The sequence below is a fragment of the Desulfosporosinus sp. HMP52 genome, from assembly GCF_000765145.1.
Lineage (GTDB): Bacteria > Bacillota > Desulfitobacteriia > Desulfitobacteriales > Desulfitobacteriaceae > Desulfosporosinus.
On record NZ_JMGA01000056.1, the window covers coordinates 1 to 57,671 of the forward strand.

The 57,671-nt window shown below is 42.1% G+C and carries 54 protein-coding genes, 1 tRNA gene and 2 pseudogenes; 50 read left to right on the forward strand and 7 right to left on the reverse strand.

Features of this window, described 5'->3' with window-relative positions:
- Nucleotides 1-96 precede the first annotated feature (96 nt).
- Together DP73_RS18225 and DP73_RS18230 are read left to right on the forward strand one after the other, a co-directional pair.
- The gene (locus DP73_RS18225; protein ID WP_034601491.1) at nucleotides 97-810 is read left to right on the forward strand and encodes a FadR/GntR family transcriptional regulator; all 714 of its coding nucleotides are present in this window, start codon (nucleotides 97-99) and stop codon (nucleotides 808-810) included.
- Nucleotides 811-990: 180 nt separating this feature from the next.
- The gene (locus DP73_RS18230; RefSeq protein ID WP_034601492.1) at nucleotides 991-2,070 is read left to right on the forward strand and encodes a 4Fe-4S binding protein; all 1,080 of its coding nucleotides are present in this window, start codon (nucleotides 991-993) and stop codon (nucleotides 2,068-2,070) included.
- Nucleotides 2,071-2,103: 33 nt separating this feature from the next.
- Here DP73_RS18230 and DP73_RS18235 read toward each other — a convergent pair whose 3' ends face one another.
- A complete protein-coding gene (locus DP73_RS18235; protein WP_034601494.1) occupies nucleotides 2,104-2,373 on the reverse strand; it encodes a hypothetical protein in 270 nt (89 codons plus the stop codon).
- Nucleotides 2,374-2,500: 127 nt separating this feature from the next.
- Between DP73_RS18235 and DP73_RS18240 the strand changes: the two genes are divergently transcribed.
- The 10 genes from DP73_RS18240 to DP73_RS18285 all read left to right on the forward strand — a co-directional run bounded on the left by DP73_RS18240 (nucleotide 2,501) and on the right by DP73_RS18285 (nucleotide 11,008).
- The gene (locus DP73_RS18240) at nucleotides 2,501-3,748 is read left to right on the forward strand and encodes an NAD(P)/FAD-dependent oxidoreductase (RefSeq protein ID WP_034601496.1); all 1,248 of its coding nucleotides are present in this window, start codon (nucleotides 2,501-2,503) and stop codon (nucleotides 3,746-3,748) included.
- Nucleotides 3,749-3,805: 57 nt separating this feature from the next.
- Entirely contained in the window at nucleotides 3,806-4,291 is a 486-nt protein-coding gene (locus DP73_RS18245; protein WP_348982460.1) for a hypothetical protein, read from the forward strand.
- A 236-nt stretch (nucleotides 4,292-4,527) separates the two neighbouring features.
- Complete coding sequence (locus tag DP73_RS18250; protein WP_034601499.1) at nucleotides 4,528-4,944, forward strand: HutP family protein; 417 nt, start codon at nucleotides 4,528-4,530, stop codon at nucleotides 4,942-4,944.
- 13 nt (nucleotides 4,945-4,957) lie between these two features.
- Nucleotides 4,958-5,335: a chorismate mutase gene (gene aroH, locus DP73_RS18255; RefSeq protein WP_034601500.1), complete on the forward strand. Its 378-nt coding sequence runs from the start codon at nucleotides 4,958-4,960 to the stop codon at nucleotides 5,333-5,335.
- Between the two features lie 12 nt (nucleotides 5,336-5,347).
- Nucleotides 5,348-6,184 (forward strand): 3-deoxy-7-phosphoheptulonate synthase, encoded by an 837-nt coding sequence (gene aroF, locus DP73_RS18260; protein ID WP_282432707.1) that lies wholly within the window; start codon nucleotides 5,348-5,350, stop codon nucleotides 6,182-6,184.
- Nucleotides 6,185-6,584: 400 nt separating this feature from the next.
- Nucleotides 6,585-7,622 carry a 3-deoxy-7-phosphoheptulonate synthase gene (gene aroF / locus DP73_RS18265; RefSeq protein ID WP_034601501.1) on the forward strand — a complete coding sequence of 346 codons (1,038 nt, stop codon included), beginning with the start codon at nucleotides 6,585-6,587 and terminating at the stop codon, nucleotides 7,620-7,622.
- Entirely contained in the window at nucleotides 7,612-8,532 is a 921-nt protein-coding gene (locus DP73_RS18270) for a prephenate dehydrogenase/arogenate dehydrogenase family protein (RefSeq protein WP_081963096.1), read from the forward strand. The genes aroF (DP73_RS18265) and DP73_RS18270 overlap by 11 nt, the downstream gene beginning before the upstream one ends.
- Before the next feature lie 85 nt (nucleotides 8,533-8,617).
- Nucleotides 8,618-9,904, forward strand: a complete 1,287-nt coding sequence (aroA, locus tag DP73_RS18275; RefSeq protein ID WP_034601503.1) for a 3-phosphoshikimate 1-carboxyvinyltransferase — start codon at nucleotides 8,618-8,620, stop codon at nucleotides 9,902-9,904.
- A 4-nt stretch (nucleotides 9,905-9,908) separates the two neighbouring features.
- Complete coding sequence (locus DP73_RS18280) at nucleotides 9,909-10,658, forward strand: AzlC family ABC transporter permease (protein WP_034601504.1); 750 nt, start codon at nucleotides 9,909-9,911, stop codon at nucleotides 10,656-10,658.
- Between the two features lie 29 nt (nucleotides 10,659-10,687).
- Nucleotides 10,688-11,008 carry an AzlD domain-containing protein gene (locus tag DP73_RS18285; RefSeq protein ID WP_014902053.1) on the forward strand — a complete coding sequence of 107 codons (321 nt, stop codon included), beginning with the start codon at nucleotides 10,688-10,690 and terminating at the stop codon, nucleotides 11,006-11,008.
- 80 nt (nucleotides 11,009-11,088) lie between these two features.
- Here the strand turns inward: DP73_RS18285 and cls are convergent, their stop codons facing one another.
- The gene (cls, locus tag DP73_RS18290; protein ID WP_034601507.1) at nucleotides 11,089-12,618 is read right to left on the reverse strand and encodes a cardiolipin synthase; all 1,530 of its coding nucleotides are present in this window, start codon (nucleotides 12,616-12,618) and stop codon (nucleotides 11,089-11,091) included.
- Between the two features lie 333 nt (nucleotides 12,619-12,951).
- The gene (locus tag DP73_RS18295; RefSeq protein WP_034601509.1) at nucleotides 12,952-13,143 is read right to left on the reverse strand and encodes a hypothetical protein; all 192 of its coding nucleotides are present in this window, start codon (nucleotides 13,141-13,143) and stop codon (nucleotides 12,952-12,954) included.
- 87 nt (nucleotides 13,144-13,230) lie between these two features.
- Here DP73_RS18295 and DP73_RS18300 point away from each other — a divergent pair, with 87 nt between their 5' ends.
- Nucleotides 13,231-13,884, forward strand: coding sequence for an HAD hydrolase-like protein (locus DP73_RS18300; RefSeq protein ID WP_034601510.1), 654 nt, complete (start codon nucleotides 13,231-13,233; stop codon nucleotides 13,882-13,884).
- Between the two features lie 140 nt (nucleotides 13,885-14,024).
- Here the strand turns inward: DP73_RS18300 and DP73_RS18305 are convergent, their stop codons facing one another.
- On the reverse strand, nucleotides 14,025-14,282 hold the full coding sequence (locus DP73_RS18305) for a hypothetical protein (RefSeq protein WP_034601512.1): 258 nt from the start codon (nucleotides 14,280-14,282) through the stop codon (nucleotides 14,025-14,027).
- 92 nt (nucleotides 14,283-14,374) lie between these two features.
- Here DP73_RS18305 and DP73_RS18310 point away from each other — a divergent pair, with 92 nt between their 5' ends.
- The 27 genes from DP73_RS18310 to DP73_RS18440 all read left to right on the forward strand — a co-directional run bounded on the left by DP73_RS18310 (nucleotide 14,375) and on the right by DP73_RS18440 (nucleotide 45,810).
- Nucleotides 14,375-15,100 carry a type II CAAX endopeptidase family protein gene (locus tag DP73_RS18310; RefSeq protein WP_034601514.1) on the forward strand — a complete coding sequence of 242 codons (726 nt, stop codon included), beginning with the start codon at nucleotides 14,375-14,377 and terminating at the stop codon, nucleotides 15,098-15,100.
- 11 nt (nucleotides 15,101-15,111) lie between these two features.
- Nucleotides 15,112-15,792 (forward strand): (d)CMP kinase, encoded by a 681-nt coding sequence (gene cmk / locus DP73_RS18315; RefSeq protein WP_052090845.1) that lies wholly within the window; start codon nucleotides 15,112-15,114, stop codon nucleotides 15,790-15,792.
- Nucleotides 15,793-15,795: 3 nt separating this feature from the next.
- Entirely contained in the window at nucleotides 15,796-16,392 is a 597-nt protein-coding gene (locus DP73_RS18320) for a lysophospholipid acyltransferase family protein (protein WP_034601519.1), read from the forward strand.
- Between the two features lie 82 nt (nucleotides 16,393-16,474).
- A complete protein-coding gene (locus DP73_RS18325) occupies nucleotides 16,475-18,457 on the forward strand; it encodes a bifunctional 4-hydroxy-3-methylbut-2-enyl diphosphate reductase/30S ribosomal protein S1 (RefSeq protein ID WP_034601520.1) in 1,983 nt (660 codons plus the stop codon).
- A 151-nt stretch (nucleotides 18,458-18,608) separates the two neighbouring features.
- Nucleotides 18,609-19,763: a putative lipid II flippase FtsW gene (gene ftsW, locus DP73_RS18330; protein WP_034601522.1), complete on the forward strand. Its 1,155-nt coding sequence runs from the start codon at nucleotides 18,609-18,611 to the stop codon at nucleotides 19,761-19,763.
- A gap of 50 nt (nucleotides 19,764-19,813) precedes the next feature.
- Nucleotides 19,814-20,440 (forward strand): hypothetical protein, encoded by a 627-nt coding sequence (locus DP73_RS18335; protein WP_034601524.1) that lies wholly within the window; start codon nucleotides 19,814-19,816, stop codon nucleotides 20,438-20,440.
- A gap of 117 nt (nucleotides 20,441-20,557) precedes the next feature.
- Nucleotides 20,558-21,889: a radical SAM protein gene (locus tag DP73_RS18340; protein WP_034601526.1), complete on the forward strand. Its 1,332-nt coding sequence runs from the start codon at nucleotides 20,558-20,560 to the stop codon at nucleotides 21,887-21,889.
- Nucleotides 21,882-23,213, forward strand: coding sequence for a ribosome biogenesis GTPase Der (gene der, locus DP73_RS18345; protein ID WP_034601529.1), 1,332 nt, complete (start codon nucleotides 21,882-21,884; stop codon nucleotides 23,211-23,213). The genes DP73_RS18340 and der overlap by 8 nt, the downstream gene beginning before the upstream one ends.
- Before the next feature lie 8 nt (nucleotides 23,214-23,221).
- On the forward strand, nucleotides 23,222-23,815 hold the full coding sequence (gene plsY / locus DP73_RS18350) for a glycerol-3-phosphate 1-O-acyltransferase PlsY (RefSeq protein ID WP_034601531.1): 594 nt from the start codon (nucleotides 23,222-23,224) through the stop codon (nucleotides 23,813-23,815).
- A gap of 64 nt (nucleotides 23,816-23,879) precedes the next feature.
- Nucleotides 23,880-24,893, forward strand: coding sequence for an NAD(P)H-dependent glycerol-3-phosphate dehydrogenase (locus DP73_RS18355; RefSeq protein ID WP_034601532.1), 1,014 nt, complete (start codon nucleotides 23,880-23,882; stop codon nucleotides 24,891-24,893).
- Between the two features lie 245 nt (nucleotides 24,894-25,138).
- Nucleotides 25,139-26,623, forward strand: coding sequence for a stage IV sporulation protein A (gene spoIVA / locus DP73_RS18360; RefSeq protein ID WP_034601579.1), 1,485 nt, complete (start codon nucleotides 25,139-25,141; stop codon nucleotides 26,621-26,623).
- A 354-nt stretch (nucleotides 26,624-26,977) separates the two neighbouring features.
- Nucleotides 26,978-27,796: an EFR1 family ferrodoxin gene (locus DP73_RS18365; protein WP_034601533.1), complete on the forward strand. Its 819-nt coding sequence runs from the start codon at nucleotides 26,978-26,980 to the stop codon at nucleotides 27,794-27,796.
- Between the two features lie 183 nt (nucleotides 27,797-27,979).
- The gene (locus tag DP73_RS18370; RefSeq protein ID WP_034601535.1) at nucleotides 27,980-28,960 is read left to right on the forward strand and encodes a biotin--[acetyl-CoA-carboxylase] ligase; all 981 of its coding nucleotides are present in this window, start codon (nucleotides 27,980-27,982) and stop codon (nucleotides 28,958-28,960) included.
- Nucleotides 28,961-29,221: 261 nt separating this feature from the next.
- Nucleotides 29,222-29,758 (forward strand): biotin transporter BioY, encoded by a 537-nt coding sequence (locus DP73_RS18375; RefSeq protein WP_034601536.1) that lies wholly within the window; start codon nucleotides 29,222-29,224, stop codon nucleotides 29,756-29,758.
- 15 nt (nucleotides 29,759-29,773) lie between these two features.
- Nucleotides 29,774-30,658, forward strand: a complete 885-nt coding sequence (locus DP73_RS18380) for an energy-coupling factor transporter ATPase (protein ID WP_034601537.1) — start codon at nucleotides 29,774-29,776, stop codon at nucleotides 30,656-30,658.
- Nucleotides 30,651-31,427: an energy-coupling factor transporter transmembrane component T gene (locus DP73_RS18385; protein ID WP_034601539.1), complete on the forward strand. Its 777-nt coding sequence runs from the start codon at nucleotides 30,651-30,653 to the stop codon at nucleotides 31,425-31,427. Before DP73_RS18380 ends, DP73_RS18385 begins: the two co-directional genes overlap by 8 nt.
- A 262-nt stretch (nucleotides 31,428-31,689) precedes the next feature.
- The gene (locus DP73_RS18390) at nucleotides 31,690-32,136 is read left to right on the forward strand and encodes an ACT domain-containing protein (RefSeq protein WP_034601540.1); all 447 of its coding nucleotides are present in this window, start codon (nucleotides 31,690-31,692) and stop codon (nucleotides 32,134-32,136) included.
- Between the two features lie 373 nt (nucleotides 32,137-32,509).
- The gene (locus tag DP73_RS18395; protein WP_034601541.1) at nucleotides 32,510-33,289 is read left to right on the forward strand and encodes an enoyl-CoA hydratase-related protein; all 780 of its coding nucleotides are present in this window, start codon (nucleotides 32,510-32,512) and stop codon (nucleotides 33,287-33,289) included.
- A gap of 76 nt (nucleotides 33,290-33,365) precedes the next feature.
- The gene (locus tag DP73_RS18400; protein WP_034601542.1) at nucleotides 33,366-34,232 is read left to right on the forward strand and encodes a 3-hydroxyacyl-CoA dehydrogenase family protein; all 867 of its coding nucleotides are present in this window, start codon (nucleotides 33,366-33,368) and stop codon (nucleotides 34,230-34,232) included.
- Nucleotides 34,233-34,281: 49 nt separating this feature from the next.
- Nucleotides 34,282-35,430, forward strand: a complete 1,149-nt coding sequence (locus DP73_RS18405; protein ID WP_034601543.1) for an acyl-CoA dehydrogenase family protein — start codon at nucleotides 34,282-34,284, stop codon at nucleotides 35,428-35,430.
- Nucleotides 35,431-35,449: 19 nt separating this feature from the next.
- Nucleotides 35,450-36,643 carry a thiolase family protein gene (locus DP73_RS18410; RefSeq protein ID WP_034601545.1) on the forward strand — a complete coding sequence of 398 codons (1,194 nt, stop codon included), beginning with the start codon at nucleotides 35,450-35,452 and terminating at the stop codon, nucleotides 36,641-36,643.
- A gap of 47 nt (nucleotides 36,644-36,690) precedes the next feature.
- Entirely contained in the window at nucleotides 36,691-38,514 is a 1,824-nt protein-coding gene (locus DP73_RS18415; protein ID WP_034601546.1) for an acyl-CoA dehydrogenase, read from the forward strand.
- 30 nt (nucleotides 38,515-38,544) lie between these two features.
- Nucleotides 38,545-39,741 carry a thiolase family protein gene (locus tag DP73_RS18420; RefSeq protein WP_034601548.1) on the forward strand — a complete coding sequence of 399 codons (1,197 nt, stop codon included), beginning with the start codon at nucleotides 38,545-38,547 and terminating at the stop codon, nucleotides 39,739-39,741.
- 115 nt (nucleotides 39,742-39,856) lie between these two features.
- Complete coding sequence (locus DP73_RS18425; RefSeq protein WP_052090847.1) at nucleotides 39,857-40,732, forward strand: enoyl-CoA hydratase-related protein; 876 nt, start codon at nucleotides 39,857-39,859, stop codon at nucleotides 40,730-40,732.
- 659 nt (nucleotides 40,733-41,391) lie between these two features.
- Nucleotides 41,392-42,837 carry a sodium:solute symporter family protein gene (locus tag DP73_RS18430; protein WP_034601550.1) on the forward strand — a complete coding sequence of 482 codons (1,446 nt, stop codon included), beginning with the start codon at nucleotides 41,392-41,394 and terminating at the stop codon, nucleotides 42,835-42,837.
- A 30-nt stretch (nucleotides 42,838-42,867) separates the two neighbouring features.
- Nucleotides 42,868-44,208 carry an acetyl-CoA hydrolase/transferase C-terminal domain-containing protein gene (locus DP73_RS18435; protein ID WP_034601552.1) on the forward strand — a complete coding sequence of 447 codons (1,341 nt, stop codon included), beginning with the start codon at nucleotides 42,868-42,870 and terminating at the stop codon, nucleotides 44,206-44,208.
- A gap of 198 nt (nucleotides 44,209-44,406) precedes the next feature.
- On the forward strand, nucleotides 44,407-45,810 hold the full coding sequence (locus DP73_RS18440; RefSeq protein ID WP_034601553.1) for a sigma-54-dependent Fis family transcriptional regulator: 1,404 nt from the start codon (nucleotides 44,407-44,409) through the stop codon (nucleotides 45,808-45,810).
- A 226-nt stretch (nucleotides 45,811-46,036) separates the two neighbouring features.
- Here the strand turns inward: DP73_RS18440 and DP73_RS18445 are convergent, their stop codons facing one another.
- A complete protein-coding gene (locus DP73_RS18445; RefSeq protein WP_034601554.1) occupies nucleotides 46,037-48,139 on the reverse strand; it encodes a sigma-54-dependent Fis family transcriptional regulator in 2,103 nt (700 codons plus the stop codon).
- 778 nt (nucleotides 48,140-48,917) lie between these two features.
- On the opposite strand from DP73_RS18445, the gene DP73_RS18450 reads away from it, so the two are divergent.
- The 9 genes and pseudogenes from DP73_RS18450 (at nucleotide 48,918) to DP73_RS18485 (ending at nucleotide 55,585) form a co-directional block, all read left to right on the forward strand.
- Entirely contained in the window at nucleotides 48,918-50,075 is a 1,158-nt protein-coding gene (locus DP73_RS18450; RefSeq protein WP_034601555.1) for an acyl-CoA dehydrogenase family protein, read from the forward strand.
- Between the two features lie 33 nt (nucleotides 50,076-50,108).
- A pseudogene (locus tag DP73_RS22825) lies at nucleotides 50,109-50,264 on the forward strand (acetyl-CoA C-acyltransferase); the annotation flags it as partial.
- Between the two features lie 516 nt (nucleotides 50,265-50,780).
- A complete protein-coding gene (locus DP73_RS18455) occupies nucleotides 50,781-50,918 on the forward strand; it encodes an oxaloacetate decarboxylase subunit gamma (protein ID WP_034601557.1) in 138 nt (45 codons plus the stop codon).
- 46 nt (nucleotides 50,919-50,964) lie between these two features.
- Nucleotides 50,965-52,077, forward strand: a complete 1,113-nt coding sequence (locus tag DP73_RS18460; RefSeq protein ID WP_034601558.1) for a sodium ion-translocating decarboxylase subunit beta — start codon at nucleotides 50,965-50,967, stop codon at nucleotides 52,075-52,077.
- A 174-nt stretch (nucleotides 52,078-52,251) separates the two neighbouring features.
- Nucleotides 52,252-52,464, forward strand: a complete 213-nt coding sequence (locus DP73_RS18465; protein WP_034601560.1) for an acetyl-CoA carboxylase biotin carboxyl carrier protein subunit — start codon at nucleotides 52,252-52,254, stop codon at nucleotides 52,462-52,464.
- Nucleotides 52,465-52,594: 130 nt separating this feature from the next.
- Nucleotides 52,595-54,382: a carboxyl transferase domain-containing protein gene (locus DP73_RS18470; protein WP_348982462.1), complete on the forward strand. Its 1,788-nt coding sequence runs from the start codon at nucleotides 52,595-52,597 to the stop codon at nucleotides 54,380-54,382.
- Nucleotides 54,383-54,514: 132 nt separating this feature from the next.
- Nucleotides 54,515-54,904 carry a hypothetical protein gene (locus DP73_RS18475; protein WP_034601562.1) on the forward strand — a complete coding sequence of 130 codons (390 nt, stop codon included), beginning with the start codon at nucleotides 54,515-54,517 and terminating at the stop codon, nucleotides 54,902-54,904.
- A 12-nt stretch (nucleotides 54,905-54,916) separates the two neighbouring features.
- The gene (locus DP73_RS18480; protein ID WP_034601563.1) at nucleotides 54,917-55,441 is read left to right on the forward strand and encodes a carboxymuconolactone decarboxylase family protein; all 525 of its coding nucleotides are present in this window, start codon (nucleotides 54,917-54,919) and stop codon (nucleotides 55,439-55,441) included.
- Nucleotides 55,442-55,508: 67 nt separating this feature from the next.
- Nucleotides 55,509-55,585, forward strand: a tRNA-Pro gene (locus tag DP73_RS18485).
- An 82-nt stretch (nucleotides 55,586-55,667) separates the two neighbouring features.
- Here DP73_RS18485 and DP73_RS18490 read toward each other — a convergent pair.
- Both DP73_RS18490 and DP73_RS18495 read right to left on the reverse strand, forming a co-directional pair.
- Nucleotides 55,668-56,855: a site-specific integrase gene (locus DP73_RS18490; RefSeq protein ID WP_034601564.1), complete on the reverse strand. Its 1,188-nt coding sequence runs from the start codon at nucleotides 56,853-56,855 to the stop codon at nucleotides 55,668-55,670.
- 16 nt (nucleotides 56,856-56,871) lie between these two features.
- The gene (locus DP73_RS18495; RefSeq protein WP_034601565.1) at nucleotides 56,872-57,426 is read right to left on the reverse strand and encodes a hypothetical protein; all 555 of its coding nucleotides are present in this window, start codon (nucleotides 57,424-57,426) and stop codon (nucleotides 56,872-56,874) included.
- A 119-nt stretch (nucleotides 57,427-57,545) separates the two neighbouring features.
- Between DP73_RS18495 and DP73_RS24045 the strand changes: the two are divergent.
- Nucleotides 57,546-57,644: pseudogene (locus DP73_RS24045) on the forward strand (RNase III inhibitor); the annotation flags it as partial.
- Nucleotides 57,645-57,671 lie beyond the last annotated feature (27 nt).

Consider the following 57,671-nt stretch of genomic DNA (forward strand, 5'->3'; position numbering starts at 1 on the left):
AAGAATAAAGTGTTCCCATGTTTCATATAGTGGATAGCTATGGTAAACTAAGTACGGTTATGGTTTTACAACCGATGTGCGAGGAGTGAATAAAGGGTGATTCTAAAACCCATTAGAACCCGAAAGATCTACGAGCAGATTGTTGATCAGATCGGTCAACTCATTGCCGAGGGCCAACTAAAGCCTGGTGACCGGTTACCCTCAGAGCGGGAATTAGTTGAACGGTTTCAGGTAAGTCGTGCGTCTATTCGGGAAGCGATCAGTGCCCTAGAGATGATGGGCTTAATAGAAGTGCGTTCCGGCGAGGGAACTTATATAAGACAGGTTAATATTGAATCTGTAGTAACCCCATTGGCCTGGATGCTCTTTATAGAAAAAGATACTGACCTGGAACTTTATGAGGCCAGAAAGATTTTAGAAGTTCAGGCTGCCGGCTTAGCGGCTGCGAGAGCTGATGAAGATGAAATAAATGAGATGTTTGAAGCGTTGGAAATTATGCGGAAGGATCTCGAATTACATCATCTAGGTGAAGAGGCTGATCATTACTTTCATTATGCAATTGCTAGAGCGACTCATAATAAAATCCTCTTTCGCTTAATGAATACACTTTCAGATACAATGAGAAAGGCTCTTAAAACCAGCCGCAGTAAACTTTATGAACACGCAGACACCCCTGAAAAGTTGTATAATGAGCATTTTTTAATTTACGAGGCTATAAAGAACCATGATTCTGAGAAAGCTAAAAAACGGATGTTGGATCATCTAGTTGGGGTAGAGAACCATCTTGCCAAGTATATGATTGAGGATTAAGAGTTAATGAGGCAGAAACAAAATAAGGTTTCTAGCCTCTTTTGACACGCTAGCCAGAGCAAACGGTGATAATAAGAATGAGAGAGTTAGCCTAAGGTAATCCTAATTATGTAAAGATGAATTAAGAAAGCAAGAAAGAATTGTGATGGACAAGAAGTAATTAATAGTGAGGATACAACTATGACATGTCAAATGGTTTATCACAACGGTAATTGTCTTAACACGAAAAGACCCTATGCTAGTTCCTGTAAGCTCTGTATTGAGAGTTGTCCCCATCAAGCCATCTCAAACTATCGTGAACTTGATCCTAAGAGTTGTACAGAATGCGGAGTTTGCATGGCTGTCTGCCCAAGTGGCGGCTTTGTAGATCATTCCATCGATAAATTCTATCAATACCTTCAAGAGGCTGAAGAAATTGTTCTGAATTGTCCCAAAGCAGTCCCTGGTGGTTTTGAGATACCTTGCTTGGGAATGTTAGATAGAGACAGCTGGATGACCCTAATGTTGTTAGCTAAGGAAAAATCAGCAACAATCTGCACAGGATCCTGTGCAGATTGTCTTGATCGCCAAGCATGTGCAATTAGTGTTGAGGCCTTTAAAGGGGTGCATGCAGACTGGCCGACACATCCTGTGATTCATATTAAGGTTCAACCAGATCAAGGGTCTCTTGAGGGGCATGAGGCTGCTATTAATAAGGTGCCCAGGCCAGGCATTCAAAAAGACTCTTCCTTGGGATGGCGGCAGAAAAGTCGAGAGAAGATCGAGGAATGGCTCCCTAGCCTGACGGCAGATGAGACTTATCATATTCCAAAATCTCGTCAGTGGCTGATTGAAGCCTTCGGGGCTTCCTCGGAAGAGAAGATTCCTTTTCAGGCTATTTCAATTGCTGATTCCTGTACAAGCTGCGGAGTTTGTGCAGCGATATGTCCTCAGGGCGCCTTACAGAAGCGAGAAGAAATGAACTCAGTCTCTAATGAGGAAGATGATTTGACTAAAGAGGATAAGATCACATCCCTACGGCTGATATTTGAACCTATGAAATGTGTTCAATGCCATCGTTGTATGGAGACCTGTCGATCTCAAGCCTTAACCTTTAATTATCAACCCTTGTCTCATCGATTAATTACTGGTAAAATACTAGTCCACGAAGGCAGTCCCAAGTATTGCACACAATGCGGTAAACGCATTTTCGATAAGGGTGACTTGTGTTTAGTTTGTGCAACTAGTAGTCCTGAAGGTGGAGGGTTCTTTACTCGCTAATTTAAGATTAAAGAAACAACCTAGGGGGTAATACTAAGCATGGTGCCCGCCGCATCCACAGTGGGCGCTATGCTCGTGTGTTTTTTTCTTGTTTTCACGTAAGATTTGATCCGTCATATGAGTTACATGAGATATTGGTTGCTGTTGAACCTCTTTAGCCAAGCCGATAACTTCTAGAATCTCTTCTTTGGTTAAACCGATATTTAATCCTTCGGTTATTGATAGGCGCAGTGCTGCCAGGGCATTACAAGCAACTGCCGCAGAAATTTGCGAAATAATTATTGTGCGTTGATCAAGACTCATACTGAATTCCTCCCAAAAGATTATTATTAACTTTTATCAATCTTAGCACATAATAGTTTATGGGGCAAAATGCACGTTACATATCAAATGCTAATTAGTATCCCTGTGTCAGAGAAAGGAATTAATAATGAACGAGTATGATGTTATTGTAGTCGGCGGTGGCGCTGCCGGTATGATGGCTGCCGGACAAGCAGCCAGCGAAGGTGCAAGAGTTCTGCTTTTAGAAAAGAAGGAACGTTTAGGGCGAAAAATTGCGATTTCAGGTAAAGGACGCTGTAATATAACCAATGTTGAAAATGTGTCCGATTTTATAAGCCATTATCCAGGAAATGGCCGCTTTTTGCATGGTATTTTGAGAGATTTTGATAACGTAGCCTTGAGAGAGTTTCTTGCTAATTATGGCGTTGAGACAAAGGTTGAGCGAGGAGGAAGAGTTTTTCCGGTCTCGGATGACGCGGAAAAGATTGTTGAAGCATTTATCATCTTTCTCAAGAAAATGGGAGTTATTATTAAATCAGGTATTAGTGTGGAAGAAGTTCTGGTTGAAGATGGGCATGTAGTTGGAGTAACAGGAAATGGACAAAGGTACTCAGCTCCCCATGTGGTTATTTGTACGGGGGGGGCCTCCTATCCGGCAACCGGTTCAAATGGGGATGGATTCCGATTTGCTCGAAAACTTGGACATTCGGTTATTCCCCCCAGACCGGCGTTAGTTCCCCTTAAAGCTGCAGAAGGCTGGGTTAAAGAGCTGCAAGGTCTTGCTCTGCGCAATGTGGAGGCATCCTTATGGATCGGAGGAAAGAAACAGCATTCGGAATTTGGGGAAATGCTGTTCACCCATTTTGGAGTGTCAGGCCCTATTATTTTGACGTTGAGCCGACAAGCGGGAGATGCACTTCGTGAGGGAAAGAAAGTCCAATTAAAAGTTAATCTTAAACCAGCCTTAACAAATGAACAGTTAGATCTTCGAGTTCAGCGGGATTTTCAAAAGTATAGCAATAAACAGTGCAAAAATGCCCTGGATGATCTTATGCCTCAAAGCTTAATACCGGTCTTAATTCGTCTGAGTGGGATAAACCCGGATGGGGTAGTTCATCAAATTAGTCGGGACCAACGCAAGGCTTTGGTTAAATTGTTACAGGAATTAACCATCACTATTACAGACACCCTTTCTATGGAAACCGCTATAGTAACTGCCGGGGGAATTAATGTCAAAGAAATCAATCCCAAAACAATGGCTTCGAAATGTGTTGAAGGACTCTTTTGGGCCGGTGAAGTTGTGGATGTTGACGGTATAACAGGTGGTTATAATCTTCAAGCTGCTTTTGCCATGGGCTATAGAGCCGGCCGGGCGGCAGGAAATGTTATAGGATAGTTCGTGGATATTAGAGGTCTGATTAATTAGCTTCCTGCATAAACTCTTTTCGAGGTGATGTACGTGCGTCGAAGAGGAAGTTTAATTGAGTTAATATGGAATATGATCCAGCGAGGAGAACGACGGATAATTCGGGTTATGGTTTTAGCATCTGTTTTGCTTTTAGTAATGCAATTAAGTGCTGTAAGGGATCCCCTTGAATTCTACGTCTCTGTAGCGTCCAAGGTAGAAGCGCCTCCTTTAGAACTGCCGGCACTTGCTAATGCAGATCTTCAACAGTCGGCGAAAACTTGGGTGATTACCTTAAAGGCTACTCCTGCTGCTCCGATTAGGGTGGTTCAAAATGGAACAGTTATCGCAAATTTAGCCAAAGGAGAACAGCAAATTGCCATTCAATCCGGTCAAATTCAACTTGATGGAATAGGTATTAATCAAACCGTAAAGGTACAGGTTATAAAAAAAGATATTCAATTACTTGAGCCCCGTCAAAATCAAGTTTTTATAATCCAGGGCAATATTCAGAACATGATCATAAAGCAGTAATGTTGCAAAGCGCTCTCCGTGGTACTATAATTATTGGTAATAATTGTTTGGTTTTTTCTCATAGAGTATAGATGAGAAAAGGAGGGTAGTATGGTAGGATGGTATGGGTATAATATGATAAACGTATAATTGAAGAATGGTGGGATGGTTTGACAAAAATCAAAGGCACTGAGAGGTGTCTTTTTCTACCATTATAAGGTTGTTAAATTTTAGTTTTGGAGAGGAAGAACGCTTAGATGACACAAAGCAAAAAGATCGCACTTGCTGCGTTGAAAATGGCTATGAGTGAAAGTCGGGAAGAAGAAACCAATTTGAAAGAGTCTTACCTTAAGATGGGGGTTAAAACAGCTGCAGTTGATTATGGTGGCGAGTATATCGCTTCTGTTCGCAAGATTGTAGAACGTGCTATAGTAGCTGCCAAACGCGAAGGAGCGATCCAAGAGACTCACGGGGACGAGGGGGCTGTTGCTGGGGCCACGCGTGAAGCCTTAAGTCAAATAATGAACAAGGCTATGGGTTTGAATATTGGTGGGAAAATTGGGATTGCTCGTCAAAATGATCATTTAAGTGTGGCGGTCTTTTTTGGAATTGGACTCTTGCATTTAGATGAGGTGGCTGTTGGGCTGGGACATCGAGTTGCTCCCAAGGAATAAGGGGGGATGAACGATGGTGCGAGGTATAAGGGGTGCGACTACGGTGGAGCACAATGATGCTGCAGAGATCCGAGAAGCAACCCAGGAATTATTGCAAATGATTCTCTCTGAGAATTCACTTTGCACCGAGGATTTGGTTAGTGCAATATTCACGGTAACCTCAGATTTAGATGCTGATTTTCCGGCATCAAGTGCCAGGGCAATTGGCTGGCAGCTGGTACCGCTTCTATGCTCCACAGAAATTCCGGTTCCCGGTGGACTTCCCTATTGTATCCGCGTACTGCTGCATGTTAATACTGAACGCAGTCAAAAGGAGATTCGTCACATTTTTTTGCGAAATGCGGTAAAATTACGTAAAGATCTTTTAGAGGGTGATCCCGAAAAAGATTAAACACCAAGCTATATTAGGAAGAAGGAGAGCGCGATGAAGCTAATCGCTCGACGGAAGGAAGAACAACAAGAAACCACTACGGTTCGAGTGGGAGATGTTATCATCGGGGGCCCTCAGCTGGTCGTCATTGCCGGTCCCTGTGCCATTGAAAGTTATGACCAGCTATTAAGTACAGCTTTGGAGGTTCAACGTCTTGGTGCTACGATGTTAAGAGGCGGTGCTTACAAACCAAGAACTTCTCCCTATTCCTTTCGAGGTAAAGGTGTGGGAGGCTTAGAAATGTTAGCCCAAATCAAAGCCTTAACCGGTCTGCCTGTAGTGACAGAAGTAATGGATGCTCGAGATATTGAACAAGTTGGACTAGTGGCTGATATGTTTCAGATTGGTTCTCGCAATATGCAAAACTATACGCTCTTAACTGAGATAGGGAAAACCAAGCATCCCGTCTTTCTTAAAAGAGGTTTAGCTTCTACTTTAGAAGAGTGGATTTATGCTGCAGAGTATATCATGGCAGAGGGCAACGATCAGGTAGTATTATGTGAACGAGGGATTCGAACCTTTGAGACCTATACCCGTAACACAGTGGACATTACAGCCATACCTGCCTTAAAGGAACTAACCCATCTGCCTGTTTTTTTAGACCCGAGTCATGGAACGGGGAAATGGTCATTGGTTAACCCTGTCGGCTTAGCTGGAGTTGCTGCTGGTGCAGATGGATTAATGATCGAAGTCCACCCTCAACCGGAGCTTGCTTTAAGTGATGGAGATCAGTCCCTGAATTTCGAACATTTTGCTGAATTCATGGATAGACTCAGACCGGTTGCGAAGGCTGTAGGACGAGAAGTTTAAGATGTCAAGGGAAGATGTCATGTCAAGGGGACGTTTTGTTTGCCAGCACATTAACAAGGGGTACCGACATTACCCGGCGGCTGTAGTAATCGATACTAATGGGAAACTATAATAAATAACCACAGAATAATTATTTACCTAAGGGGTTGTAGAGACAGCCCATTCTATGTTAAGATAGCTCTAATTTAATTTTATCGTATTTGTATAAACAAGCTTTGTTAGGCAAAGCTTAAGTAGGATGGTTTTCCGTTATCGCCTGAGCGAGTTTAACGGAGTTGCCGGATGGGTTGTTAGAATAGTAGGATGGGAGCAATTGGGAATCAAGGCACCCTCTATTCAGGGTGTCTTTTTGCATCCAAATTAAATAAATAAATGTAGGATGGTAGAAAGGGGTATTACGATGATTGTAGTAATGAAAACGGGTTCAACGGCAGAACAGATTGAAGAGGTTTCCACACGATTAACTGAAGAGGGCTTTAAGATTCATCTTTCCCAAGGGGTAGAAAAGACAATTATGGGGGCAATTGGAGACCGTAGTCGTCTTGAAGCCCTCGATTTAGAAGCATTGCCATTTGTAGAAAAGGTTGTGCCTATTTTAGCCCCTTATAAATTGGTGAGTCGAGAATTTCATCCGGCAAACAGCATTATTCGTATTGGCGATCAAGAAATTGGCGGTAATAAGGTTCATGTCATGGCAGGGCCATGTGCGGTTGAAAGCAGGGAACAAATTCTAGAAACAGCTCATGCGGTGCGAGAAGCAGGGGCGACCTTCCTACGTGGGGGTGCCTTTAAACCAAGAACCTCACCCTATTCCTTTCAAGGACTTGAAGAGGAAGGATTACGTTATCTGGCCGAAGCTCGTGAGAAAACCGGTCTTTTAGTAATTACAGAGGTTATTGATGCCCGAGATGTATCTTTAGTGGCAGATTATGCAGATGTTCTTCAAATTGGGGCTCGTAATATGCAGAACTTCATTCTTCTTAAAGAAGCCGCCAAGTGTGGGAAGCCGGTTCTTCTCAAAAGAGGGCCGTCTGCGACCTTGGAAGAGTGGATGATGGCAGCAGAGTATATTATGGATGGCGGAAATTATCAAGTAATGTTTTGTGAACGAGGAATTCGAACCTTCGAAAGTTACACTCGAAATACTCTGGATTTGAGTATGGTTCCGGCCTTGCATACACTTTCTCACTTACCGGTCATAATTGACCCTAGTCATGGAACCGGAAAGTGGCATTTAGTCCCTCCTATGGCCAAAGCAGCTCTGGCTGCAGGGGCCGATGGATTAATTGTTGAAGTGCATCCCCACCCGGAAAAAGCGGTTTCAGATGGCAAACAATCTTTAACACCTGAAAAGTTCAAAGTCATGATGGGCGATCTGGCAAGACTGACTTCCGTGTTAGATCGTGAGTTAGGGGAAGTGAGTAAGCGTGCTGAGTGATGTATCTATATTTACCAAGAGTGAAATAGAATTAACACCGGGATGGTCAGGCCTTCGTATACCGAGGGCTTGCATTTTCGGTCTGGGTCTCATTGGAGGATCATGGGCAGGAGCTTTGCATAATGCGGGGTGGGATGTTTCAGCAATCGATTCTGAAAAGGCCAGTATCGAGGAAGCAGTAGTGCGGGGCTGGCTGCAGGATGGTTGGACATCCGTACCAGAGTTTTTAGATGTGGATTTGATAGTATTGGCACTTCCGTTACAAATATTGAAGGAAGGGCTTGACCAATTGACGGGAAGGATTCCTAAGGGAGCAGTTGTTACAGATGTGGGAAGCCTAAAGAGAGGTATTTGCAGGAAATCAGGAGTTGACACCCAGAAGGATTTTCCGGAATTCTATTTTATTGGCGGACACCCTATGACCGGTTCCGAACAGTCAGGATTTAGAGTGGCGGATCCTAACCTTTTTCAGGGTTACCCTTACGTCCTAACACCTGACAAGGATTGTCCTCCTCATGTCTTTCAAAAACTAGCCGCTACTTTAAAAGGATTTGGTGCCAAAGTGGTATTTCGAGAACCTCTTGAACATGATGTGGAAGTGGCAATGGTTAGTCATATCCCCCATTTGTTAGCCGTAGCCTTAACCTTAGCAACTCAAGATGCTTCCAAAGAAGGTAAAGAGCCTTTTGCTTTAGCTGGTCGTAGTTTTCGTGATATAACACGCATAGCGGACAGTTCTCCTGAAATGTGGAAAGAAATAATGGTTAAAAATGCTGACGCAATTTTAGGAGGGCTTACTTTATGGGAACAAAGAGTCCAGGAGTTGAAGGAGTCCCTTCTGCAAGGGGATGGAGAGGGAATTGCCGAAGCCTTTCGTAAGGCTCACCTGGCGAGGGAAAGTCTTAATTAAGCGCAATATCGTATGTGATTGATAAGAATTTAGGTTATAATAGAGACTACTAATGGTAATTGAATGCGCTGGGAGGTAATCATTTATGGGAGGCGTGTATATCAAGCCGATCACCACACTGAGAGGCGAAATCGAAGTTCCTGGCGATAAGTCTATTTCTCATAGAGCAGCACTTTTTGGCGGGATGGCTCATGGAGAAACACATGTATCAAATTTTTTATTGGGCCAGGACTGTTTAAGTACCCTTCAATGCTTGAAACAATTAGGAGTATCTTGGGAGAGACAGGGTACTGACGTGTGGATAAGTGGTGAGGGCATTGAGGCCTGGAAGGAACCAGACGATGTTCTTGATGCAGGTAATTCGGGAACGACAATGAGACTGATGCTGGGTGCCCTGGCAGGGAGTCCTTTTACTGTCACAATGAGCGGTGATCACTCTCTTCGATCACGACCTATGCGCAGAGTTACCGATCCTCTTAAGGTGATGGGAGCGCAGATAATGGGGCGTAGGGATGGGAATTTTGCTCCACTTACAATGCAGGGCGGTCAGTTAGAGGGTCATCCCTTTAAAACCCCTGTTGCTTCAGCTCAAATAAAATCTGCCATCCTTTTAGCTGGGTTAAGAGCTCATGGTGAGACAAGTGTGGAGGAACCGGTGCTTTCTAGAGATCATACTGAACGTATGCTCCGAGGGTTCGGAGTTGACGTCCGGAGCAATAAGACCCTCGTCAGGATCCAAGGTGGAGGAAGTCTAAAAAGTCAAGCTGTTTCAGTACCGGGGGATATTTCATCAGCAGCCTTCTTCCTAGTCTTGGGAAGCTTGGTAGGGCAAGGGGAGATTGTTTTACCCAATGTTGGCGTCAACCCAACTCGTACTGGAATCTTAGATGTATTGAGAGCCATGGGTGCAGATATCGAATTAATTAATGTCCAAGAACTATGTGGTGAGCCCAGAGCTACAATACGTGTCCGTCCTACAAGACTTAAAGGTGTTGAAATTTCCGGAGACCTAATTCCCCGCCTGATCGATGAGATCCCTATACTTGCCGTAGCGGCAAGTTTGGCTGAAGGAGAGACTGTTATTCGGGATGCGGCAGAACTGAGAGTTAAAGAAACGGATCGAATAAGTACTGTTGTTCAAGGTCTAAGTGCTCTGGGAGCTAAAGTTGAAGAACTGCCAGATGGTCTGCGTATCCATGGTCAGACTTCGCTGAACGGAGGACAGGTTAGCAGTTTAGGTGATCATCGCCTAGCTATGTCCTGGGCTATTGCCGGGATGTTGTCAAAGGAAGGAGTTAGTGTGGCAGACATGGCCGCGGCTGATGTTTCATACCCTGACTTTTTATCTGTTATAGAGAAAGTAGCTGGATGACTCAATGTCTTACAAAGCTGATACGTCTAATGGTACTATTGAAAAAGGTTTTACCTACGGCTTAAGTCAATCATTGACAATTGCAATTGGATATGCACCAGTGGCTATAACCTTTGGTATTCTCGCGACGCAGTTCGGTTTAACCTTTTGGGAAGCCGGATTGATGTCGCTCTTTGTGTATGCCGGTGCTTCTCAGTTTATTGCGATAGAAATGATCCATCAAGGAGCAACCCCTTTAATGATTGGGGTTACAACCCTTATTGTAAATATTCGACATTTTATTATGAGCTTGTCGGTTGTTCCCTATTTCCCGGAGAGATCACTCCCCTGGTCACTAGGTTTAGCTCAAGGGCTTACCGACGAAACATTTGTGCTTAATACCAAGGTTTTGAAGAATGTTGAGGGAGAAGAAAACCGTCGTAGAGTTATGCTAGGGATTAACCTAGGAGCTTATGCAACTTGGGTAAGTTTTACTATCCTGGGGGGGTTAATTGGTAAATGGCTCCCTATTCAGTTCTCGGGTTTTCAATTTGCCCTCTTAGCTTTGTTCATCATCCTAACAACATCCTCTTTGTCAAAGAAGAATTATTTCACGTATATCTTAGCTGCAGCTCTGGCAGTTTTCTTAAAGCTGCTGATTCCAGGGAAAATTTACTTAATTATTAGTGTGGTTGTTGCTGCAGGCATTGGGGCATGGTGGCGTGGGAAGAAAGCGTCTGAAAGTGTAGGCTGTGATAGCCAAAAGAGTATTTAAGAGGTCTAGCATGAGAAGGGAAGATATTCATGTCAATCCAATTGCTTGAAACCGTTTTATTAATGACAATTGTTACATATGGTTCGCGGGTACTGCCTTTTCTATTATTTAAAGGAAAGAATGTTAAGGGGTTTGCTCGAGATTTTATCGAGCTTGTTCCCATCGCCTTACTCGCTGCCTTAGTTGTTCCCGAGCTAGTAACACCGAGTGGAACAATTGTTATTGTGAATAACCCCTTTCTCTGGGCGGGAATATTGACATTTCTCTTTTCAAAATTCGTACCGAATTTATTTTTAGGAATCCTCTTTGGGATGAGTGTGTTCTGGGGGTTGGATAAATTACTCGTGTAAGAATAGCCTACGACTTAATCAAAATATTCTCCCCAAAAGTGATAACCGTGCAGACGTTACTGCACGGTTATCACTTTTTATTACATAAGCGGGGCGAAAACACGGAGAACAGAACGACCCAGACGCTTGTACCATTTGACAGCCCGACAGTCCGTCAATGTGACAGGTTGACATCGTTCTAAGGTCGTAAGAAAATCCTTAGTTACTTCCAAAACGCTTTGTGTTTCGTAAAGCCAGACCCCGCATTCGAAATGTAAGAATAGACTGCGGTAATCTAAATTAATTGTTCCGACAACAGCCAGCTTGTCATCAATCACCAGGGATTTAGCGTGCATAAAGCCTGGGGTATACTCATAGATCTTTACGCCGTTTTCCACAAGGGCATCATAGTTTGCGCGGGTCACAGCATGAACGTACCATTTATCCCAGATGTGAGGAGTTATGATTCGAACATCCACATTTCGCTTAGCTGCAGAGCAAAGGGCATTAAGCATCACGTTGTCGAGAATGAGATACGGGGAATAGATATAGACATATTGCTCAGCTGTGTTGATAAGATTCAAATAAATAGTTTCCCCTAACGACTCGTCATCTAATGGAGTGTCGCCAAAAGGCTGAACATAGCCATCCGATTCCTTTATATCCTTGGTCATAGGTTTGAAGTGTTCATAGTCTTCATCTGTATTTCGGTGATGATTCCATAGCGACAGAAACATTACAGTAAAGCTCCAAACTGCATCTCCTTGAAGAAGGACAGCTGAATCTTTCCAGTGTCCATATTTATTATAAGCATTGATATACTCATCTGCGAGATTGATACCGCCTGTGAAGGCCGTATAACCGTCGATGACTGCAATTTTTCGGTGATCACGATTGTTCATTTGAGACGACAGAACTGGGATAAAGGGGTTAAAAGCACAGCACTTGATTCCCATTCGTTCAAGTTGTTTATGATAGCCATATGGTAACGTAAAAAGACATCCGACATCATCATAAATGACACGAACATCCACTCCTTGACTTACCTTTTCGATTAGAATATCCAGTACTGAATTCCAGAAGGTTCCTTCTTCAATGATGAAGTATTCCAGAAATATATATTTTTCCGCCTTGATTAGTTCCTCTAGTAAGCGTTCATACATTCGCTCTCCTGGTGTAAGATACTCAGAAGTCGTGTTTTGATAGACCGGACAGAAGGAATAGTTTTCTATATAGTATGATTGATTGGCTGCACTTAAGCTTTTGGCTTTGATTTTCTGGTTAATCATCTCGTTATGACCCAGTAATTTGATCATTTTCTCCTGAATCGCCTTCATTTTTTCTCTTGAACGTTTACTTAATTTCTTACCCCCAAATAGCAGATAAAAAAGTCCACCAAAGATGGGAAAGAGCATAATTGGAACAATCCAGGCAATTTTATAGGCGGGGTTAACCTTGCCACTTAATATCCTTAGCAGGGCTACTACACTCAGTAAGGTACAAATTGCATAAAAATAAACAAAGAAGTTACTGAATTTCCAAATGACAAGGACTAAAGCAAATACTTGGATAAGAATTGGTATGCCGACTAAAAAGATCCTGTTAAGTAGAAGCTTCAATATCCTTTTCATACACACCTCTATATTATAGAACTTACTTATATATTGACTAAATAAAGTATACTCAATAATATATAGACAGTAAATATATTCTTACGTATTATGCGGAGCTCAAACATAAATGGATCTTCCGGCGCATTCTTGTTGAAAATTAGGATGCGGTACCCATCACTTAAAGTTGGGTTGGTTTGCTGGGCCTTCAGGTAATCAGTTGCTCGCTGAAATGCATAGTTTAGTTGTTATAATTTGAAACTCCGAGAATAATCTCGGAGTTTCATTTAGGTAATCTAGGGTAGGTGCTATAATAGATTAAAGTTAGAAAGACTTATGCGGAAACAAGTTGATCTATTGGGGGTAACCATTAGTTGGCGTCGAGTCACTCATTATTTCCATTTCATCGTCATCTTCATAGCAACCGCACCCTCGCGAAACTATGGTTAAACCATACCTCTCTGATTTACGTCCCAGAATGAAAGCTAAAATCAGACTAACAAAAAATAACATTCCATGGGTATGATAGTGTTTTTGATGAAACATTGTAATCCCTCCTTTAGTTTTAGAATAGCCGCAATAGCTTAGATTCATCCCGGAAATTTAAGGAAATAATATGCTTTGGAGGTTTGTATGCGCTACGATATTCTGCTCTGGGATTTAGATGGAACTTTAACAGATTCGAAAGAAGGGATTACCCGCTCGGTTCAATACGCTTTAAGTCAGTTAGGTTATCCCATACCTAAAGCAGATGATCTTGAGTGGGTCATTGGGCCGCCGTTAAAAGAGAGTTTTAAAATACTACTAGAAACTCAAAATGATGCTCTGTTAAATGAAGCAGTTTTAACCTATAGAAGGCGTTTTCAAGAAATAGGACTCTATGAAAATGAAGTTTACTCTGGAATCCCAGAGTTATTGTTGCAGTTAAGAGAAAAGGGTTGTAAGCATTTTTTAGCAACATCCAAACCTAGAATTTTTGCGGAAAAAATTCTTCAACATTTTTTACTAGCAGAGTACTTTGATGTTATCATGGGAAGTGAGTTAAATGGTCAATTGGTGGAAAAGGAGACTGTCATTAAAGAAGTTCTGAAAAAAGCCCCAGTGGGCTCACTGTCAAAAGCAGTAATGATCGGTGATCGGAAATATGATGTTTATGGTGCACGAGAAAACAAAATTGATGTGATCGCTGTTGGATATGGGTATGGAACTACTGAAGAATTACAAGCAGCAAAACCTGACTTTATTGCGCCAGACGTTGAGAGTTTAGGCCAATTACTTTTAAGCTAATCTGTCGCCATTGGTCACCTCTCGCCGTCCTGCAGGAAGGATAATTCGTGCGAAAACAGCTGCAAGAAGGGTTAATCCGTGCGAAGGCAGTGCCTTCGTTGCAAGAAGGATAGTTCGTGCGAAAACAGTGTTTTCGTGGGCTACGGTGACACTTGACCATCCATGGTCTGCGGATACCGGACGGCGGCGTCTAGGTAGACGTAGTTTTCATCTCTTTCTTGACGAACCATTCCGACGATACCGTTATCCTTAGCTTCTTCCAGGTATTTATGAACTACAAATTGATAGGCTCGCTCATCCCAAGGATCTAGAAAATCTGTGACTGTATTGAAATAGGTTTCAATGGGAATTTTAAGATGATGATGATAGACTTGTAAGGTTATCTCTGACGACTCCATAAAAATTCCTCCTTTAGGGTTTAGTCTAGGAAAAAATTAATTGAATTATGTGCTCAGACATGTTTGTCCGTTAAGAAGAAGGAGAGTGAGTAATGGACAATAATGGACTAAATCTAACAGATGGTGAAAGTCCACGTTGCGACCGAAAATTAAATTGGGTTGACTTAGCCTTGGTATTAGGTGGAGTTATAGGTATTTATGTCGGCTTAGCTTTTGGTACTTTTTGGCTGATGGATCTTTGGCCCCACGAACGGGTTTTAATGTATTTGAATGCCTTTTTGACACAGTTATCTTTCGCCCTGTTAATCTATTTTCTAAAACGTGTCAGGCGTTGGACATGGGCTGATTTTGGCTGGAGAGATGTACCTATGCGAGTGATCTTTTCCAAGGTTTTGGGATTATACGCTTTAACTTGGGTTGTTAATATTTGTTATGCTATTGCACTTTTTAATTATGGGTTTACACCTCCCGAGACGGATGTATACTCCAAACTTTTAGGAGATGTTACAGGGTATACATTGATTCTTAATTTGCTGTTGGCAGGCATTTTAGCCCCCCTTGTTGAAGAAACCTTGTTTAGAGGAGTTATCTTTGGAAGTCTGCAAGCCTACTTTGGAAAATGGACAGCGGCAGTCATAAGTGCGACTATTTTCTCCGCCCTTCACTTCCAGGCTTATGGATTTTTTCCGCGCTTTGTTTTAGGAATGGTGCTTGTTTATCTTTACGATCGATACAAGTCCCTCTATCCTTCCGTTGGACTGCATGCTTTGAATAATATAGTTGCTACACTTATCGCGGCTAAAATAATGATTGAGTAAAAGGAGCAAATATGATGATTAAAAGGCAACAGCACGCCTTACAGATTGCCCTTGATGGCCCTGCGGGTGCAGGGAAAAGTACAGTTGCCAAGATTGTAGCTGAGAAATTAAAGCTTTTTTATGTTGATACCGGTGCAATGTACCGAGCAATTGCTTATAAAGTGCTTAAAATAAATGCTCCAATCGACGATGAAACCAGAGTTAGTCAGATTGCTAAAGAGACTGAGGTTGTCCTAGATCATTCGGATAAGAGGATTGTTTGGTGTGATGGAGAAGAGGTTACCGAGGAAATTCGTTCCCCTGAGATATCCCGTGCAGTTTCCGTGGTGGCCTCCTACCCTGGAGTCAGAGAACGTTTAGTCGAGCTTCAGCGTCTGGAGGCAAACCGGGGTGGAGTGGTTATGGATGGTCGGGATATTGGTACTTATGTTTTGCCGGAAGCAGATTTTAAATTCTTTTTGACGGCAACACCTGAGGAGCGAGCAAAGCGTCGGTGGTTAGAACTTGCGAAATTAGGTAAAGAAGTGCCCTTACAAGAGGTTACGCAAGACATGGTTGAACGCGACCGTCTTGATACAGAGCGCCAGGTCTCTCCACTTAAGCCTGCTGAAGATGCAATTATCCTCGATACAACAGGAATTGGTATTGACGAGTTAGTAACTAGGATTCTGACGCTGGTGCAGGGAGGTTGAGCAATGACGTTTTATAGTTTTGCTAAAGGAATCTTTCGTCTGCAATTTCGGCTAATGGGATGGAAAGTGCAAGGGGTAGAGAACATACCTTGTGAAGGTCCGGTTATTTTAGCCATTAACCATGTTAGTATGTGGGATCCTGTTGTAGCAGCTTGTAGTGTTCCTCGTCATGTCTCTTTTATGGCGAAAGAAGAGTTGTTTTCCTTACCGATTTTGGGAAAGATTTTCTCAAGACTGGGTGCTTTTCCGGTTAAACGGGGGCATGGAGATATGAATGCAATTCGACAATCTTTGGCAATCTTAAAAGGTGGAGGGGTTTTAGGGCTTTTTCCTGAAGGAACCAGATCAAAGACCGGAGAAATTCAAAAGGGTATGCCTGGAATGGTTCTTCTAATGGAAAAAAGTCAAGCCTCGGTTGTTCCTGTAAAGGTAAGAGGGACAAAACACATGTTTACTAAAGGTTGGGGGAAAATTACTATCGTGCTTGGTCAGCCTCTAACTGCAGAGATGCTTAAAGCTCCGGAAGGTGTCGAAAACCGTCGGGAATGGATTGCTGATCGTATAATGCAGGCAATGATTGAGCTCCCGGAAGCAAAGTAAAATGTTTCTCTATTAAATTGGCAGGATTTTTAGAACAGTATAGAGAATTAGTTCTTTACAATTTTTAGGGGGGTTCTAAATTTTGAAAGTCGTACGCGCAGCGAAGGCTGGGTTTTGCTTTGGCGTGAAGCGCGCCCTTGAAATGGCTGAACGGACATCGGAGACATCCCATGCTGTATCACTCGGCCCACTCATACACAACCAGCAGGTTGTTAAACGCTTAGCGGAAAAAGGCATCCAGGTTGTAGATGATTTAAAAGAGGTTACGAATCAACAAGCCCTGATTATTAGGTCCCATGGTGTAGCACCGAATGTTTATCAAGGGGCGGAAAACATCGGGGTTCAAGTGGTTGATGCTACCTGCCCTTTTGTCCAGAAAGCTCAACGCTTGGCGGCGATGTCTGCCCAAAAGGGGCAGCAAGTCATTGTCATGGGGGATAAACTTCATCCTGAGGTACAGGGGATTCTTGGCTGGGCCGGGGATGAGGCAGTTCCTATCCAGACGGTTGAAGAAGCAAAAGAGCTTCCCTTTTATCCTCATCTGGCTGTTTTAGCACAGACGACCCAACTAGCAGAGAATTTTGCAAAAATAGTTGAGGAATTAAAAAATCATACGGATAATTTAATCGTACACAATACAATTTGCAATGCCACAGCTGAGCGGCAAAAAGTTGCCAGTGAGTTAGCAGAAGTAGTCGATGTCATGGTAGTCGTGGGCGGACGAAATAGTGCTAATACCCGAAAATTAGCGAGTATATGTGCTGAGCGCACAAAAACATATCTTATTGAAACGGCGGATGAATTAGAAACTGTTTGGTTTAAGGGAGCTGAAGTTGCTGGTTTAACTGCAGGTGCTTCTACCCCAGATTGGATAATCGAGGAGGTTTTCAAAAAAATGACGGAAATGAATGAGCAACAAATGGATATGGCGAGTTGGTTAGACAGTTGTCCGGAACTACATAACGGCACAAAAGTAACTGGTACCGTAGTGAAAATAACCAGGGAAGAGATCTTTGTTGATATTGGCTGGAAATGTGAAGGTGTTATTCCTTTGGGAGAGTTATCCGTGTCCAGAAAAACTCGCCCCGAAGATACGGTGTCCATCGGAGATCAAATTAGCGCTGTAGTTGTTCGAGTGGAAAACGAAGAAGGGCACACTGTTCTTTCTAAACGAAAGGCTGATGAAGAAGGAGCTAAAGATCGTTTAGAGAAGTTAGTTGAGAGTAAAGAAGAAATTCAGGCCGAGGTTGTTGAGGTTGTAAAAGGTGGATTAGTAGTAGATGTAGGGCTGCGAGGCTTTGTTCCTGCATCCCAGATTCAATTGGGATATGTAGAAGACTTGGATCAATTCCTAGGTCAAACTCTCCGTTTGCGCTTGATTGATTACGATCCTGCGAAGCGAAAGGTCGTTCTTTCGCAAAAAGTAATCTTAGAGGAAGAGCGGGCAGCTAAGCGCACACAGCTGCTGGAATCCCTTAAAGAGGGTGACGTTGTGACAGGAACCGTTAAAAGAATGGCAGATTTCGGCGTATTTGTTGATATTGGCGGAATGGATGGACTCCTGCATATTTCAGATATGGCCTATACTCGCATTAAGCATCCATCGGAAATGCTCAAGATTGGGGATGAAGTGGAGGTTCAAGTATTAAAACTTGAACAACAAACTGGGAAAGTGTCACTAGGCTTAAAACAGCTTAAGGAAAGCCCTTGGGCTCAAGCAGCTAAAAACTTTCCCATCGGAGCTATTGTTAATGGCAAAGTAATGCGTATCACTCCTTTTGGGGCCTTTGTGGGACTCGGTGAGGGGGTAGATGGTTTAGTTCATATTTCTCAATTGGCGGATCATCGTGTCAATAAAGTTGAAGATGTCGTTAAAGTTGGAGATATGGTGTCGGCAAAGATTATAGACTGTAAGCCCGACGAGAAACGAATTAGTTTAAGTATACGCGAGGGAATTGCAGACTCTGCTAAGGCCAACGATCAAGAAGCCTTAGACTCACAGTCTGAAATAAAACCCATGACAATTGGTGATGCCTTAGGGAAGGAATTCCCTACCGAAAACTAAGATTTGCCTTAAATTCTGGCTCAGCTTTACTGTAAGAATCTAAATGACTTCCTGTTTCTAAAACGCGGGAAGTCATTTTACTGACCTGTACAGTTGTAAGTGTTTGGGGTGTTGGTAATTTTGGATTTAGATAGTAAGGAAGGAGATTTAAATGGCTAAACGAAAACCGACGCTGCCTATTGATTTTCCAATACTATATATTGCCTTAGCGGTCTTAGCCTTTGGCTTAATTATGGTATTAAGTGCCGGGGCAGTGCGTGGTTTCAATGCAACTCAGAACTCATATTACTATTTCTCTCAGCAATTAAAATGGACACTAGTCGGTTCTGTTTTCGCTATTATAGCTATGAAAATCCCCTATACATTTCTGCGCCGTTTCGCAGGGATTGGGGTTCTTATAAGCATAGTGTTACTCTTTGCTATTCTTTTTACTGACGCCGGCATTGCAGCAAATGGATCCGCTCGATGGATTTCAATAGCCGGAGTCACAGTCCAACCTTCGGAAATTGCAAAGCTTGCTATGGTGCTTTTTTATGCCCATATCCTAGATCGTTATCCCATTCAAAGAGGCAGCGATTGGCGTATTTCGTTGGGCATACTTCTTCCTTTCACTGTTCTTGTTTTAGGCCTAGTGTATAAGCAACCGGATTTGGGGACGACGATGGTTATTGCTTTGACCTGTGCAGTAATGCTCTTACAGACGGAAATCCCCACGATCTGGTTTGTTGCTGCTGTGCCGACTTTGGGGCTGCCTCTCTTCTATTTTATTCGTGCTACAGAGTATCAATGGGAACGGGTTATGGTGTGGATGGATCCCTGGAAATACGCAATGGGTAAGGGATATCAAATTACCAATGCTGAGATTGCCTTTGGCTCGGGGGGATTATTTGGAGTCGGTTTAGGACGGAGCTTGCAAAAATACGGCTTCTTGCCAGAAAACCATACAGATACCATCTATGCTATCGTTGGAGAAGAATTAGGTCTGCTGGGTACAACCCTTTTATTATGTCTCTTTGTTGCTTTATATGCTCGAGCGTATCAGGTTCTGAGAGAATGCCCTGATCGCTTTGGCAGGTTGCTAGGGTATGGAATAACCTCTTCTTTAGCAATTCAGACAACGATTAACTTGGCCGTTGTTACGGGAGTTTTACCTGTGACGGGAATTACTCTCCCTCTTATCTCTTATGGCGGGGCTTCGCTTGTGATAACTTTAGTCAAGATTGGCTTGATATTGAATCTTTCTCGCTATCGAAAAACAGCCTCCAAGGAGAGAAATGTTAAAAACCTTCCGGATTTATCTGTGTAAACCCTCTCTAAACGGGAATAATATGGTAAGCAACGTTTAGGAGGGGTATTATGCCTTTTCCATTTGGGGAATGGGTTATCCTGTTCCTTACCTTGATCGCTTGGGCGGAAAAACGAACTACAAGGTACTTTTTTTCTCTGTTGACGATTGCCTGGCTCATTGGAAAATGGTCAGAGACTTATTTACTTGTCAATATGCCTTGGCGCTGGCAACTTTCACGTCTGGCAGTTATGACGGTTTTTTGGGTTTGGGCGTTCCGTAGAGCTGAACGTCGATTTTTGCCACTGTTCTTCGCTAGTTTAGTGGCCTTGGTACAAACCTTGTTTTTTGTTAACGAGCCTGGGGTGTTTCCCTTCGGGGAATGGTTTTTTGCAATTGCCATGGTGTTAGTGGCTTGGTTAAGTGCTAAGTCTTTTTGGGGAACCGCCGCTGCTTTAACTGGAAGTGCCCTCTTGAACCAAGTGTTTGTTCGTTTTACTTATGATGGTATAATAAGGTTTGCTGACTTACCCGGCGACTTCACCTGGAATTTGGGCGTCGGCTTATTCTTGACTTGGACAGCCCTGGCCTATGGCTGGAGGTTAAATACCGAGAAGAAAGCGAAAAGAATGACTCAGGATCTTCTAGTGGTTCAAAACTTAGCGAACTGTGAATCCTCAGAAGAGAAGGAGCTTTAGGAGAGTCAAAAAGCTGAATTTTAGGGAATATAGCAGTTTGATAGCTATTTATAGTATACTTGTAAAGATTAAGGCCGAGAGTAGGCTTTTGATTATATGGTGGGAGGATGAAATGTTTTGCCTAAAGGGCTAGTAGTCGCAGCGGTCCATCCAGGGAGCATCGCTGAAGAAATGGAAATTGAGGTCGGGGATCGTGTTCTTGAGGTGAATGAACAAGAGCTCAATGATATCATTGACTTTCAGTTTGGTGTATCTGAAGAAGAATTCCTACTACTTATTGAAAAGCCTGATGGGGAACTATGGGAGCTTGATATTGAGAAGGGATCAGGAGAGTTCTTAGGTTTAGAGGTCGAGACAGTTAGTACTAAGGGTCTTAAGAAATGCTCTAATAATTGCAGCTTTTGTTTCGTAGCTCAAATGCCTGAGGGGATGCGTCCGTCTCTTTACGATAAGGATGATGATTACCGCTTATCTCTTACGCAAGGTAGTTTTATAACCTTGTCGAATCTTAGTGAGGAAGAGGTATCTCGAATCACGTCTTTACGTTTAACACCGATGTATGTTTCTGTGCATGCATGGAACCCGGAAGAGCGTGTTAAACTCATGAAAAATCCCCGGGCGGGGAAATTGCCCGAGCAGATTCGTCGCTTTGCAGATGCTGGAATAGTGATACATGCTCAGATAGTATTGATTCCTGAACACAATGATGGAGAGGTTTTGAGAGAAACTGTTGAGCGGTTAGCGGAGCTCTATCCCTCTGTTCAATCAATCGCTGTAGTTCCCGTAGGGTTAACACGTTATCGAGATAAGCTGACCCCTTTACGAGGCTTTACCGGGGGAGAAGCGAGTCGGTTGCTTGATCAAGCTGACAAATGGCAAAAGGATTACTTTGCCAAGACCGGACGCCACCTAGTTTATTTTTCCGATGAATTTTATGTGCTGGCCGGCAGAGAGTTTCCTGAGTCTGCAGTGTATGATGATTTTTCACAATTAGAAAACGGCGTAGGTATGGCCCGAAAGTTTATCACAGAGATTGAATCCGGTTGGGATTTATTGCCCACTGAAGTTACTGAACGTAATGTGCATTTGATAACCGGGGCAGCAGCAGAAGAGTTCTTCCGCTCATGGCAAAAACGTTTGCTGGAGCGAATCAGAGGCTTAAGAATAGTGGTACATAAGATTGAAAATGAATTTTTTGGGTTATCCGTCACTGCTGCAGGACTTCTGACAGCTCGTGATATTGCTCAGCAATTGGGTGATCTGCAAGGAGAAGAGTTTCTGATACCTCGTACAATGCTCAAGGCTGATGAGGACATCTTTCTTGACGATTTAAGTGTCGATTGGTTAGAACAGCAGGTCAATGGTAAGGCGCGCATTGTTGAAAACAATGGCTTTGCATTTTTGGAGAATGTTATTGGATATTCATTGGAGGTAGAAAGCATTGAGTAAACCTATTGTAGCCATAGTTGGGCGTCCAAATGTCGGAAAGTCTACATTATTTAACCGAATTACGGGCGGACTGGTAGCTATTGTTGAAAATATGCCCGGAGTAACACGAGACCGCCTTTACCGTGATGCTGAATGGCTGGGGAGAAAGTTTGCCTTAATTGATACCGGCGGAATTGAGTTTAAAGATGAGGGGACACCGATTTCTTCTCAGATGAGGCGACAGGCGGAAATTGCCATGGAGGAGGCAGATGTCGTAATATTTGTAGTGGATGCGCAGATCTCTCCAACCCCCGAGGATGATTTGATTGCTCGGACATTACGCCGTTCGGGTAAGCCTGTTTTGTTGGCGGCAAATAAAGTCGAAGATTTTACGAGGATCGAAGGTCAATTATATGACTTTTTAAGTTTAGGGTTAGGAGAAGCAATTCCAATCTCTGCGGTTCATGGCATGAATACAGGGGATTTACTTGATTCAGTTATTTCAAACCTTCCGGAGAATAATGATGATGAATTTGATCCGGATGTTATTCGTATTTCAGTTATAGGACGTCCTAATGTCGGGAAGTCATCCTTGGTTAACAACCTGTTAGGCAAAGAACGAGTCATTGTCAGTAACATCCCCGGAACTACCCGGGATGCCATAGACACTCCCTTTGAACACGAGGGCAAGCATTATATCCTTATAGATACTGCGGGAATGCGACGGAAATCACGCATAGAAGAGCTGACTGAGCAATATAGTGTTGTACGCTCACTTCGAGCTGTTGATCGCTCAGATGCAATTCTCATGCTTATTGATGCTGTGGATGGAGTTACAGAGCAAGATAAAAAAATTGCCGGCTATGCCGAAGAAGCTGGCAAGGCCATTATTTTAGTTGTCAACAAGTGGGATCTTGTAGAAAAAGATGAAAAGACCATTAATAAATTTGAAAAGTCGATTCGGGAAGAACTGGGATTTTTACAATATGCCCCAACAATGTTTATTTCCGCGAAGACCGGACAACGAGTTAACAAAATTCTAGATCTTGTCGATTTTGTGGTGGAGCAAAATTCAACTCGTGTAACCACTGCAACCTTGAATACTTTACTGAGAGAATGGGTGCACCTCAATCCTCCGCCAACGGATAAAGGCAGACGTCTGAAAATCAGATATATAACCCAAGTGGGGGTTAAACCTCCAACCTTTGTTTTCTTTGTGAATGATCCGGAACTAATGCATTTTTCTTATAAACGATATCTGGAGAATCAGATGCGAAAGCACTTTGGATTTGAGGGTACTCCGATCCGAATTGTAATTCGACAAAAAGATGAGGAAAAGGAGTAGGTCATTTGATGTCGCGTTACCTTATTTTTATCTTGGCGTATTGCTTAGGTGCCATTCCTTTTGCCTATTTAGCAGGCGCGTATAAAGGAATTGACGTACGTCGGCATGGTAGCGGTAATATTGGCACAACAAATGCCTTTAGACTCTTAGGAGCAAAACTGGGCATCATGGTGCTTCTAGGTGATTTTTTGAAAGGTGCTTTATCTGCCTACTTGGGTTTATGGGCTTTTGGCTCTGAACCTTGGGGAGGAATTGTCGGCGGGTTACTGGCAATGGCCGGTCATAGCTGGAATCCCTTTTTCGGCTTTCGACCCAGTGGAAAAGGGGTTGCCGCCGGATTCGGGATCATTACTGTATTAATGCCAAAAGTCACTTTAATTGCAATCTCGGTGTTTGTGTTGGTTGTGTGGCTAACACGCTATGTTTCCATGGGTTCGGTCACCGGTGCACTTACGGTTCTAATTATGGTCTTCGTATTTCCCCAACCCATTGCCTATCGGGTATTTGCGGTTGTTGCAGTTTTTGCAGTTCTAGTTCTCCATCGAAGTAATTTTAAGCGAGTATTACAAGGAACCGAGCATAAATTTGGGACAAAGAAATAGCGAGGCTCGAAGTTCGATTCGATCCACGAACATCGAACCACGAACATCGATTAGGGGGGATTAGATGCCGAAAATTGCTGTTTATGGGGCTGGAAGTTGGGGGAGTGCTTTAGCGGTTTTATTAGCTAAAGTGGGTCATCAGGTTTCGCTGATTGGTCGTCATGCGGATGAAATGGAAGAAATGAAAAGGCAGCGCGAAAATAAGCATTATTTACCCGGTGTTACCTTGCCTTCAGGGCTGTTGCCCACCACGGATCTCACCTTGCTTAAGGCGGATATGGTTGTTTTTAGCGTGCCCTCTCATGGCGTGCGAGAAGCTGCACGCTTGGTACGACCTTACTTGAGTAAAGGGTGTATTGTGGTCAATACTGCTAAAGGGATGGAGGAAGGGACTCATCTTCGTCTTTCTCAAGTGTTAATTGAAGAACTTCCAAATAATCCGGTTGCAGTTCTGTCAGGCCCAAGTCATGCGGAAGAAGTGGGCAGGGATATGCCGACAACCGTGGTAGTGGCCTCAGAGGTCGAGACTGCTAAAGCAGTTCAAGATATGATGATGACCCCAAGCTTTAGAGTTTATACTAACCCTGATGTTATCGGAGTTGAACTTGGCGGGGCCTTAAAGAACGTCATTGCCTTATGCACCGGGATTGCCGAGGGTTTAGGTTTTGGAGATAATACTAAAGCAGCTCTAATGACTCGGGGATTAGCCGAGATTGCCCGTTTAGGCGTGGCCTTAGGTGGAAATCCCCTGACTTTCGCCGGATTGTCAGGAGTTGGAGATCTCATTGTGACCTGTACCAGTCTCCATAGTCGTAATCGTCGAGCGGGTGTCGCCCTGGGTCAGGGCAAGGCTTTAGATACTGTTCTTAAAGAGGTAGGGATGGTTGTTGAAGGAGTTAGGGCAACTCGAATTGCCCATAACCTGGGTATTGAAAATAACATTCCCATGCCCATTACAGAACAGGCTTATAAAGTCTTGTTTGAAAATGCTGATGCCAAAGTGGCAGTTTCGGACTTAATGCTGCGGGGTAAACGTCATGAACTTGAAGAAGTTTTAGAGATGAATTGGTTAAGTTAAAGTTAAAATAGCATACATATTTTTGTGATTAGGAACATAGACGTAGAAGAGGTTGTTTTAAAAGCCTTTTCTACGTTTTTTGTTATGTAGTCATATTTACCCAAAATGGCCAATATACTTATACTGCTTAATGTGCTAGTCCAGTAATGGGAATCCACGCGCTACAGGGAGGTGGAAGGGGAGATAAGGTGGAGGCCCTTCCCCAAATTTTGGGACAGCATTCAAAAGGGAGGGAAATAATACTAATGGAAAAATTAGACATTTTTAGGGATATCGCGGAGAGAACTGGGGGCGATATCTACCTCGGTGTTGTTGGGCCAGTACGTACGGGAAAGTCCACCTTTATCAAACGATTCATGGACCTCCTAGTTCTACCCAACATCCAAGACGCCTTCGAGCGGGAACGAGCAAAAGATGAACTGCCCCAAAGCGGGACAGGGAGAATGATTACGACAACTGAACCAAAGTTTATTCCATCAGAATCTGTGGAAATCATTGTTAAGGATTCAATTCATATGAATGTCCGCCTAGTGGACTGCGTCGGGTATAGTGTGGAAGGTGCTTTAGGTTACGAATCGGAAGATGGGGAAGAGCCTCGCATGATGAAAACGTCATGGAGCGATGAGCCAATGTCCTTCCAAGATGCTGCTGAAATGGGCACACGAAAGGTTATTTCTGATCATGCTACAATAGGAGTTGTAATTACAACAGATGGATCCATAACGGATATTCCCAGAGAAGCATACCTGGATGCAGAAGAGCGTGTGATCTCTGAGCTTCGTCAATTAGGGAAACCTTTTGTCGTAGTGCTAAATACTACTCGCCCCTATGCGGAAACCACCCTGGAGTTGTGCCGCTCACTTGAGGAAAACTATGGGTTACCTGTTATTCCAGTCAATTGTCATGATATGACCCAAGAAGATCTGACTCAGATTTTGGAAGAAGTACTTTATGAATTCCCTGTGGCAGAAGTAAATATCGACCTTCCAAAGTGGGTTGAAGAACTTGATCCCTCTCACGGAGTCCGTGCAGCTTTCGAGGATTCTGTTCGCAAAGCAATCGACGGAGTAAGACGTCTGCGTGATATTGATCAGGCTTTAGATGCCTTGACGGAATGCCAATATGCACAGGATGTTCTTCTTAAAGAGATGAACCTGGGCAATGGAGTCGCCAATGTAGAAATTACGGCTGTTGATGGGCTATTTAAGACAGTTCTGCAAGATCTTACAGGAATTGAGATCGAAGGGGATCATTCTCTGCTGCGCTTGGTCTTAGACTATAGTAAAGGCAAGAAAGAATGGGATAAACTATCGGAAGCAATAGAAGAGGTTCGTGTCAACGGTTATGGTGTAGTCACACCTCAACTTGAAGAAATGTTCCTTGATGAGCCGGAACTGGTTAAGCAAGGAGGACATTATGGAATTAAACTTAAGGCAAGTGCTCCGTCACTGCATATTATTAGAGCGGATGTAACTACCGAAATTACCCCTTTGATTGGTACAGAGAAACAAGCTGAAGAACTCGTAAAGTATATGCTGGACGAATTTGAAAGTGATCCTAAGAAGGTTTGGGAATCCAACATTTTCGGCAAGTCTCTTCACGACTTAGTTCGGGAGGGAATTCAGAACAAGCTTTATAAAATGCCGGAAAATGCTCAGAACAAGCTCCAAGATACTTTGCAAAGGATAGTTAACGATGGCAGCGGTGGTCTGATTTGTATTATTATTTAATTCAACATAATTGATGATTGAATAGACGGTTAAAAATAATAAGAGCGTAGGGAACCAATCACAGTGAAAGGTTCTCTACGTTTTTTTTTTGCCTATTATTATCTGAGCAATAATATTCTTTGATATGGCATAAATTTTGCATTATTAGAAAAGGTGTGTAAATGTGATTCGGGAGGGGAGAGGAGTGTAGTATTAAGCAAAGAGTTGACGAAACATGATTCAATTTCAATTTATTTATGCAGTAATAAAAGTTGTGAATTATATAATAATGTGGGCAAAAGAGTTATAATAAACTGATAATTTTCACATTAAAGTGAGTTGTCGGTTTACATATCTACAGTAGGAGGGACAGTGATGGCTATGCAAGTTAATACTCTGTATTTTAGTGCCACAGGAACCACTAGAAAAGTAGTGTCGAGAGTCGCGGAGGAATTATCAGAGAACCTCGAAAAGGGAATGGTTGTAAAAAGTTTTGATTTTACACTCCCCGAGGCTAGAAAAGAACCCCTGTCTTTTGCAAAAGAGGATATCGTCGTTATAGGAGTTCCGGTCATTGCGGGAAGAGTACCCAATGTATTATTGAAATATTTGAATTCTATTAAGGGTAATGAAGCCTTAGCAATTGCAATAGTTGTTTACGGAAATAGGAATTATGATGACGCTTTAATAGAGTTGAGAGATATCCTTCAGCTGAACAGCTTTAAAGTGATTGCTGGCGGAGCATTTGTAGGAGAACATTCATTTTCAAAAATTCTTGCCAAAGATAGACCAGATGAAAAGGATATGGCAATCGCCAATAATTTTGCAGATCAAATATATTCAAAAATTACAGCCCAAGTTGATTTTCAAATTGTCAGCGTCAAAGGAAATTTCCCCTATCGTAACTATTACAGGCCTAAAAATCTACAAGGTGAAGCAGTTGATATTCGAAAAGTTACTCCACTAACCAATAGTGACTGTACAAATTGTAAACTTTGTGTAAGTGTCTGTCCTATGGGTTCCATCGATAAGGAAGATGTCTCAAAATTAATTGGAATTTGTATAAAATGTGGAGCTTGTATAAAAAGCTGCCCTACTGAAGCTAAGTACTATGATGATGAAGATTATCTAAGACATAAGTATGAATTGGAAATTGAATTTGCTGCACGAAGAGAACCAGAATTATTTATCTAACATCCAGAGCAAAGGCCGCTTTCGTACGAGTGATAACACGTAGATATTATGATATAATCTTGGAATAATCGTATTAGGTTAAAAACTATTAGGGACTAATGATAAGCGTGACAAGAGGAAGCTGGAATACCTCTTGTCACTTTCTATACTAATCTAAAAAAAGGCTTAAAGAGGGTGGAGTGAATGAATAAGCGCGATGCAATATTGCAAGCATTAAAAGAAAAAAGGGAAGAATGGGTTTCGGGAGAAATGTTGAGTGGAAGCCTAAAAGTGTCTCGTACCACTGTTTGGAATCACATCAAGGCTCTCCTGGCAGAGGGATATGAAGTAGAATCATCCCCTAAAAAGGGTTATCGCCTTAGTTCTCCTCCGGATATCCTCTCATCTGCCGAAGTGTGTCCCGGATTAGCATGTGAAGTATTCGGTCAGAAGGAATATATATATTACCAAGAAATCGATTCCACCAACAGCCAAGCGCGAGCCTTAGCATCTAAGGGCTACCCCGAGGGAACCTTGGTAGTTGCAGATATGCAGACAGCTGGACGGGGCCGCCGCGGGCGGAGTTGGTACTCGCCGGGAAACCAGGGAATCTATATGTCCCTAATTCTGCGACCAGTTTTGCCATTGAAGGAAATTTCTCGAATCTCTCTCTTAGTTGCAGTGGCAGTAGCAGAAACACTGGAGGAGGAACTGAACTTACCAGCCCGCATTAAGTGGCCTAACGATATATTAGTGAACAACAAGAAAATAGCTGGTATACTATCTGAAGTAGTTTCCGACATGGACGGTATCGAATATATTGTAGTCGGAATTGGTTTGAATATAAATAACCAGCTCCAGGACTTTCCCAGCGACCTTCGAACTCCCCCTACCTCGGCGAGGGTTGAAGATCAGCGTCTAGTTTCCCGAGTCAAGGTACTTCAAGGTTTAATGGTGAGGTTGGAGAGACGCTATTTCGATTTGCTGGCAGGCAGTTTTGAGGGCACCCTTGAAAAAGGAAAAAGCCTATCACTAGCGATCGGACAAGAACTAAAATTAGATACAATAAGCGGTGTTCTCGTTGGGAAGGCCGTCGATATCGATGATCATGGATTTCTTCTGCTTCGCGATCAATCAGGCACAATCCACACCATATTGTCGGGTGAGATAACGATACTGTCCTAATGTCCATCTCACTAAAGATATAACCCCTTACATATGTCAAGTTAAAATTTATTTTTAGGTTGACAATAAAATGCACTAACAATATAATGATTTCAGGATACAACGTTACTCAAAATCAAAGATCGGTAGAGTGACAGGGGACTTGCGACAGAGAAAGTTTCTGTCACGAGTCCCCTGTCATTTTCAAACGCAAACTCACACTAAAAAGAACACTACATCTATAACTGTTAAAACTAAAAAAGAATAGAGGGAGATAAGACGATGGAAAAAAATAATAATTCTTTGCGGCGTATGGTTTACGCTGCCATGTTTGGTGCCTTGACGGCAATTGGTTCATTAATAGTCATTCCTATGCAACCGGTGCCTATTACATTGCAGACTCTTTTCACGGGCTTGGCCGGGGTTCTGTTGGGTGGAGCTACAGGAGCCTTGAGTCAGGTTGTCTATGTACTTTTGGGTGTAATCGGCCTTCCCGTCTTTTCAGGTGGTAAAGCTGGTCTTGGAACACTCCTGGGTCCTACCGGTGGTTACCTTATAGGCTTTATTGTTGGTGCTTACGTTATCGGTAAGCTTATGGAAGTCAAGAAGGAACCGGGCTTAGCCTGGACCGGATTTTCTCTAGTCGTAGGAAACTTAGTGATTTATACCTTGGGAGTCGCACAGCTTTCGTTAGTTGCGCATCTATCCCTAGCTAAGGCCCTGATGGTAGGTCTTGTTCCCTTTATCATTGGCGACCTGCTTAAGCTAATAACGACGGTCTTAATCTCCCTTAAACTTCGCAATGTCATAAAACGATAGGGAGAGGCCAAAATTATGAAAACTATGCTCAGGGTTCATAACCTGACTTATGCCTATGAAAAAGGTCACTCCCCAGTCCTCAAAAACCTTAATCTACTTATTGGTGAAGGTGAGTATATTGCTATTATCGGCCCTAACGGCTGTGGCAAAACCACGCTTATACGGCATTTCAATGCCTTACTTCTTCCGACAGCCGGCGAAGTACAGGTCGAGGAGTTCAGTACCAGTGACACGAAGCGTCTTCTAGAAATTCGCCGTAGGGTAGGGATGGCTTTTCAAAATGCTGATAATCAGATCGTTGGCATGAGCGTAGAGGAAGACGTGGCCTTTGGTCCGGGCAATCTTGGGTTACCTTCCGCAGAAGTACGTCGGCGAGTGGACCGGGCTCTTGCTATAGTAGGCTTGACAGAACTACGAACACGCCAACCCTATACCCTTTCCGGGGGTCAGAAACAATTACTGGCTTTGGCAGGTCTACTGGCTATGGAACCTAAACTAATTGTGCTTGATGAGCCTACTGCCTCTCTGGATCCGGAAAGTAAAAAGAAAGTGCTTACTTTACTGCAAACCTTGAACTCTCAAGGGCTGGGCATCATACATGTAACCCACAACATGGAAGAGGCAGCTTTAGCCGACAGGGTGCTGGTCATGGATAAGGGTGAATTGGTTGCTGATGGAAGACCAGTTGATATATTGAATAGAGTGAAGTGGCTTAAGTCGCTGGGCCTAGCTCCGCCTACTATCACTGAATTGATGTGGAAGCTACAGCAGTGGGGGGCGGATATGAGTACTAGTGTCATTACGATCGATGCTGCGTTTAAGGAAATCACTTCCTTGTTGGAACGCCTTGAAAATTCAAGTCAAGCTTTTATACCCCGGAAGGTAGATGGTAATGTATAAGCTAGGGCAATATGTATATCAAGAATCACCTGTTCATAGTAGAGACCCACGAGTAAAACTGATAGCGGTTATAGCGCTCAGCATAATGATTTTACAACTAAACATGGCGGGTCTCTTAGTAGTAAGTGTTGTAGCCCTAGTAGTCTCGTTACTTGCCCGTCTACCCCTGAGCGCAGTTTTAAGATCGGTGCACCCAGTACTGTCGTTCTTTATTTTTCTATTTTTGGTGTATATCTTCTTCACTCCGGGACGCCCAATACCACCGTTTCCTTTCGGACCGGTTCAGATCAGTTACGAAGGGTTAAACCTTGGAATTTTACAATTGTGGAGGTTTTTTCTACTAATTGTGGCAGCATCTATATTGACTATGACTACCACTCAGTCTGAAATCACAATGGGGTTAGAACGACTTCTGAGGCCCATAAGGATTACTGGGATATCATCACACGATATTGCTATGTTAATAGCTTTAGCCTTAAGGTTTATGCCAACGCTGCTGGATGAAATGAACAGCCTCAGGCAAGCACAATTGGCACGAGGTGCAAATTTTAACCCTCGTCGACTAAACCAGAAAATTAGGGCAATTAGCTATCTTGCAGTGCCTTTGGCGGTGAAGGTCTTTCGGCGAAGTGATGAACTGATAGATGCCATGCAAGCCCGAGGATATCAACAGGGCCACCGTACCTATCTGCGCGAGCTTGTCTTATCCCGTTGGGATTATTGCTTAATAATAGTGATCATTTCAGTATTGATAGTGGTAATAGTATGATTAAAGCGCCAAAAACGTCTCTGGATGTTCAAGTCGAAAAAATAGGATTATGGACAAGAACCAATAGAATTGGTTAGGACCTTAATAACTTAGCTGTCCAATTTCTAGAAAACACAGATGAAGAGGAAGAAATCGAAAGTTAGTAACCCACTTCTATTTTTGGTGAAACTCAGGGTATTATTGCAAAGCTCACACAAATTAGAATATAATAGCTTTGAAACCTTTCGAGTGAGGATTGTTAGAAATAGATAGGGGAGATTTGGTGGCTGGCAAGACAAATGAATTTCTAATTGTCAGTAAAAGTATTTTACCGGAAGCCATTTTAAAGACTGCACAGGTGAAAGAACTCCTTGTCAAAGGAGAAGCCGATACGATTAACGACGCTGTAGAACGAGTAGGGCTTAGCCGAAGTGCTTTCTATAAATACAAGGATGGCGTTTTCCCATTTTACGAGGCGAGTCGAGAGAGAATTATTACGATTTCTTTAATTCTTGAGGATAAAGCAGGAGTTCTTTCTCATGTTCTTAACTTTATTGCCTCGGTAAAATGCAACGTCTTGACTATTAATCAAGGAATTCCACTGCAAGGAGTTGCCAATGTCTCGATTTCCATTGAAACTGTAGGTATGGCAGATACTCCGGAGAACCTTTTGGCTGGGTTAGGGGAAATTGTTGGAGTGAGAAAAATTGAAGTAATCGGTCAAACCTAGAGGTTGTGATTAACCTGTCAGCAAGTGGTCCAGAGTAATAGCCGCTTGCTTTTTTGTTGTCCATTATTGATTGCAGGAGATGTGTCCTGAAAACACAACACTTAACCGGAACTCAAAGTAAATGAAGTTTTACTTTAGATTAAGAGATAGATTGTAAAAAGCATCCTTTATGGATGTTTTTTTTTATTAATCAAATGGGGTGACGACTAGCAGCGTTGGCATAAATATTGCATTATTTATTAAATTCAGAGTATTAATTAAATTTGGAGGTGAATGCAAAAAAGTGCACTAACTAATTTAGATAATAAAGTTTGTGCATTATCCTTAGTTATTTGATCTCCCCGTTTAAAAAAGTTAATGGGAGGGAATAGAAGTGGACTACGAAACAGTAATTGTTGAGATTGAAGATGGAATTGCTATTGTCACTCTCAACCGTCCAGAAGTACTCAATGCATTAAGTGGTCAAGTATTTAATGAGCTAGCCGATGCGGCATCAATTTTAGCCGATGATGATTCAGTTCGAGCTGTGATTATCACAGGGGGGGAAAAGGTATTTGCTGCAGGGGCAGACATAAAAATGATGGCCTCTCAAAGTGCAGTTGATGTAGCGACAAGTATCAGACCGTCAAAAATAGCGTTTCACCTGATCGAAACTATGAAAAAGCCTGTCATTGCTGCCATTGCTGGCTATGCCCTTGGCGGCGGGTGTGAACTTACATTGGTGACAGATGTGCGAATTGCTGCTGACACCGCTCAATTTGGCTTACCGGAAATAAAACTCGGCATTTTGCCGGGAGGTGGCGGAACCCAACGTCTTCCTAAACTTATTGGTGCCGGTAAGGCGAAAGAATTAATTTTCAGTGGGGATATCATTGATGCTGAGGAGGCACTGAGGATAGGGCTTGTTAATAAAGTCGTGCCTGTTTCCGATTTAATGGCAGAAGCTAAAAAAATGGCGAAAAAATTTGCTTCCCGAGGAGCCGTCGCTTTACAGTTAGCAAAATCATGTATCAATGAAGGCCTTCAAATGGACTTGGAAATCGGCTTGCAATATGAGCATAAATGCTTCTCGTTATTGTTTGCAACTGAGGATCAAAAAGAAGGCATGGCAGCCTTTATTGAAAAACGCAAACCTAAGTTTAAGGGGAAATAAGATAGCTACAGTGACAAAATTATTTGCTCAGAAATAGAAGGGAATTCTCAAGGTTATTTAGTAAGGAGGAAATAAGATGAACATAGATGATATCAAAAACATTTGTATTATAGGTGCTGGAAACATGGGACACCAAATAGCTGTTTGCTGTGCCTTGGCAGGGTATAAAGTGACTTGTACAGATATCAGCCAAGAAATGTTAGATAAAGCAGAAGCCTTTGCAAAATCATATTTGCCTGAGCGAGTTGCTAAAGGGAAACTAACTCAGGAAAAAGCAGACATGGCTTTAGGCAAGCTTCGTTTTACTTCAAGCTTAGAGGAAGCAGCAGGAGATGCTGATTATATCATTGAGGCTGCCGTTGAGAAAATGGCTATTAAGCGAAAGCTCTTTGCCGATTTGGACAGAATTGCACCTCCACACGCAATCTTAGCCACTAACAGCTCCTATATTGTTAGCTCAGAAATAGCCTATTCTACAAAACGCCCTGAAAAGGTTTGCAACATGCACTTCTTTAACCCCGCTTTGGTCATGAAATTAGTCGAGGTTGTGCAAGGTCCTCATACTTCTGAAGAAACTGCCCAAATAACCATGGATTTGTGTGCCAAATTGGGTAAGATCGCAGTTTGGCTTAAGAAAGAAATCTATGGTTTCCTTGTTAACAGGATATTGTCTGCACTATCTCAAGAAGCATTGTTTCTTGCCGAAATGGGTATTGCCACCCCAGAAGAGATAGATATTGCGGTAACAAATGCTCTGGGTCATCCCATGGGCCCCTTTCGTTTGATGGATTTAACAGGCATTGATCTTACCTACTACCGCACTATGGAACGTTATCAAACGAGTGGTGATCCAAAACTTAAGCCATCACCCTTGGTGATTGAGAAATTTATAAAGGGAGAATGGGGCAAGAAAACCAAAAAAGGCTTTTACTCATACGAGTGAAAGTAGGGGCACTTAAGCCTAGGAATGATGGGGTAGTGGAGGTGATGAGATGGAAGTAACTCAAGAAGAGCTTAACATTATCAAACAAACGGTCCGCAGCTTCATGAGTAAGGAAGTTGAGCCTTTAGCTGAACAGATGGAACAAGAGGACAAAATCCCACGGAGCTTACTCGACAAGGCTGCGGAAATTGGCTTGTTCGGACTAAGTACACCTCAGGAGTATGACGGCTTGGGTGCAGGAATGGTCGGTAAAGTAATGATTTATGAAGAATTAGGCCGCGGCCCAAATTGCTTTACATCAGTCATTGGCTGTCACAATGGAATTGGCAGTGTCGGCATTGTAGAGTGCGGCAGTAAAGAGCAAAAACAACGCTACCTGCCAAAGATAGCTTCAGGAGAAATGATAGGGGCATTTGCCCTGACTGAAGCGTCAGCTGGCTCAGACCCAGGCAGCTTGAAGACAACAGCTGTGTTAAAGGGAGATAAGTATATCTTAAACGGTACTAAGCAGTTCATAACAAACGGTGATATCGCGGACCTATTCACGGTAATGGTTGTGACGGATAAGAGCAAGGGGAGCAAGGGAATTACTTCCTTCCTCGTTGAACGTAACTCTAAAGGTTTCACTGTGGGCAAAAATGAGAAAAAAATGGGGCTGCACGGTTCCCAAACAGCTGAACTTATCTTTGATGACTGTGAAGTGCCAGTAGAGAACGTCCTGGGTGAGCTAGGGCAAGGATATGTGAACGCTCTTAGAATTCTGGCCAATGGCAGGGCCGGTCTGGCCGCTAGAAATCTTGGTTCTTGCGAAAAGCTATTAGAAATCAGTACAAGATACTCTTTACAACGCATCCAATTTGGTAAACCAATCTTTGAAAATCAGATTATTCAGCACTATTTAGCAAATATGGCCATCGAAATTGAAGCATTACGAAGTTTAACCTATGATGTAGCTCGCAAAATTGATCGAGGAGAGAAAGTAATTAAAGAGGCTGCTATCGTTAAAACCTTTGGTTCAGAAGTCTATGGCCGGGTCGCTGATTTAGCGGTTCAGATACATGGTGGTATGGGATATATGCGAGAATGCGAAGTGGAACGATATTATCGTGATGCACGTATTGCTCGTATCTATGAAGGAACTTCTGAAATCCAACGTAATATCATTGCAGCTCAGTTGAGAAAAGAGTTCGCTTTATAGGTTTAAGGAGGTAAGAATTATGCAAGAAGCGGTTATTGTTGAAGGCGTACGTACTGCGATCGGCAGAATAGGTGGTACGCTGAAAGAAGTTGAAGTCGATTACCTGGCGGCCAAGGTGATCCGGGAAGTTCTAAATCGCAGCGGGGTTCCGGGTCAAATGGTTGACGAGGTAATTATGGGTCATACCAAACAAAGCTCCGATAATCCTAATCTAGCCCGTTTAGCATTATTAAGAGCAGAGATGCCTGAAGACGTACCGGCTTACACAGTACATCGTCAGTGCGGATCCGCGCTGACAGCGGTAAATAATGCTGTCATGTCAATTTGGTCAGGGGTTTCTGAGCTGATCTTGGCAGGCGGCGCTGAAAGCATGAGTACTGCTCCCTACTATCTGAGGAACGCACGTTACGGATACAGGATGGGTAATGCTGAAATTCTTGATTCTAATACAGAAAGTCAGCCTCGTTGCCAGCCCATTGACCAGTATGGACATTTGACTATGGGAATGACGGCAGAGAACTTGGCTGAGAAGTATAATATCAACCGCCAGGAACAAGATGAGTTTTCCCTTCAAAGTCAAGAACGGGCTTTAAAAGCCATTGCTTCAGGATTGTTCAAAGCTGAAATTCTCCCTTATGAGGTAAAAGAGAAAAAGACAATCAAGATATTCGATACCGATGAGCATCCTCGGGAAACCAGTATGGCTCAGTTGGAAAAATTAGCCCCAGTTTTTAAACAAGGCGGAACAGTGACAGCAGGCAACTCAAGCGGACGCAATGATGGAGCAGCCGTGGTGATGATAACAACCCCTGAAAAAGCTCAAGCTCTTGGGCTAAAACCTATTGCTAAAATTATCGGTGTAGGAGCGAAAGGAGTCCCACCTCAATATATGGGTATCGGACCTGTTCCGGCAACGCAAGCAGCCCTGAAAGTAGCCGGTTTAACTTTAGAGCAGATGGATTTGATTGAGCTGAATGAGGCGTTCGCAGCTCAGTCTTTAGCTGTGGTCAAAGAGCTGGGACTTGAATTAGCCAAAACTAACGTTAATGGTGGCGCTATAGCTCTTGGGCACCCTTTGGGAGCAACGGGGGCGATCATTTTAATCAAATTGATTAATGAATTGAAACGCAGTGGGAAAAGATACGGCTTAGCAACTATGTGTATCGGCGGAGGTCAAGGGATATCAACCGTTGTTGAGAACTTGGCTTTCTAGACTCAAGAAGAAAACCAAGGTCTTTCGTAAAGTTAGGAGGAATAAAATTGGAATTCAGATACAATATGCGTGACTTGAAGTTTATTTTAAAAGAGTGGCTGCCCACTGAAGAAGTATTAAATTTTGACCGCTTTAAAGATATATACAGCATTGAGGATGTTGATTCGATCCTGACTGAAGCTTATAAAGTGGCCCGTGAGGTAATAAGCCCCATCAATGCTGAAGGCGACAAGAATCCGGTGAAATTTGAAAACGGTGTAGTTACCAGTCCTCCTGGATATAAAGAAGTTTTTCGATTTATTCAGCAAAATGGTTGGGGGTCAAGCAGTGAATGCGTCGAACTTGAGGGCGGAATGCCTTTAATGTTATTCAAAGCAGCTAATGAACCAATGGTGGCAGCTTGCCCGGCAATGGGCTCTAACATCAAGCTTACTACCGGGGCAGCCAATCTGATCATTGATTTCGGTACTGAAGAAGATAAGTCAAGATTCCTGCCTAAGATGCTCAGCGGAGATTGGCAGGGAACTATGAACTTGACAGAACCTTCAGCTGGCTCTGATGTGGGAGATGCGTTAACAAAATCCTATCCAACGGAAGATCCAAGAATTTGGAAAATTAAAGGGACTAAAATGTTTATTACTGCCGGTGATGGGTCAATTTGTGAGAACACCATTCACATGGTTTTAGCACGCCCACCCCAGGGAGCAAAAGGTTCTGCCGGCTTAGGTCTTTATATAGTGCCAAAGATCTGGGTTAATGAGGATGGCAGTCTTGGAAAACCCAACGATGTTACCACCATTGCCGTCGAACACAAGATGGGACTTAGTGGTTCGGCAACTTGTATGTTGAATTTTGGGGAGAACGACGGATGCTATGGAATTATGGTAGGATCAGCGCCTGATGAAATGGGACGTTCCAAAGGGTTAGCCATGATGTTTAATATGATGAACGAATCTCGCATTGGCACCGGGCAAAATGCGAATTGTCAAGCATCTGAAGCCTTTGCTTTAGCCTCCCAATATACCGTCGACCGCATTCAAGGCTACATTAAAGGGGAGAGAGTACCCATTATTAAGCATGCGGATGTTAGAAGAATGCTTATGGATATGAAAGCTCATACAGAAGGTATAAGAGCTATGATTTACAGGGGCTTTTATAACCTGGATGTTGCTAGTAACTCCAAAGACAAGGAAAAAGCCAAGGAGTGCGCAGATATAGCGGCTATATTGACGCCCCTGATCAAATGCTATAGCAGTGAAAGCGCAGCTTTGCTGACAGCTGAAGCTATTCAATGCCTTGGTGGGGTTGGATACACAAAAGAGTATCCGGTTGAGCAATATTCTCGCGACTCAAAGATATTAACAATCTGGGAAGGTACCTCTTTTATTCATGCCAACGATCTTGTAGGGCGAAAAATGACCATGAAGAACGGCGAACCCTTCAAGAAGTGGATGGGAAGCATCAAGGATTTTATAGACTCCAATAAAAACACTGCAGGGCTTGAAAAGGAATTTGGAACTCTGGCAAGAGCCTACCAAGCTGCGGAAGAAGTTTGGCAGACTATCGGATCATGGCAAGAGGATAAAGAAGACAAACGTGAATTGATCAACCTATATGCCATAAGAACTTTGTTCGTTTTTGCCCAATTATTTGTAGCCATGTGTCTGATGGATCAGGCGGTAGTGGCCAGTAAGAGTCTTGCAGGATTAAATGCGGATCATTTTGATTTTAACTATTTCAAGGGTAAAGTAGCCAGTGCACGTTATTATGTCAACAACTCGTTACCCAATGTGTTCACCATCGCTGAAATCATCAAAAATGCCGATGATACGGTCTTAGAAGTCCCAGAAGAAGTCCTGATTGTTAGCTAAAACATTAAAATCTAATTCTGGAGGATCTGCATGAGAGAAATATATTTAGTCGAAAGTGTTCGAACCGGAATAGCCAAGGCGGGTAAATCTTCTTGGTTTACTAACTTAAGAGCAGATGATATGGCAGCTTTAGTGATGAATGAATTGATTCGTAGGGCAGGGCTGGAAAATAAGAAGGAAGAAATTGACGGAGTTATTTTGGGCGGGACAGCACTTATTAATGACATGGCGGGAAATATAGGCCGCTATGCCACGATTATGGCAGGGTTTCCCTACAGTGTACCGGGCTGTACGGTGGATCGTTTCTGCTCATCTGGAGTACAAACTATTTTTAACGCTGTCGCTGAAATTAACATGGGTTGGGGTTCGGAGCTAATTATTGCCGGTGGGGTTCAACACATGACGCATGTACCAATGGGAACAGGAAGCCTTCCCAACCCGCGTTTCAATGAGTTCACAGACAAGAATGCCAGCAGCATGGGCTGGACCGCTGAAATGGTGGCCCGCAAGTATGGAATCAGCCGTGAAAAGCAAGATTTAATGGCGTATGAAAGCCATGCTAAAGCCCATAAGGCAACAATGGAGGGCTTGTTTAAGGATGAAATTCTTCCTATCGAAGTAGAAGCTCCCCAGAAAGATGGGTCTGCGAAGAAAATGGTGGTTGATAGGGATCAAGGAATTAGACCTGAAACGACTTTAGAGTCACTGGCAAAACTGGAACCTGTCTTTCTGAAGGATGAGTTGGCTACAGTAACTGCCGGCAACTCTAGTCAGACGAACGACGCAGCTGCAGTAGTGTTGGTTGCCAGCAAGGAAAAATGTAAGGAACTGGGTTTAAAGCCGAAGATGAAGCTGATCGGATATAAAGCTATAGGAGTTGACCCTGCTTATATGGGAATAGGTCCTAGTATTGCAATACCTATGGCCTTGAAACAGGCGGGTTTGACCCTTGATCAAATCGATTTGTGGGAGATCAATGAAGCCTTTGCCGCGCAGGCAGTTTACTGTACAGAAGTATTAGGAATAAGAAATCATCAGCGCCTGAATCCCCGCGGCAGCGGAATATCCCTGGGTCATCCACTGGGGTGCACAGGTGCCCGGATAGCAACAACGATTATGCACGAAATGCCCTATTATGGGGCTAAGTATGCCGTTGAGTCAATGTGCGTAGGACACGGACAGGGCGTAGCGGCAGTATGGGAATGGGTCGGAGACAGTCCTTTCTAAGGGATGGTCAGATGATGTAGCAGCGGTGCTCCATTTATGAAATCAAAGCACCCTCTATTCAGGGTGCCTTGGTTTAAGCCGCCTTATAAAAATGTTTTATTAGGAGGGGTAGGTAATGGCAAGATGTGAGTGCTTGAAGTTTAATAAACCTCCTCATGATGAAAACAATAACCATTTGCTTTATCTGAAAGAGGGTTTTATTGCAAGGATTATCCTTAACAGACCAAAAAAGTATAATGCTTTTTCCCTGCCGATGATTCGGAAATGGGCTGAGGCCTTACAGGACGCCCAAGCAGATCAGAATATAAGAGTTATCGTTGTTACCGCCAAAGGTAAGGCTTTTTCAGCTGGCGGAGATGTTGAAGCTATGGTAAAAGGAAAGGGATTTATGGGGTGTGATGACTCTAACGAGGCTTGGGGTGATAAAGCTATTGATCGTAAACGAGCTTTGACAAATCACATTCATAAAATTGCCCTAACCTTAGAAATGATGGATAAACCTGTAATATGTGGTATCAATGGAATGGCCATAGGAGCAGGTCTTGATATGGCACTTATGTGTGATATCAGAGTAGCTGCAGAAGATGCTCAGCTTTCGTCGGGTTATGTGAAAGCAGGGATTGTGCCTGGGGATGGCGGTGCTTTCTTTTTGCCACGCCTAGTAGGGGTAGCAAAAGCTTTGGAAATCTTGTGGACTGGAGATAATATTTCAGCTTATGAGGCTAAAGAAATAGGCATGGTCAATAAAGTGGTACCTGCTAATGAATTAGAACAAGCCACTTTAGAGTTGGCTGAAAAAATTGCTGGTTCTCCTCCGGTATGTGTCCAAATGATTAAACGGGCAGTATATTCAGCTCAACGTACCAACGACTTGCGGACAGCTTTAGATCTTATATCTTCCCAAATGGCTATTGTTTCCGAAATGTCCGACCATAAAGAAGGATTAAATGCCTTAATAGAGAAGCGCAAACCCCATTTTACGGGTCATTGAAGCAGAATACTCACTCATTAGCGTACTATATTTCTCTGCAATTCACTAAGTTCAAAAATAATGTGTAAAAAATACACAACAAAGGACAGATAGGAATCGTGTAGGTTATGCTGCTTATGCTTATGATGACTACTGATTAGGCCTAAGGAAAAAGCCCATTGGGTGTGCAATTTTTACACAAATTATGATTTAACCTTGATTAGATGTCTCCAATTTACACAACTGTAAGAATTCATTTAGAGCGGTATTTGATGATACAGGATTTCTTATGAAAATAGCAGGGGCAGTATTTGACTAACCTTCGAGGGGTTGGGATTGGCCTGAATCCGCACCATTAGGCTGATCTAACGGCAAATATATCTGAAAAATTAGTGTATTAATTATAATTAAAACTTTCTCAATATTCAAATATAGTTGGCATGATTCTTGTATTAAAATTATAAACACATTTCATTCTGAGAAGCAGCAATATTGACCCTATGACCTAAATAGTGCCATTTACCGGAGAGGGGGTGAGGATGAAATATTCAGAATTGAACTTTTTAAGGAAAAATGAGGGGGGTGCTTGTAGATTAAAAAAAATATATCTTAGAGATTATTTTATTTCCAAAAATGTAATTAACAAGTAGTCCCAATTATAACGAATGGGAGGAAAACTCATGATTGCTTTGGTCGTGTTGTTATATTTTGCATTAACTGCGGGGATAGGTTTATACATGGTGAGGCAGAAAAGCAGTGTTGCAGAGTTTTTTGTGGCAAAAAAGGGTCTAACAGCTGGTCTAATCATTCCACTTTTGTTTGCAGAATTAATCGCTGGCGCAGGTACAGTTGGTAACGCAGCTACAGCTTTTAAAATTGGTATTTCGTCGGTCTGGGTAAACTGGGGAATGAGCATAGGCTGTATATTTGTTTTCTATTTAGCGGGCAAAATCTATCTCGCTTTTTCTAAAAAATATGCTGCCATGTCCGTACCCCAGGTATACTTGCATCGCTTTGATGGTAAGACCAGATCTGTAATGATGATCATTCTGGTAGCGGTTTATTTGATATTATTTGCACAACAACCAGTCGCAGCCGCTGGGATACTGGGTCCTCTTTTAGGGATGGATAAGACTTTGTTAGCCTGGATCGTTGGCGCAATTTTCATTTTTCTGGCCATAACGGGAGGAATGAAAGGCCTGGCTTGGATGAATGTTCTGCATTCCTTTGTAATGTATTTAGGCTTAGGAACAGTATGTGTTGTAGCAGTTTCTGCTGCAGGCGGCCTAGGACATATGCAGGCAGTGCTTCCCGCGAAAATGTTTGCCTTCACTCAGCCAGATATGCTGACGGTAATTGGGTGGGTATTTGGTACTGCTTTGTCATTTTTTGCTGCTTCCACTGTGGTGGTAGTGCTGTTCGGTGCCAAAAGCACAACCTCCGCAAGAAACGGTATTCTTTGGGCTTCGATACTGGTAATAATCTTCGCCTTGTTCCCAGCCTTGATCGGTATGGCAGGTAAGGTTCTAATGCCTACAGCAAGTGCTAATAGTATTCTTTATGTGGTAGCCAATAAATTGGGTCCTGCCTATGCAGCAATGGCTTCTATGGGTATATTGGCAGCAATTCTGTCAACAGCTCCGGCATTGTTACTCATCAGCATAACCATGCTGACTCAAGATATGGTTCGTGTCTTTAAACCGGACATTTCCGATAAAGAAGAAATGAATTGGGCCAGGATTTTTACCATTGTCCTAGGTCTGGTAGCTACTTACTTTGGTATGCAGTCTACGTCTATTCTTGCTCAGATGGCCGGTGCTTTTCAGATACGGGCAGTTGCCGGCGTGGTACTGTTGGTGGCCATATTCTGGCCGCGTGTTGACAGCAGGGCTGCTTTCTGGTCCATGTTATTAGGCGGGATCGTAGCAGCAGGGTGGCATTTTGCGGGTAATCCCTATTGTACCTCGCTATACCCGTCACTAGCTGTTGGACTTCCGATTCTGATAATTCTAACGTTAATGGCTAAAAAGCCAATTGCAGATGGACATGAAAAATATGTAGCAGCTCTTAAGGAATTGGAAGAAGAGGAGCTAAATAAAAAGAATCAACCAACAATCGCACACTAATTCTAAAAATTTTACTAGGAGGTAGAAAAAATGTTCGAAAATGAATATCGAAGTAAATTGCGTACCCCGGAAGAAGCAGTTAAAGTTGTAAAATCCGGCGATTGGGTTTTTATGAGCCACTTTGCCATGTTTCCGCAGGCTCTGGATGAAGCCTTATCCAAGCGTGTGGGTGAGGTAAGTGATGTTAAAGTCAGAAGTGTATGTGCTACTGTATCCCCCAAAATATGTGCCGCAGATCCAGAGAAAAAGAGTTTTACCTACATGAGCGGTTATTTAAGCGGGCATGACAGAAAACTAGGTGAGAAAGGACTTTGCTATTATATACCAGGCAATTATAGTTGCAGTCCCACATACTTACGCAATGGTTGTACGTATCCCCCTGACGTTGCGATGATTCAAACGACCCCCCCGGATAACAATGGTTACTTTAATTTTGGGGCAGCAGTTTCTTATGCGCGGGCTATTTGCGAAAAAGCTAAAACCATCATCCTGGAGGTTAATGATCAGGCTCCTTGGGTCTTAGGCGGTGAACAGGAGTGTATTCACATTTCTGAAGTGGATTATATTGTGGAAAAAAGCTATCCTCTGCCTGTGCTGCCTGCACCTGCGAAAGAAACTGAAGCCGAAAAAGCCATTGCCGCATTATTAATTGAAGAAATAGAGGATGGTAGTTGTTTGCAATTTGGTATAGGGGGAATGCCCAATACGATTGCCAAAATGATTGCAGATAGTGATCTGAAAAATCTAGGAATTCATTCAGAGATGGCCACTACATCTTATATTGATTTAATCTTAAAAGGAAAAGTCAATGGATCCATGAAAAACATTGACAAGTATAAAACTGTCTATACATTTGCCATGGGGACGAAGGAGCTCTATGATTTTATTGACAGGAATCCGGCCTTTGCTTGTTACCCTGTGGATATAACCAATAACCCTAGTCGAATTGCAATTAATGACAAACAAATTACTATAAATAACACTGTAGAAATAGATCTGCTGGGGCAAATCAGCTCAGAATCATCGGGAATTAAGCAAATTTCCGGTACAGGCGGACAATTAGATTTTACCCAGGGGGGCTTCCAGTCTAAAGGTGGAAAACCCTTTATTTGCATGAGTTCAACGACCATGCAGGGGGGCAAATTAGTATCTAGAATTGTACCAAGCATTAAGACTTTCTCCGCCGTTACTTGCCCTCGAACTTTCGCTCCGACGATTGTCACAGAATATGGGAAGGCTAAGTTAACTGGCAAATCAACCTATAGGCGGGCCGAAATGCTGATTGAGCTAGCCCATCCGGATTTCCGTGAAGATTTGATAAAAGCTGCTCAAGCACAGAATATCTGGACTCGGACCAATAAAATTGAGTAACTTAAACTTAGATTGAACAAACTTATTGAATGGTAAGAGATAAAAGGTGCTTGCAACTCAATGGAAGATCTCTCTAAGAGGGTCTTTGTCAGATTCGACAAGGACCCTCTTAATTGTTAGAATTTTTAAATAGTTCCTTTACTGCAACTCTACTTTTCTTGTATAATTGTTAAAAGATAGAAATAAATGAGGGATTAGATGATAAGCACTATACATGCTGTTACAACAAGCTTTTTTCCCAAATGGGATACAGAACTATTATTCAAAATTCTCAATAATATTCATGATGTGGTACTTGTTATAGATTCAGATACAACCATTGTGTTTGCTAACGAGGCCTATGCGAAAATATTAGGCGTTCCTATTGCAAAAGTTTTGGGACGGAGGTTGGACAGAATAGAACCAAGCGCTAAGACCATCGAAGTACTTTGTACCGGCCAGTCTAGTTACTGTCGTCGAAGCTACTTAGATTCTCTTGGTATAAATGTGGTAGGAAGTACATTTCCATTATATAATGGCAAGAAAATCATCGGTTGTGTTTCGATATTTAAAAACATTAATGACGTTGTTGAACTAAATCGTGAGTTGAATCAAACAAAGGGTGTTGCAGATTATTTGAAAGAACAGTTAGACCAAGAAGAGCACCTGCCTAATTCCTTCGAAGAATACATAGGGCGGAACAGTCGTTTGAAAGAAACCTTAAAGTTAGCAGCTAAAGTCGCGAAAACAGACAGCACGGTGTTAATCCTGGGTGAAAGTGGTGTTGGCAAAGAAGTATTAGCCAGAGTTGTTCATAACAGCAGCGCCCGTAAAAATAAGCCTATGATTAAGGTTAACTGTGCTGCCATTCCTGAGGACTTAATAGAAAGTGAACTCTTTGGCTATGAAGATGGAGCTTTTACCGGGGCCAAAAAGGGAGGGAAACTCGGCAAGTTTGAACTGGCTCATAGAGGAACAATCTTTTTGGATGAAATTGGTGATATGAGCCTTACCATGCAGGCTAAATTGTTGCGCGTACTACAAGAGAAGGAGTTTGAACGAATAGGTGGTACAAGGGCTATTAAAGTCGACATCCGAGTAATTGCAGCAACAAATAGAAATTTAGAAAGTATGATTGAAGAAGGTTCCTTCAGAAGTGATCTGTATTATCGGCTGAATATTGTTCCTATCATGTTGACGCCGCTGCGTGAGCGAAAAGATGATATTTTAGAACTGGCCAAAGTATTTCTTAAACAATTTTCTGGAGAGGTGGGTCATGAACTGACTCTGTCTCCCCAAGTAGAAAGACTTCTTAAGAGCTATGAGTGGCCAGGTAACATTCGGGAACTAAAAAATGTTCTTGAACATGCAAGCATTGTCAGCAACAGTAAAGTCATTACCTCTAATCATTTGCCAGCACGCATTATTCGTAAAAAGCAACGCTCAAATGTTAAAGATAGGTCCTATGATATAAAAGAAATTGTAGCAAGTGTCGAAAAGGAAGTAATCTTATCGGCTTTAAACGCATGCAACAATAACCGTACCAATGCCTTGAGAGCGTTGGGGATTTCTAGGAAATCGTTTTACAATAAATTACATCAGTATGGAATAATAGATATCTAGTGATTCTAAGTTGGTTATACACATGTGTCACGAGATTTCGGAAATCACTTTAATGTTAATAATGTAAAAGGCCAAATACATTCCTTATTTCAGGATGTTTTTGGCCTTTTATCCAATCGTTAAGGCTCCTACTTCTTAAGTAGGAGTGGTGACCCCGTACTCCACTTCGGTGCGGGTAGACTCCCCCACCGAAGTCACCATGTTAACTTTAGTTGAATGAGTTCACTTAGGAAAGATTATATTTGCCAAGTTTTTCATAAAATGCTGATCGGCTCATTTTGAGGAGGCGAGCAGCAGCACTTTTATTTCCATTGACTTTTTTTAGAGCCACTAAAAGCATTTCTTTATCGACATCACTTAGTATCGCGCGATAGGAGGAGGGTTCATAGTCTTGCTTGCCAAATTGAAAGATCTGTGCCGACAGGTGTTCTATTCCAATTTCACCTTCCCAAACATAATTGGCAGCTCGTTCGATGGCATTTTCCAGCTCTCTGATATTACCAGGCCAAGAATGCAGTAATAAGGCATCTTTGGCAGCTTGAGCAATGCCTACTACAGTGGATCCTAAAATTTGATTGTATTTTTGTATAAACACATTAGCTAAAGGCAATATATCTTCTGAACGCTCCCGCAGAGGCGGTAGGTTGAACTGTATAACATTTAAACGATAAAATAGATCTTCTCGAAACATACCTTTACTTATAGCTTCCCGCAAATCTTTGTTTGTCGCGGCAATGATTCGAACATCCACTTTCTGACTCTTGATTCCACCGACCCGCATAAATTCTTTGTCCTGTAAAACATGTAAGATCTTTACCTGTATCGATAGGGGCATATCTCCAATTTCATCAAGGAAGACAGTCCCCTCATGAGCTTGAGTAAAATACCCAGTTTTACCTTTCCGGGAGGCTCCGGTGAATGAACCAGGAGCGTAGCCAAAGAGTTCAGATTCTAAAAGTTGTTCAGGAATGGCGGCACAATTAACTTTTACAAAAGGATAATTTGCTCGGGGACTGGCAGCATGAATGGCGCGAGCAAACATGTCTTTACCTACCCCGCTTTCCCCAGTCAGAAGAACCGTTGAACTGCTGCGGGCAATGCGCTGGGCTTCCTTTTTCATCTTAATAAAGCCCGGATTTTTGGAAACTAACTTATCAAAACTATTACCATGCTTTTCAAGCTCATCGCGGTAATACTGGACTTGTTGTCTTAAAGAGAGCCACTTTCGAGCTATTTCTTCTGTAAGTCGATTATCATCAACATAGACGGTACTGACGACCCCTACGGTCTGATTCTTTTCATTTATAACATTATTTATAGGTATATGTGAAACAATGCAGTTTCTGTCGTTAATGCTGCATATTTCTACTTCAGCAAGGCCAGTTTTACTGACCTCAGCAGGAACTCCGCTTAATAAAAGGTCTTTTATTGGCAGACCTGTCATGGCTTCTGCAGTGTCGGAAATAAGTCGGCAGCCGCTTTCATTGACATATTTTACATGACCTGAAATATCTGAAACAAAAACACCATCCGAGGAAGCGTTTAGAACTCCGTCAAGACTGGTTTGCAGGTCCTTAACGATCTCAAGCTCCCGAGCCATTTCTTCCATATCTGAGATATCCACGAAAGCAATTTTTGTTCCGATTTGAACATTATCGGCAATAATAGGTGCTTGACTAACAATAACTGGCAGGGATTGGATTGTCTGTTTTATTCCCCGATTGCGCTTGCTATTGAGCAGTAGATCTGGGAGAACCTCTTCCAGGTCCAGCCCCTTAATTTCGGAAGACTTAAGTCCAAACATGTTTTCAGCGATTGGGTTAGTTCGTAATATCTTTTGATTATTATCAATGACGATAATACCTTCATAATTGGCGTTGAAAATAGATTCAAGCAAAATGTTTGAGGTCATGATTAATTTTTGACTTCCGCGGAGATATTCTGCCGTTCCGATCATTCCAACGGGCTTACTTTGATCATCAACGACAACGACGCAATCCACAGTGCTTTTGCTGGAGCGCACTACCAGGGATACTTCATCATAGAATACGTCGCAAGATACTGAAATTGGTTTATAAACTATGTATGGTGTGCAGGGATCATCTAAGCTGAATCCATCCAGCAGTGCTTTATATAACCTTTTTTTAGGGAAAACTCCAATTAACTTATTTTTTTGATCAACGACTGGAAGAGTATCCAGTCTGGAATCCTGGTAGTATTGAATTACAGTACGCAGAGAATCTTCAGAATGAATAACATTAAAATGCTTATTCATCATCTGTTTAACGGTAAGCCATGAAGTATAATTTAAGTTTTCAGGAACTACCATTAGTTATTCTCCTCCCGTTGCCATACAAATACTGGCATACGCTGGTCTTATTTAAGACATTATACTATAAATATCCAATATTAAAAATCATATCTGATTGCCAAATCATAAATGTAATTGTGATTTATTTCTTAAACCCACATCTTCGGCTAATATTCTTGTAATGACCGTCAGGTAAACGTACTATCAGTCCACCCCTATCGTTATATCGACAGCCAATCTATGAATGAAATCTTTTCCTTTGCTAACGGTAACGTTTTTGCCCAAAGTTATATTGTTTTCTATCCACTTGTTAGGTTTATTATCCATATGGTCTTAATTCCCTTTCTTTTTATTGTCATAACTATTTAATGACCCTTCTGTAATTAAAATAAAACCTTCTTGCACTTCAGTCAATTTTAGCCAATTTATTTAAGAAAAAATGTGTCAGAAAAGCCGGAAAGCTGTCCTCTAATCCGTACAATTTTGATGATGAACAGAACTAAATTTGAATAGTATGGCAAAAAGATAAGCATTGTTAAAGGAATTCGTTGTTGGCATAATTATTGCAATATTTATGGGAAATGGAATTGTGTGTAAATACTTCATCATTTGGAACACAGTGGAGCAGGTACTCTTTAATCTCATTGCTATCAGCACTGAATAGATAATTGGGGGTGAAATATTTAAAAAGAATTTTTTAGATTGTTTTAAAACATACGTTAACTGAAGGCGAAAGTGTTGAAAGTTAAATATTAATCAGCCTCAAAATTAATTTAAGCTAAGGGGTGGGACAATTATGGATTTTGCATTGACTGAAGATCAACAAATGATACAAGATATGGCGCGTAATTTCGCTCTAAAGGAAATTGCTCCTTTTATCGAAGAGGATGAAGAAAACCATTACTATCGCAGGGAGATCCTGAGCAAATTGGGCGATTTAGGACTGTTAGGCTGGAGCATACCTGAGGAGTATGGAGGAAATGGCATGGGTTGGATGGAGGGAGTTCTAGCTCTCTATGAAATTGCCAAGGTTCATACTTCCTGGAGACTGAGCATCAGCGGCAACTGTTGGGGTCCAGCAATGACAATCAATCAGTATGGTACTGAAGAGCAAAAACAAACGTATATCCCTGGGCTGGTAGATGGTTCCTTTGTAGGTAGCTTTGCTATAACTGAAGCCAATACCGGTTCTGATGTGGCAAGTATGAAGACATTTGCTGAAGACAAAGGCGACCACTGGTTGGTGAATGGATCTAAAATGTGGATTTCCGGAGGCCATTCCTGTGATGTCGGTCTTCTCTATGCTGTTACTGAAAAAGGCGCAGGGGCCAAAGGAATATCCTGTTTTATAGTAGACTACAATAAAACCCCTGGGATAACAAGAATTCCAATTCTTTCAAAGGTGGGCATGTGGCCGGCTCCGACTTCTGAACTGGTGTTTGAAAATGCTGTGATCCCGAAGAAAAACCTTTTAGGACCGCTTAATAAAGGTTTTCAAATATGTATGTGGATGTTGAACAACACTCGTATGGGTTGTGCCACCGGTTCAGCGGCGCTTTCAGCAGCTTGTCTGGAAGGTGCAGTTCAATATGCCAATGAGCGTACTCAGTTTGGTAAACCCATTGGAAAGTATCAAATGATCCAGGCCCAACTTGCTGAAATGAAGCTTGAAGATGAAGCAGCAAAACACCTTGTTTATCATGCTGCCTGGTTAAAAGACAATAATTTGCCGAATCAGCAGGCGACTTCCATGGCTAAGCTTTATGGCTGTATGGCGGCTGTTCATGCTGCCAATATGGCTATGAAGATATACGGTTCTTATGGATACTCCACTGAATATCCCTGCGGCAGATGGCTCCGAGATGCCAAGCAGTTTGAAACTCTTGAAGGGACGTCCAACATTCATATGCAAATTATCGCTGGGATCGAACTTGGTTACCAACCCAATCGGTAGTCGTTCAAAAACCAATTTAAAGAATTGCTCATAGGTGGTGCGATTGCCATTGGTCATCCTGTTGGGGCTTCCGGAACCCGAATTCTTGTGACATTGCTGTACGAAATGAAACGCAAAAATGCGCATCGTGGGCTAGCCACATTGTGTATCGGCGGTGGACAAGGGATCGCTATGATTGTTGAGTCATAGTGAATAAAGCTTGTTGACTGTCATTTAAATTGAAGGAGATCTGTCCTGAAAACACAACACTTTAGATTGGGTCAACAGAAAGTAAACTAAATATTTTGTGAAAACATTGTGGTCTTCTTGCTTGACATAGATTTTTTGAGAGCATTCAGTTTTAGAATGCTCTTTTTGTTCTAGTCATACAACCCTAACCTCACGAGTGTACTTACACTGCAATAGAATCTTCATGATTAGGAAACTTTAAAAATTTAAATTCTAAGGATCTATTTATAATCTGGCATGGATATTGCAACTAATAATTGATTAATTAAAATTATTAGCTAATTTTTTGGAGGTGTAAAGCTGAGATTTTAATAAATGTTCACGAATGAATAGTAACCAAATGGCTGACTAATGCAGTTAACTATCTTAGTTTATTTTCTCAATCGACGGAGATACCTCTAACAGATATTCGCAAAAAAATGAAGTACTCGCAGTGCAACAAAGACCTTGATTAATGCAAGAAAGGGGGGGGAGTAAATGCCATTACCACTAACTACCTTAATCTCTGGATTATCTGGAGTTTTTATAGTTATGACACTTTTAATGATGATGGTTAGATTAAGCTCTAAGCTTGCAATTGCTTTAGAGAAGAAACAAGAGAAACAGGAATCATAGGGCTAATCGGCTAAAGATAATCTTATAAAAAAGGAGTATTTGTCAAATGGAGCTTTTTCAAAATATGTGGGCAGCCATGGCATTTGATAATCTTTATTGGGGCCATTTTGTTATGTGGGCCATAGCCTTAACGTTTGTTTACCTGGCCATTAAAAAAGGGTTTGAGCCGCTTCTCTTATTACCGATTGCTTTTGGAATTCTTTTAGTTAACCTTCCATCGGATATCATGGAACCTAATCAAGGATTGCTTTGGCGTTTCTACCATTATGGCGAAGAGTGGGCAGTGATTCCTCCCTTGATCTTCCTGGGCATTGGAGCTATGACTGACTTTGGTCCGGTTATTGCAAATCCCAGGACTCTCCTTTTAGGTGCAGGTGCTCAAGGAGGGGTGTACGTCACTTTTTTTGGTGCTTTAGCGTTAGGGTTCAGTATTGACCAAGCCGCTGTCATCGGCATCATTGGAGGAGCTGACGGACCAACGACGATTTTTCTAGCTTCTAAACTTGCTCCAGAAATGATGGGAATTTGCGCAGTGGCAGCCTACTCTTATATGGCATTAGTTCCGGTTATCCAACCTCCAATTATGAAATTGCTAACCACTGAAGCTCAGAGAAAAATCCGGATGAAATCCTTACGCAAGGTATCGAAATTGGAAAAAATTTTTTTTCCTATTATTACGGTTATAGTAATTACCCTAGTTGTACCAGATGCTGCTGCTCTCATGGGTATGTTCTGTTTTGGTAACCTGTTAAGGGAATCCGGGGTGGTAGAGCGGCTGAGTCTTACCGCTCAAAATGAACTTATGAATATTGTGACAATATTCTTGGGAATTTCAGTTGGGGCCACAATGCCGGCAGAGGTGTTTTTAAGTCCAAAGGTCATCGGGGTGTTTGTTTTAGGTTCGGTCGCTTTTGCCGCCTCTACCGCCTGTGGCATTGGTTTAGCTCACCTCATGAACCTTTTTAGTAAAGAAAAAATAAATCCGCTAATCGGCGCTGCCGGTGTTTCAGCTGTTCCTATGGCTGCCCGAGTAGTTCATAAAGTGGGTTCAGAGGCAGATAAGAAAAACTATCTGTTAATGCATGCTATGGGACCCAATGTGGCTGGTGTTATCGGGACCGCAGTGGCAGCAGGCATGTTTCTAAGCGTGTTGAAGTAAAAAATATTATGTACCTGAGTTAAGGTGATTATCCGCTTAAGCACATTAAGTCACCTGGAAAAGCTAATTGCAGCTCTGATTTGGTAGCATACATTAGAATTGCCGGGTAAGGACTTTCATTCTTAACTTTAGAATATAAGAGAAAAAATAGTAATTTTAAGGAGGAAATTAATAATGGCAACTATTGAAAGCCCAATGGCAGGGAAAGTTTTTCAGATTCTCGTTAAGGTTGGAGATGCTATTGCTGAAGACGATGAGGTAATTATCCTTGAAGCTTTGAAAATGGAAAATCCAATTTTTGCACCGGAAGATGGCATTGTCAAAGAAATTGTCGTTAAAGAAGGTCAGCAAGTTGCTGATGGTGATGTGCTAATTGTCCTTGAATAGTTTTAAATAATTATAAGCTTGGAAGTTGAGAATTAATTCAGCTTTCAAGCTTTATCCTAAACTAAACGGAAGAGACAGCTTATACCTAATTTATCAAAGCACAATTGGTAATTAAAAGGAGTTGTTTTAGGTGAGTGAGTTCGGATATTCAATGCCCAGATATTTTTCTAAGATGCAGGATCTAGGAAGTGCCTTAAAAAAGGTAAATACAAAAAATGCCGATGAGCTGTTAGCAGTTGAAGCTGAAATTGATGCTGAGGTTAATCGAATTAAAGCAGGTGGGAAACCTGACTCTAAAGTTAATGCTGGCGGAGAATGGACGGCCTGGCAGCGTATTGATTACCTAGTTGAACCTGGTACCTGGTGTCCGCTGCACACCATTTTTGATCCGACCTTCAACGAAGAAGGGACCACCGGAGTAATCGACGGAATAGGAAAAGTTAACGGTAGATGGGTCGTAGTGATTGCTTCGGATAACAAGTATTTAGCTGGTGCTTGGATTCCGGGGCAAGCAGAAAATATTACCCGAGTAACCGACATAGCTAAGAGAATGAACTTGCCGTTAGTATGGATTTTAAACTGTAGTGGGGTGAAGCTTAGCCATCAAGAAGAGGTATACGCAAATCGTATCGGTGGAGGAACTCCCTTCTATAGACATACAGAACTTGAGCAGTTGGGTCTGCCAGTTATTGTAGGTATCTATGGGACGAATCCGGCCGGCGGGGGATATCACAGCATTAGCCCCACTATTTTGATCGCCCATAAGAAAGCGAACATGGCTGTCGGGGGGGCTGGAATTGTTGGCGGAATGAGTCCTAAAGGCTATATCGATGAGGAAGCTGCTCAGTCCTTAATTGATGCCACGCGCCAATTGAAATCAACACCCCCGGGAAGGGTCGAAATTCACCAAGGTGTTACCGGTTTCTTTCGCGAAGTAGCTGAGACTGAAGAAGGAGTTTTGGATACTATTAAAAAATATGTAGGGGCTCTGCCTGCCTACAATCCGGAGTTCTTCAGAGTTGCCGATCCCGCCGAGCCCAAATTTGCCGTCGAAGATCTCCTCAGCATCGTTCCCGCGAATCAGAGGAGAGTCTACGACATTTACGAAGTCTTAGCACGACTCTTTGATAACAGCGAGCATATGGAATATAAGCCGGACTATGGCATTGAAATGTACACAGGTATTGCTAAAATTGATGGTTTACTTTGTGGATTTGTTGCGAATAAGCAGGGGTTGTTAAAAGACTATCCTGAATACACCAAAGAATATATGGGTATTGGTGGTAAGCTCTATCGTCAGGGCTTGATTAAGATGAGTGAATTTATTACTCTCTGTAATCGTGACAAACTGCCCGTCGTTTGGATTCAGGATACCACTGGTATTGATGTTGGGGATATCGCAGAGTCAGCTGAACTATTAGGCTTAGGACAGTCTCAGATTTATTCGATCCAGAACACTGATATTCCTCAGATGGAGATCACCCTTAGAAAGGGTACAGCTGCGGCACATTATGTATTAGGTGGACCTCAAGGGGGTAAAACCAATGCCTTTAGTATTGGTACTGCGGCTACAGAGATCAATGTAATGCATGGAGAGACTGCTGCGGCAGCTATGTATTCCCGCAGATTAGTTAAAGACCAAGATAACGGTAAATCTCTGGATGATACTATTTCTAAGATGAATGAGCTAATTCAATCATATAATGAAAAATCCAGACCTGCTTACTGTGCCAAGAGAGGTTTTGTTGACGAAATCGTCAAGATGCCAGAGTTGCGCAATTATATCAAAGCATTTGTTAACGGAGTATATCAAAACCCAAAATCCATTTGCCCCGTGCATCAAATGATCACTCCAAGAGTTATTAAAGATCATATGGATATCTATGTGAATAAGAGTACGGTAAGAAATAGTCAATAATATTCTCCAAATTACGAATAAAGCGAGCTATTAAATGCGGCCGCTTTAGTTCCAATATTAAAGCGCAAAAAGCATCTACCATCGCTCTTTGATTAGCTAGGCAGGTGTGATGGGGAAAAGGAGTTGTCTGGGATGTACCAAGTTCGAAGCAAAGAAGTAGACTGTAGAGCTTGTGGAAAGTCTGTCTTAGAGAATTCTAATCATTGTCCACACTGTGGCATTGGAGCACCGGGAATTTATAGCAGATGTCCCAAATGTAAATCAGAGAATTTCGTCTTTCATAAATATGGTTATGCCTTTATGCGGGCTATATTAGCTACTTGTGTTTGCGGCCCAATTGGCCCGGTTTTTGGTTTCATAGGCTACAATAGAATCGAATGTATCTGCTTGTTCTGTAATCAAGGATGGTTCCCATATCAGAAAGATGAACAGCTCGGACCCTTTAATACCCTAGTTGGGGAAGAAGGGAAAATGAGCAGAAGATTTAAAAAATTACCTACTGATATTAGGATTGTAATATAAGGGGGAGTAGCTATGGCTCGATTGCCAATGCTATCACTTGAGGAGATGCCCGAAAAAACAAGAAATATGATCACAGGCGGAAAGTCTGAACTAAGTGTGTTAAATATCAATAAAATGATGGCTCATGCGGAAAAAAGTGCACGGCATTTTATGCGTTTAGGAAATTCTCTGCTGACCCAAGCAAAACTTGATGCTCGCCTACGGGAATTAGCTATCCTTCGGATAGCCAGGTTATGCAACTCACATTATGAGTGGCATCAGCATGAAATTTTAGCTCGTCAGGTTGGCGTTCCGGAGGAGCAAATTGATTCTTTAAGGTTAGACCGGGATCGGTCAATGTTTAATCATCAAGAACTCGCTGTGCTTAGGTATACTGAAGAGGTCACAATAAATGTAAAATCCAGCGAAGAAGCTTTTGAGGAACTATCAAAATCTCTTAGCAATCAAGAGTTAGTAGAGCTAACCCTCACAATAGGTTTCTATAATCTGGTTGCTCGATTCCTTGAAAACACGGAAGTGGAATTAGAGGATAAATAAACTTAGGGGTTGCGATTTAAGTTCTAATATGTTATCCTATAAAAGCCTTCGGAAGAGGGTTATAAGTCGGGGCGTGGCTCAGCTTGGTAGAGCGCTACCTTGGGGTGGTAGAGGTCGCACGTTCAAATCGTGTCGCTCCGACCAGTAATATCAAGGCTTTCAGGGTTTTAGTCATTCTGAAAAGTCGTTCAAATACTGCAACGTTACTGCAATATAGAAATTAAAACTAATCCTCTCGTTTACGAGGGGATTTTTTCTTTAGTAAGTTATTCATTTTATCAGAAGCAGTACGCTTTATTTCTGGCATAACATGAGCGTAAGTATTTCCAGTTGTTGATATATCTGTATGCCCTAGTAGCTCGGAAACGGTTTTAATATTTTCACCTTCTTCAAGTAATCTTGTTGCATAGGTATGTCGTAATGCATGAAGATTTATTTCGCTTGAGATACCGGCTCTTTTGCGGATTTCATAATACTTTTTAGTCAAGAATCTAGGGTTTATTGGTTTTCCGCTTTTTGTACTAAAGATAAGATCGTTATCCTCATATGCTTCTTTAGCATACTTTTTAATTTTTCTTTGCTTGATTCTGTGTAATCTTGTGGCTACTGCTATTTCCTTGGGAATTGGTAGTAGCCTTTTTGATTTTTCGGTTTTAGGACTTTCAAGGATTAAGCCTTCTGATTTAGTTCTTACAAGTGCTTGAACGACATTAATTGTTTTTTCACGAAAGTCTATATCTTTCCAACGTAACCCTAGCACTTCTCCTAGTCTTAATCCTGTTCCAATTAGTATTAAGAATGCTGCTCTTAATACCTCAGTTTCGATGGCTTCTAAGAATGCGTTCATTTCCACTTTGTTCATGGCTTTGACTTGTTTTGTTTCTAGCTTTGGTAAAGTAACCGCTATAGCGGGATTCCAACTAATTAGACGATTCTTTACAGCTTGGGAAAGACATGAGTTGATGATTTGATGGTTTCTCCTGATCGTTGCGGATGCTGCGTTGTTAGTTTTCATTTTGTTATAAAGTTTCTGTATATCACTTGTGTTTAGGTTCCCAAGGGGGATGTCACCTAACTGTGGCATTATATGCTTCTTGATTGATCTTTGGTAGTTCTCCCAGGTGGCTAGTCTTAGCTCCATTTTCTTATAGTTTTCCATCCAATCGGTTAACCATTCCCCGAATGAAAGCTTAGACTGAGCTTGGAGATCAATGCCTTTTTCTAGTTCCTTCATGGCTTCTTTTAGCTTAGCTTTGACCTCGGCTCTTGTTTTGCCATAGAACGTTTTACGTTTAGGTTTGCCTGTCTCGGGATCGGTACCAATTGTGATTTGACTTACCCATTTACCTTCATGAATTCCGCTTTTTCTTTGATGTATGCTACCCTCCCCGTTGGCATTTCTTTGTTTAGCCATTCTCAGTTCTCCTTTCTCATTTGTTAATAAAATAAGTTATTTTTCCGTTTTCAGAAGAATAATTGTAGTTTCCATTCTTCAATAATTGTTCAAATGTAATTATAAATTCATCTTTGCTCTGATTAATTATGTTTGTATACTTATTACCGATTTCAATGCTAGATGGGTTGCGGTTATTTGTATAATTCAAATAATTGGTATAAGCATTTTTTGAGTTGGAAACTAGATTTCTGGTGATGTCTCCAAGAGGTTTGAAGTAATCTGAGTTTTTAAGCATGTTTAATCTTTGATCGCTTTTATCGCAAATTACAATCCCGTCAAGTACTATGGATTTGTAATTATTAATGTTTCTTTTTTCCCATGCGATTTTATGTTGTTCGGATAATAGCATTCTGTTTGCGTTTATTTTATTATTAATATTTTGGAGTTCGCTTAAATACTCAGCATCAGTCCTTGAAACATTAATTCCAATCTGTGTATTTGTGCTTTGATTACTTGGCGGGGAACTTGTATTTAAGGTTTTGATAGAATCTGCAGATGAAGCTGCGTATACAATAACTGAAAAGATCATTAATGGAACAATTAGAAATGTAAAAATTTCCTTGAGTGTTTTTTTGACTTTAGAATTATCATTTTCAGTAACATAGAAAGGGTTGCCTTTCCTGGTAGTGTCGTAAATATCAGATTTCTGCCAATATCGACCGTAAACTGTTTTCCAAAATCCGCAGCGGAAAAGGTTATAATCCCAGCAGGGTTACAGCCATAGCTTTTGGCATCGCTCTCGAGCTGAATGTGGACTGGAGAAGAGCCAGGGTT

Coding starts and splice junctions, on each gene's coding strand:
- DP73_RS18230 (WP_034601492.1), top strand. CDS start 991: ATGACATGTCAAATGGTTTATCACAACGGTAATTGTCTTAACACGAAA.
- DP73_RS18235 (WP_034601494.1), bottom strand. CDS start 2,373: ATGAGTCTTGATCAACGCACAATAATTATTTCGCAAATTTCTGCGGCA.
- DP73_RS18240 (WP_034601496.1), top strand. CDS start 2,501: ATGAACGAGTATGATGTTATTGTAGTCGGCGGTGGCGCTGCCGGTATG.
- DP73_RS18245 (WP_348982460.1), top strand. CDS start 3,806: ATGTACGTGCGTCGAAGAGGAAGTTTAATTGAGTTAATATGGAATATG.
- DP73_RS18250 (WP_034601499.1), top strand. CDS start 4,528: ATGACACAAAGCAAAAAGATCGCACTTGCTGCGTTGAAAATGGCTATG.
- aroH (WP_034601500.1), top strand. CDS start 4,958: ATGGTGCGAGGTATAAGGGGTGCGACTACGGTGGAGCACAATGATGCT.
- aroF (WP_034601501.1), top strand. CDS start 6,585: ATGATTGTAGTAATGAAAACGGGTTCAACGGCAGAACAGATTGAAGAG.
- aroA (WP_034601503.1), top strand. CDS start 8,618: ATGGGAGGCGTGTATATCAAGCCGATCACCACACTGAGAGGCGAAATC.
- DP73_RS18280 (WP_034601504.1), top strand. CDS start 9,909: ATGTCTTACAAAGCTGATACGTCTAATGGTACTATTGAAAAAGGTTTT.
- DP73_RS18285 (WP_014902053.1), top strand. CDS start 10,688: ATGTCAATCCAATTGCTTGAAACCGTTTTATTAATGACAATTGTTACA.
- cls (WP_034601507.1), bottom strand. CDS start 12,618: ATGAAAAGGATATTGAAGCTTCTACTTAACAGGATCTTTTTAGTCGGC.
- DP73_RS18295 (WP_034601509.1), bottom strand. CDS start 13,143: ATGTTTCATCAAAAACACTATCATACCCATGGAATGTTATTTTTTGTT.
- DP73_RS18300 (WP_034601510.1), top strand. CDS start 13,231: ATGCGCTACGATATTCTGCTCTGGGATTTAGATGGAACTTTAACAGAT.
- DP73_RS18305 (WP_034601512.1), bottom strand. CDS start 14,282: ATGGAGTCGTCAGAGATAACCTTACAAGTCTATCATCATCATCTTAAA.
- DP73_RS18310 (WP_034601514.1), top strand. CDS start 14,375: ATGGACAATAATGGACTAAATCTAACAGATGGTGAAAGTCCACGTTGC.
- cmk (WP_052090845.1), top strand. CDS start 15,112: ATGATGATTAAAAGGCAACAGCACGCCTTACAGATTGCCCTTGATGGC.
- DP73_RS18320 (WP_034601519.1), top strand. CDS start 15,796: ATGACGTTTTATAGTTTTGCTAAAGGAATCTTTCGTCTGCAATTTCGG.
- ftsW (WP_034601522.1), top strand. CDS start 18,609: ATGGCTAAACGAAAACCGACGCTGCCTATTGATTTTCCAATACTATAT.
- DP73_RS18335 (WP_034601524.1), top strand. CDS start 19,814: ATGCCTTTTCCATTTGGGGAATGGGTTATCCTGTTCCTTACCTTGATC.
- plsY (WP_034601531.1), top strand. CDS start 23,222: ATGTCGCGTTACCTTATTTTTATCTTGGCGTATTGCTTAGGTGCCATT.
- DP73_RS18355 (WP_034601532.1), top strand. CDS start 23,880: ATGCCGAAAATTGCTGTTTATGGGGCTGGAAGTTGGGGGAGTGCTTTA.
- spoIVA (WP_034601579.1), top strand. CDS start 25,139: ATGGAAAAATTAGACATTTTTAGGGATATCGCGGAGAGAACTGGGGGC.
- DP73_RS18365 (WP_034601533.1), top strand. CDS start 26,978: ATGGCTATGCAAGTTAATACTCTGTATTTTAGTGCCACAGGAACCACT.
- DP73_RS18370 (WP_034601535.1), top strand. CDS start 27,980: ATGAATAAGCGCGATGCAATATTGCAAGCATTAAAAGAAAAAAGGGAA.
- DP73_RS18375 (WP_034601536.1), top strand. CDS start 29,222: ATGGAAAAAAATAATAATTCTTTGCGGCGTATGGTTTACGCTGCCATG.
- DP73_RS18380 (WP_034601537.1), top strand. CDS start 29,774: ATGAAAACTATGCTCAGGGTTCATAACCTGACTTATGCCTATGAAAAA.
- DP73_RS18385 (WP_034601539.1), top strand. CDS start 30,651: ATGTATAAGCTAGGGCAATATGTATATCAAGAATCACCTGTTCATAGT.
- DP73_RS18400 (WP_034601542.1), top strand. CDS start 33,366: ATGAACATAGATGATATCAAAAACATTTGTATTATAGGTGCTGGAAAC.
- DP73_RS18405 (WP_034601543.1), top strand. CDS start 34,282: ATGGAAGTAACTCAAGAAGAGCTTAACATTATCAAACAAACGGTCCGC.
- DP73_RS18410 (WP_034601545.1), top strand. CDS start 35,450: ATGCAAGAAGCGGTTATTGTTGAAGGCGTACGTACTGCGATCGGCAGA.
- DP73_RS18420 (WP_034601548.1), top strand. CDS start 38,545: ATGAGAGAAATATATTTAGTCGAAAGTGTTCGAACCGGAATAGCCAAG.
- DP73_RS18425 (WP_052090847.1), top strand. CDS start 39,857: ATGGCAAGATGTGAGTGCTTGAAGTTTAATAAACCTCCTCATGATGAA.
- DP73_RS18430 (WP_034601550.1), top strand. CDS start 41,392: ATGATTGCTTTGGTCGTGTTGTTATATTTTGCATTAACTGCGGGGATA.
- DP73_RS18435 (WP_034601552.1), top strand. CDS start 42,868: ATGTTCGAAAATGAATATCGAAGTAAATTGCGTACCCCGGAAGAAGCA.
- DP73_RS18440 (WP_034601553.1), top strand. CDS start 44,407: ATGATAAGCACTATACATGCTGTTACAACAAGCTTTTTTCCCAAATGG.
- DP73_RS18445 (WP_034601554.1), bottom strand. CDS start 48,139: ATGGTAGTTCCTGAAAACTTAAATTATACTTCATGGCTTACCGTTAAA.
- DP73_RS18450 (WP_034601555.1), top strand. CDS start 48,918: ATGGATTTTGCATTGACTGAAGATCAACAAATGATACAAGATATGGCG.
- DP73_RS18455 (WP_034601557.1), top strand. CDS start 50,781: ATGCCATTACCACTAACTACCTTAATCTCTGGATTATCTGGAGTTTTT.
- DP73_RS18460 (WP_034601558.1), top strand. CDS start 50,965: ATGGAGCTTTTTCAAAATATGTGGGCAGCCATGGCATTTGATAATCTT.
- DP73_RS18465 (WP_034601560.1), top strand. CDS start 52,252: ATGGCAACTATTGAAAGCCCAATGGCAGGGAAAGTTTTTCAGATTCTC.
- DP73_RS18475 (WP_034601562.1), top strand. CDS start 54,515: ATGTACCAAGTTCGAAGCAAAGAAGTAGACTGTAGAGCTTGTGGAAAG.
- DP73_RS18480 (WP_034601563.1), top strand. CDS start 54,917: ATGGCTCGATTGCCAATGCTATCACTTGAGGAGATGCCCGAAAAAACA.
- DP73_RS18490 (WP_034601564.1), bottom strand. CDS start 56,855: ATGGCTAAACAAAGAAATGCCAACGGGGAGGGTAGCATACATCAAAGA.
- DP73_RS18495 (WP_034601565.1), bottom strand. CDS start 57,426: ATGATCTTTTCAGTTATTGTATACGCAGCTTCATCTGCAGATTCTATC.